Origin of the sequence: Enterobacter sp. 725m/11, from assembly GCF_011683705.1 — a bacterium.
Classification (GTDB): domain Bacteria; phylum Pseudomonadota; class Gammaproteobacteria; order Enterobacterales; family Enterobacteriaceae; genus Enterobacter; species Enterobacter bugandensis.
The window spans coordinates 1-54622 of the sequence record NZ_JAAQOK010000005.1 but is presented as its reverse complement, the minus strand read 5'-3'; the positions used below and the strand labels follow the sequence as shown (position 1 = coordinate 54622).

Here is a 54622-nt window from a genome sequence, read left to right as displayed (position 1 = left end):
TCGATTTCCTGAGCCATAGCCTTGTACTTTTGCGGGCGTCACAGACGCGTCAATGAGGGCGAACTTCCTCGCCATTTATTTGTCAGTACATAGTATTTTGCGCCAAATTGCCATGCAATGAGCAATTTGTCGGGCGTAAATGTGTAGAGTCGTGACACAGATGATTCTGATTGCTGATGAATGCTTTGCGTAGAGACACTGTTGCCACTACTATCGTTCCACTTTTTATGAAAATAACGACTAATGATGCTTAAATTACGCCTGATTGGACTTACTTTACTCGCTTTTAGCGCCGCAACCGCAGTGCACGCTGAAGAGAAGCGTTACGTTTCTGACGAACTTAACACCTGGGTGCGCAGTGGCCCCGGAGATAATTATCGCCTCGTGGGCACGGTGAATGCCGGCGAGGAAGTCACCCTGTTGCAGACCAACGCGGAGACCAATTACGGTCAGGTTCGCGACAGTTCCGGCCGTACTTCCTGGATCCCAATGAAAGAGCTGAGCACCGTGCCAAGCCTGCGCACCCGCGTGCCGGATCTGGAAAACCAGGTGAAGACCCTGACCGACAAGCTGAACAACATCGACGGGACCTGGAACCAGCGCACCGCTGAAATGCAGCAGAAAGTGGCGCAGAGCGACGGCGTGATCAACGGTCTGAAAGAAGAGAATCAAAAGCTCAAAAACGAGCTGATCGTCGCGCAGAAAAAAGTGAACGCCGCGAACCTGCAGCTTGATGACAAACAGCGCACCATTATCATGCAGTGGTTTATGTATGGTGGCGGCGTGCTGGGCGTCGGTCTGGTGCTGGGTTTGGTTCTGCCACATCTGATCCCAAGCCGTAAGCGTAAAGATCGCTGGATGAACTAATTCGTCTTCTCTGCCAGACTTACGTATCATTCTGGAAAAGAGAAAACGGGAGAGTTGGGCGTGAAGAGTTATCTGGTCGGTGGTGCGGTACGTGATGCGTTGTTAGGTCTGCCGGTCAAAGATAAAGACTGGGTGGTGGTGGGCGCCACCCCGGAAGAGATGCTCGACGCGGGCTACCAGCAGGTAGGCCGCGATTTTCCCGTGTTCCTGCATCCGAAAAGCCGGGAAGAGTACGCCCTGGCGCGTACCGAACGGAAATCCGGTTCCGGTTATACCGGCTTCACCTGCTACGCCGCGCCGGATGTGACGCTGGAGCAGGATCTGCTGCGCCGCGATCTCACCATTAACGCCCTGGCCCAGGACGAAAACGGCCATATCATCGACGCCTACGGCGGGCAGGACGACCTGCGCGATCGTCTTTTGCGTCACGTCTCCCCGGCATTTTCTGAAGATCCGCTCCGCGTGCTGCGCGTGGCGCGTTTTGCCGCGCGTTACGCGCATCTGAGCTTCCGTATTGCGGATGAGACGATGGCGTTGATGACGGCCATGACCGAGGCGGGCGAGCTGGAACACCTGACGCCGGAGCGCGTCTGGAAAGAGACGGAAAATGCCCTCACCACCCGCAACCCGCAGGTCTTTTTCCAGGTTCTGCGCGACTGCGGCGCGCTGAAGGTGCTATTCCCGGAAATCGACGCGCTGTTTGGCGTGCCCGCACCGGCGAAATGGCATCCCGAAATTGATACCGGCGTGCACACGCTGATGACGCTGAGCATGGCCGCCATGCTCAGCCCTGAGGTGGACGTACGTTTTTCCACCCTGTGCCACGATCTCGGCAAAGGCTTAACGCCGAAAGAGTTCTGGCCGCGCCATCACGGGCACGGTCCGGCGGGGGTAAAGCTGGTTGACGGGCTCTGCCAGCGTCTGCGCGTGCCGAATGACATCCGCGATCTGGCAAAGCTGGTCGCCGAGTTCCACGACCTGATCCATACCTTCCCGATCCTGAAGCCCGCCACCATCGTGAAGCTGTTCGATAATATTGACGCCTGGCGCAAGCCGCAGCGCGTGGAGCAGATTGCGCTCACCAGCGAAGCGGACGTGCGCGGTCGCACCGGGTTTGAAGCGTCCGATTATCCCCAGGGGCGTTTGCTGCGCGAAGCGTGGGAAGTCGCAAAAGCGGTGCCAACGAAAGACGTGGTTGAGGCAGGATTTAAAGGCCCGGAGATTCGCGAGGAGCTAACCAAACGGCGGATTGACGCGGTTACCGCGTGGAAGGAAAAGCGTTGCCCTCAGCCGAAAGAGTGAGGGCAATCGGTTATCAGAAGAAGACCACGTACACCGCAGCCGCGACGATAAAGCGGTAGATCGCGAACGGAATGAACGAGATACGCTTAATCAGCTGCAGGAAGGTTTTGATGGCAATCAGCGCCACGATAAAGGCGGTGATAAAGCCCACGGCAAACATCGGAATATCGCCTGTGGTCAGGAAGCCAATGCTTTTGTAAAGGTCCAGCGCGGTGGCGCCCATCATCATCGGCACCGCCAGCAGGAACGAGAACTCGGACGCCGCATAGCGGCTCACGCCCATCAGCATCCCGCCTGAAATGGTCGCACCTGAACGGGAGAAGCCCGGCCACAGCGCCAGACACTGGAAGCAGCCAATGATAAACGCCTGACGATAGGTCATATCGTCCAGGCCTTCCGCACGCGGGACTTTTGGCTTCAGCACTTCCGCGGCAATCAGCAGGAAACCGCCCACCACCAGCGCGTACATGACGTTAATCGGGTTAAACAGCGATTTAATGGTGTCGTGGAATACCAGCCCCAATACCACCGCCGGGATCATCCCGAGCAGGATGTGAATCAGCGTCAGGCGGCCTTTGCCCTCTCCTTCACGCTGCGGCAGACGGCCAAAATGGATGCCGATCAGGCCAAACAGGCGACGCCAGAACATCACCACCACCGCCAGAATCGAGCCCAGCTGAATTACCACCTCAAACGTCTTTGCGGTATCGCCTTCGAAGCCCAGCAGATGGCCAACGATAATCATATGGCCCGTACTGGAAACCGGTAAAAACTCCGTCAATCCTTCGACCACACCCAGAATTGCCGCCACCAGCAGCGAGTGCATATCGCTCATCTATAAACCCCTAAAAAAAGATATAAAAAAACGGTCGCCCCTAACGGCTACCGTGAAAGATACAGCCTTAAGACCGATATAACCTAAAATGGTTTAGCAATTATGACGTTAAATCTTTCCTTTCAGATTTGTGCCACGCTCAATGATGACGCCCACGTTGGCGGCGCGCGCCACAGCCCCCGGCTTGCTCAGCTTAATGCGTACCCACGGTGAGTTGAATTTGGTCAGCAGCAGATCCGCCACCTCTTCCGCCACCCGTTCCACCAGCGCAAAACGCTGTCCTTCCACGTGGCCGATCACCGCTTCGCTGATGTCGGCATAGCTCAGACAGTCATTCACGTCATCGCTTTTTGCCGATTTGCGGTTATCCCATCCCATTTCGATATCGAACACCAGTTTCTGCTCGATGGTCTGTTCCCAGTCGTAAACACCAATTGTGGTGATTACCGAAAGTTGCTCTATAAATACAATATCCATCACGACCTGCCTGCTTTTTGGCTAAACCGGATACCACTTCCGGCGAATTATGCGTATTATCCACAGATGCTGAGAATACAGATACATTTTCAAAACGGAACAGCGTTATGAGTGCAATCGCGCCTGGAATGATCCTCCTCGCCTATCTTTGCGGCTCAATCTCCAGCGCCATTCTGGTCTGCCGCATTGCCGGGTTACCTGACCCGCGTGAAAGTGGTTCCGGGAATCCGGGAGCGACCAACGTGCTTCGAATTGGCGGCAAGGGAGCAGCCGTAGCGGTTTTGATTTTTGATGTTCTGAAGGGGATGCTACCCGTCTGGGGCGCCTATGCGCTGGGCGTCACGCCGTTCTGGCTGGGGCTCATCGCCATCGCCGCCTGCGTCGGCCATATCTGGCCCGTATTTTTCGGCTTTAAAGGCGGCAAAGGGGTGGCGACCGCCTTTGGTGCCATCGCGCCCATCGGATGGGACTTAACCGGCGTCATGGCCGGGACCTGGCTGCTGACCATTCTGCTGAGCGGCTATTCGTCGCTGGGTGCCATCGTCAGCGCGCTGATCGCCCCGTTTTACGTCTGGTGGTTTAAACCGCAGTTCACCTTCCCGGTATCGATGCTCTCCTGCCTGATCCTGCTGCGTCATCACGACAATATCCAGCGCCTGTGGCGACGCCAGGAAACGAAGATCTGGACGAAGCTCAAGCGAAAGAAAAAAGATCCCGAGTAGGCGGTTAGTTATGCCTTATAACCAAATGTGATTTTTGTCACCTTCTGCCTGTGGTAACTGTTAGAGACACAACACAACCACACAAAAAGAAAATGGCAGAAATCACAGACACAACTCCCCTTTCAACGGCAGGAATTCCCCCTGATGGCGACATTCAGTGGGTGCGCAGTGCATCGGACGTTTCACGTCTCGTTAATGACGGCTCACAGGGCCGGGCAAATGCCCGCATCGTGGTCGGTATCGCTCTGGGCGGGATTTTCCTCGATGCGTACGATCTGGGTGCACTGGCGTTCGGCATTAAAGACATTACCCGCGAATTTAACCTGACGCCCGCCGGTACCGGCATGGTGGCCTCGGCGATTACCTTTGGTGCCATTGTCGGGGCGCTGCTCGGCGGTTACCTCACGGATAAAATCGGGCGCTACCGCGTCTTTATGGCCGACATGGTATTCTTTGTCGTCGCCGCTATCGCCTGCGCGCTGGCCCCGAATGAATATGTGCTGGCGGGCGCGCGCTTTGTGATGGGCCTTGGCGTGGGGATTGACCTTCCCGTGGCGATGGCGTTCCTGAGCGAGTTTGCCAGGCTGAAAGGGCCGGGCAATAAGGCCTCCAGCGTCGCGATGTGGTGCCCTACCTGGTATGCGGCGATCAGCATCTCTTACCTTCTGGTTCTCTTTTTCTACGCCGTGCTGCCGGAAAGCCACAGCGAATGGCTCTGGCGTTTGATTCTCGGCTTTGGTGCAGTACCCGCGCTGGTGATTATCGCCATCCGCAGCCGCTATATGAGCGAATCGCCGGTCTGGGCGGCGAATCAGGGCAACCTGAAAGAGGCGGCGTCCATTTTGCGGCAGTCGTACAATATTAACGCTCACGTCCCGCAGGATGCGCTCACCCAGCCTGCGCCTGTCGTGAATAAAGCCAAATGGTCGAACTATCTGAACCTGTTCCGCGGCATCTATCTGCGGCGTACCACGCTCGCCACGCTGCTGTCCGTCGTCTCCTCGTTCGCCTATAACGCCGTGGCCTTTGGCCTGCCGGTGATTATTTCAAGCTTCTTCGTGCAGTCTATGCTGACCACTATTGTGATCTCGCTGGCGCTGAACCTGCTTTTTGCGTTTATCGGCGGATTACTGGCGGTGCGCTACGTGCCGCGCTTCGGCGCGTGGCGGATGTCGCTGGCGGGTTACGCCTGTCAGCTTGTGGCGCTGCTGGGGCTGGCGCTGATTGGTCGACCGGACGGTGCCTCTGAAGGGGTGCTTGCCGTGGCGATGCTGGCGCTTTTCCTGTTCGGTCAGGGATTTGGCCCGGGCGCGCATACCATGACGTTCGCCTCGCTGAGCTACCCGACCTCGCTGCGCGGCGTGGGCGTGGGTCTCAACCAGACGCTGATGCGCAGCAGCTCCACGCTGTCGCTGTTCCTGTTCCCGCTGCTGGTCGCGTCTCTCGACACCGCCGTGTTCTGGGTGATTGCGCTGGCGCCGTTTATCGGTCTGGCGTCATTGCTGGCGATCCGCTGGGAGCCGTCCGGGTATGATGTGGATGCGGAGGACTACCGGTAACGACACATCGCTTCGGTGGGTTCAGCCCCACCGAAGTGCGCTTACAAATCTTCCAGCAGCGTTCGGGAGAGTTTTTTTAGCATTTCCAGCTCATCATCATTCATCCGCATGCTGCAGCGAATCTGGTCCGGCAGCGCCATCACCTGCTTTTTCAGTTCTTTCGCCTTATCGGTCAATACGACATTTTTCATCCTTTCATCCCCCACAACCGCGATACGGTTGAGAAAACCTTTTGCCTCAAGCTTCTGAACCAGCGGGGTCAATGTGCCTGAATCAAAATAGGTTTTATCGCTGAGATCGCGAAGCGGGATGTTGTCTTTCTCATAAAGCGCCATCAAAACAACAAATTGCGGATAGGTCAGATCCATCTCCTGCAGCAGGGGGCGATACTGGCGCACGAACGCATTGGTGACCGAGTACAGCGAGAAGCACAATAAATCATCTAGTGTTTTGTTTTCTTTCATTTTTCTTTCAACCCTGAATCTGTTGTCTAAAAAAAATTATAAATAATGTTTGACTAAAAGTATCTTGCGCGCAAGTATTACATCAACAACTAAGTAGCGCACTATTTAGTTATCCAATCAAATACGTTAAAAGGGGTACCACCATGAAAACATTAACCGCCATCCTGATTTCTTCCGTCTTCGCGTCAGCCGCGGCATCCGCTCAAACCACCAATACTCCAGCCCCGACCGCAGGCGTACAGGCATTTCTTGATGTCCTGAATGCTGGCAAAGGGAAACCGATGGAACAGATGACCCCGCAGGAGGCCCGCCAGGTACTGATCGGCGCACAGCAAGGAGCAAAATTGCCGCCCGCTCAGGTGACTGAAAAAACGATCCAGGTCAATGGCCAGACGATCGCCCTAAAAATTGTGAAGCCTGAACATGCTGCCGGTACGCTCCCGGTATTTATGTTCTTCCACGGTGGCGGTTGGGTGCTGGGTGATTTTCCAACCCACGAACGTTTAATCCGCGATCTGGTTCGTGCATCAGGCGCCGCAGCGGTTTACGTTGATTACACACCGTCACCTGAAGCCCATTTCCCGGTGGCAATCAATCAGGCCTATGAAGCGACAAAATGGGTAGCCGAGCACGGCCAGGAAATTGGCGTGGACGGCAGCCGTCTGGGCCTGGTTGGTAACAGCGTGGGCGGCAACATGGTGGCTTCAGTGGCGTTGCAGGCCAAACAGTTTAATGGGCCAAAAATTCGCTACAACGTGATGCTCTGGCCAGTGACGGACGCCAGCTTTGATACGGCTTCCTATCACCAGTTCGAAAATGGCTACTTCCTGTCAAAAAACATGATGAAATGGTTCTGGGACAACTACACCACCAGCGCTGCCGATCGTAACAATATCCTTGCCTCTCCGCTTCGCGCCAGCACTGCACAGTTGAAAGGCTTCCCGGAGACGCTGATTCAGACAGCTGAGCTGGACGTTCTGCGGGATGAAGGTGAAGCATTCGGGCGTAAACTGGATGCGGCTGGCGTCCCGGTGACCGTCACGCGCTATAACGGCATGATCCACGATTACGGCCTGCTTAACCCGCTGAGCCAGGAGCCAACGGTTAAAGTCGCCCTTGAGCAGGCAGGTGCAGCATTGCATGACCACCTGAAATAGGATCGTCATGCTTCACACAGAGCACGGCCCCGGGCCGTGCTTTTTAATTTCCTCTATCCATAAGCGACTCATATGACAGCCTTCATTTCCGCCAGGGCATACTGAAACGACCCCGATGATGCGCAGATGGAAGCAGCATGTTAGCAGCTCAGGTCACTGATAATACGTATAAAGGCTGGCAGGCGTCGCTTGCCCTGCAGTTTTGTCACGCCCCTGAGAAAACCCTCCTGCGTTCCGCGCGCCACGTCGGGCCGCTCACCGTACAACGTCCGTTTTACCCCGAAGGAAAAACCTGCCACCTCTATCTGCTGCACCCGCCCGGCGGCGTTGTGGGCGGCGATTCGCTGGATATTTCCGTTCGGCTCGATGCCAAAAGCCACGCGCTTATCACCATGCCCGGCGCCAGCAAGTTCTACCGCAGCAGCGGCCCGCAGGCGCGTCTGAGCCAGCACTTTTATCTTGATGAAAACGCCACGCTGGAGTGGCTGCCGCAGGACACCATTATCTTTCCCGGCGCGAACGCCGCGCTGCGTTCCGTCTTCCACCTTAAGGCTTCCAGCACGCTGCTGGCGTGGGAGCTGTACTGCCTGGGCCGCCCGGTAATCGGTGAGACCTTCAGCCACGGCACGCTGGAGAGCCGCCTTGAGGTGTGGGTGGATGACGAACCGCGCCTGATAGAACGCCAGCACCTCGGCGACGGCGATCTCACGCCCGTTGCCGGACACCCGTGGATCGGCACCCTGCTGTTCTATCCGGCCCGGGAAGATCATCTCGACACGGTGCGCGCGCTGCTCGCGCCTCTGGGCCATTTTGCGGGGGCAACGCTCACCGACGCTCTGCTGTCGGTGCGTTTTCTCTCCCACGACAACCTGATTTGCCAGCGGGCGATGCGCGACATCTGGCAGTCGCTTCGCCCGCTTCTTACTACCAAAACCGCCTGTTCGCCGCGCATCTGGCAGACATAAGAGAAACGTTATGGAACTGACCCCCAGAGAAAAAGACAAGCTGTTGCTGTTTACCGCCGCGCTGGTTGCCGAACGCCGCCTTGCGCGCGGGGTAAAGCTCAACTACCCGGAATCGGTCGCGTTGATCAGCGCCTTCATCATGGAAGGCGCGCGCGATGGCGAAACCGTCGCCGCGCTGATGGAGGCGGGCCGCCACGTCCTGACGCGCGATCAGGTGATGGAGGGCGTGCCGGAGATGATCCCGGATATTCAGGTGGAAGCCACCTTCCCGGACGGCTCCAAGCTCGTCACCGTCCACAACCCGATCGTATAAGGAGCGCGTGATGATCCCAGGCGAATACCGGATCCAGTCCGGCAGCATTGCCCTTAACGTCGGGCGAGACACTCAAAGCGTGATTGTGGAAAACCACGGCGACAGGCCGATCCAGGTGGGATCGCACTATCACTTTTACGAGGTCAACCCGGCGCTGAAGTTTGATCGCGAAGCCACCAGGGGCTACCGGCTGAACATTCCGGCGGGCACCGCCGTGCGCTTCGAGCCAGGCCAGAAGCGAGAGGTGACGCTGGTACAGGTGACGGGCGCGCAGCGCATTTTTGGCTTTCGCGGCGAGGTCATGGGCGAGGTGAAACATGGCTGAAATTTCACGTCAGGCGTATGCCGACATGTTCGGCCCTACTACCGGGGATAAGGTGCGGCTGGCGGACAGCGAGCTGTGGATCGAAGTGGAAGACGATCTCACGGTCTACGGCGAAGAGGTCAAGTTCGGCGGCGGGAAGGTGATCCGCGACGGCATGGGTCAGGGGCAGATGACCGCTGACGGCTGCGTGGATCTGGTTCTCACCAACGCGCTGATTGTCGACCACTGGGGGATCGTGAAGGCCGATATCGGCGTGAAGAACGGGCGGATCTTCGCCGTCGGCAAAGCCGGGAACCCGGACATTCAGCCCGGCGTGACGATCCCGATCGGCGCCGCGACGGAAGTGATTGCCGCCGAGGGGAAGATCGTCACCGCTGGCGGGATCGACACCCACATCCACTGGATCTGCCCTCAGCAGGCGGAAGAGGCGCTGATCTCCGGGGTCACCACCATGATTGGCGGCGGCACCGGACCGGCGGCGGGCACCAACGCCACCACCTGCACGCCGGGGCCGTGGTATATCGCCCGCATGCTGCAGGCCGCCGATACGCTACCGGTGAATATTGGCCTGCTCGGCAAGGGTAACGGCTCCAACCCGGATGCCCTGCGCGAGCAGATCGCCGCCGGCGCCATCGGGCTGAAGATCCACGAAGACTGGGGCGCGACGCCCGCGGCGATCAACTGCTCGCTGGAGGTGGCCGAAGAGATGGATATTCAGGTGGCGCTGCACAGCGACACGCTGAACGAGTCCGGGTTTGTTGAAGACACGCTGGCGGCCATCGGCGGGCGCACCATCCACACCTTCCACACCGAAGGCGCGGGCGGCGGCCACGCGCCGGATATCATCACCGCCTGCGCGCACCCGAATATTCTGCCCTCTTCCACCAACCCGACCTTGCCCTACACGGTGAACACCATCGACGAGCACCTCGACATGCTGATGGTTTGCCATCACCTTGACCCGGATATCGCCGAGGACGTGGCGTTTGCCGAATCCCGCATTCGCCGTGAGACCATCGCTGCGGAAGACGTGCTGCACGATATCGGCGCGTTCTCGCTCACCTCGTCAGATTCGCAGGCCATGGGCCGCGTCGGGGAAGTGATTATCCGCACCTGGCAGGTGGCGCACCGCATGAAGGTCCAGCGCGGCGCGCTGCCGGAAGAGACCGGCGATAACGACAACTTCCGGGTGAAGCGCTATGTCGCCAAATACACCATTAACCCGGCGCTGACCCACGGCATCGCCCATGAAGTGGGCTCGATTGAGGCGGGCAAGCTGGCGGATCTGGTGGTCTGGTCCCCCGCCTTCTTTGGCGTAAAACCGGCCACCATCGTCAAAGGCGGGATGATCGCCTGCGCGCCGATGGGCGACATCAACGCCTCGATCCCCACGCCGCAGCCGGTGCATTACCGCCCGATGTTTGGTGCCCTAGGCGCAGCACGTCACGCCACGCGGCTGACGTTTGTTTCTCAGGCGGCCCACGCGAACGGCATCCCGCAGCAGCTCAGCCTGCAGAGCGCCACGGCGGTGGTAAAAGGCTGCCGGACGGTGCAAAAGGCGGACATGATCCATAACGCTCTGCAACCGAACATCACCGTCGATTCGCAAACCTACGAGGTACGCGTCGACGGCGAACTGATTACCAGCGAACCGGCTGACGTTCTGCCGATGGCGCAACGCTATTTCCTGTTTTGAGGAGTGAAGATGATCTACTTAACACAACGTCTGGACCACGCGCATCCGACTACCGCCAGCGTCACGCTGCCGATTGACGTGCGGGTGAAAAGCCGCGCCCGCGTGGCGCTTAACGACGGGCGCGAAGCCGGACTGATGCTGCCGCGCGGCCTGCTGCTGCGTGGGGGCGACCTGTTGACCACCGACGACGGCAGCGAAGTGATCGAAGTGATCGCTGCCCCGGAGTCGGTTTCCGTGGTGCGCTGCGCCGATCCGTTCCTGCTCGCCCGCGCCTGTTACCACCTGGGCAACCGCCACGTGCCGCTGCAGGTCATGCCCGGCGAGCTGCGCTATCACCACGATCACGTTCTCGACGACATGCTGCGCCAGTTCGGGCTGGACGTGACCTACGCCAGCCTGCCGTTTGAACCGGAAGCGGGCGCGTATGCCAGCGATGCCCACAGTCACTCTCACGCTCATTCACATTAAGGATCAATCATGCGCAAGTATTTACCGCTATTACTGCTGGCTTTTTCCGTTCCCGCGCTCGCGCATCCCGGCCACGGCGCCGACAGCTTTCAGGCCGGGTTTTTCCATCCGCTGACCGGGCTGGATCACCTGCTGATGCTGACCGGGGCTGGCGTGCTATCTGCCCTGAGCGGCCGCAAGCTCCTGCTGCCGTTTGCCACCCTCGGCATGATGCTTGTCGGCGCCGTTGCGGGCAGCCTGCTCGGCGGCTTTAGCGGCATGGAGATGCTGATTATCGCCTCGCTGGCGGTCTGCGGGGTGATGATGTTTAAAACTGAAAACCGCCTGCTGCTGGCGGTACCTGCCCTGGCAATGTTCCACGGCTGGGCGCACGGCGTGGAGATGTCCGGCCACAGCTTCTGGCTGTTCACCAGCGGTTTTATGCTGGCCAGCGCGACGGTGCTGTGCGCCAGTTTCGCCGCAGGCTTGCTGCTGCGCCGCCACGACGGGCTGCGTAAAACCTTCGGCGGCGGGCTGATCATCTCCGCCCTTCTGGCGCTGATGAGCTGATGGAGCATGCCCGCCAGCGGCTGCGCCTGATGCAGCTCTCCAGCAGTAGCCTGCCGGTCGGATCGTTTACCTGGTCGCAGGGGCTGGAGTGGGCCGTAGAGGCGGGCTGGGTTACGAGCACCGACGCCTTCAGACGCTGGCAGATCCAGCAGATGGAGCAGAGCTTTTTCTGCGTCGATCTGCCGATGTTTATCCGGCTGTTCCGGGCCTGCGAACAGCAGGACGTCGCGGCAGCAAAACGCTGGACGACATATCTGCTCGCCTGCCGGGAAACGCGCGAGCTGCGCGAAGAGGAGCGCAACCGTGGTGCGGCCTTTACGCGCCTGATTAAAAGCTGGGAGCCGAACTGCCCGGCAGAGTGGCTGCCGCTGTTTGCGCAGAGCCAGCTCTGCGGCATGGCGTGGCTCGGCGTGCGCTGGGGCATTGGCGCGCGCGAGCTGGCGCTGAGCCTCGGCTACAGCTGGATAGAGAGCGCGGTGATGGCGGGCGTCAAGCTCGTCCCCTTCGGACAGCAGGCGGCGCAGCAGCTGATTATCGAGCTGAGCGACCATTTTGCCGCCGGGTTTGAACAGGCATTTTTACGTGGCGACGACGCGCTGGGGGCAGCTACGCCACTGTCAGCCATCGCCTCCGCGCGCCACGAAACACAATATTCACGACTATTCCGTTCCTGAGGAGTCAACATGGCTGATTACAAACATCCCCTGCGCGTTGGCGTGGGCGGCCCGGTAGGATCGGGCAAAACCGCGCTGCTGGAAGCGCTCTGCAAGGCGATGCGCGACACGTACCATCTGGCGGTGGTCACTAACGATATCTACACCAAAGAGGATCAGCGCATCCTCACCGAGGCGGGCGCGCTTGAGCCGGAGCGCATCGTGGGCGTGGAGACGGGCGGCTGCCCGCATACCGCCATCCGTGAAGATGCCTCAATGAACCTCGCGGCGGTAGAAGCGCTCAGCGAGAAGTTCGGTAATCTGGATCTGATCTTCGTTGAAAGCGGCGGGGACAACCTGAGCGCGACCTTCAGCCCGGAGCTGGCGGATCTGACCATTTACGTGATCGACGTGGCCGAAGGGGAAAAAATTCCGCGCAAGGGCGGACCGGGGATCACCAAATCCGATTTTCTGGTGATCAACAAAACCGATCTTGCGCCATACGTGGGGGCGTCGCTGGAGGTGATGGAGCGTGATACTAACCGCATGCGCGGCGAGCGCCCGTGGACGTTTACCAACCTGAAGGCGGGTGACGGTCTGGGGACGATTATTGCGTTTCTGGAAGAGAAAGGGATGCTGCGGGTGTAGTCGTAAATTTCCCTCTCCCCTGTGGGGAGAGGGTTAGGGTGAGGGGGTTACGCCTCAGGCAGTTCCGCCAGCGGCCAGCGCGGACGCACGGACACGCTCAGGTCGGACGTTGCCCCCGCATTCAGGCGCACCATACCGGCGTAAGCGATCATCGCCCCGTTATCGGTACAGAATTCCGGACGCGCGTAGAACACTTCCCCGCGACGCTTTTGCATCATCTCCGCAAGCTTCGCACGCAGCGTGCGGTTGGCGCTGACGCCGCCCGCCATCACCAGGCGCTTAAACCCGGTCTGATCCAGCGCACGCTTGCACTTGATCATCAGCGTATCCACCACCGCATCTTCGAACGCGCGGGCGATATCGGCGCGGGTCTGCTCGTCGTTGTCGTTATTACGGATAGTATTCGCCGCGAAGGTTTTCAGCCCGGAGAAGCTGAAATCCAGCCCCGGACGGTCGGTCATCGGACGCGGGAAGACGAAGCGCCCTTCCGTTCCCTGCGACGCCATTTTTGACAGCATCGGGCCGCCTGGGTAATCCAGACCCAGCAGCTTGGCGGTTTTATCGAACGCCTCGCCGGCGGCGTCGTCGATCGACTCACCCAGCAGCTCGTACTTGCCAATACCCGTTACGCTGATCAGCTGGGTATGTCCACCGGAGACCAGCAGCGCCACAAATGGGAACTCAGGCGGATTGTCTTCCAGCATCGGCGCCAGAAGATGCCCTTCCATGTGGTGAACCGGAATGGCGGGAACGTCCCACGCGAAGGCCAGCGAACGCCCTACCGTTGCGCCGACCAGCAGCGCACCGACCAGACCCGGCCCTGCGGTATAGGCTACGGCGTCAATATCGGTTGAGCTTAGTCCGGCCTCTTTCAGTGCCGCCTGAATCAGAGGAACCGTTTTACGCACGTGGTCACGAGAGGCCAGTTCAGGTACGACGCCGCCGTAGTCAGCGTGCAATTTCACCTGACTATACAGCTGGTTGGCCAGAAGCCCTTTTTCGTCGTCGTAAATGGCGATGCCGGTTTCATCGCAGGATGTTTCAATACCCAGTACACGCATGACTTGTTTTACCTCGTTTCAATACCGCGCAGTGTAGAGCCTGGGCGGGTTGATGTAAAACTTTGTTCGCCCCAGGAAGAAGGCTCGTGTATACTCCTCACCCTTATTAAAGTCCCTTTCAAAATCGCATCGGTGCTTTACAAAGCAGCAGCATTTGCAGTAAAATTCCGCACCATTTTGAAATAAGCTGGCGTTGATGCCAGCGGCAAACCGAATTTATTAAAGGTGAGAGTTACATGCCGGTAATTAAAGTACGTGAAAACGAGCCGTTCGACGTAGCACTGCGTCGCTTCAAACGTTCATGCGAGAAAGCAGGTGTTCTGGCTGAAGTTCGTCGTCGTGAGTTTTATGAAAAACCAACGACCGAACGTAAGCGCGCTAAAGCTTCCGCTGTGAAACGTCACGCGAAGAAACTGGCTCGCGAAAACGCACGCCGTACTCGTCTGTACTAATCTGTTGAGGGCCAACGCCCTCAATTGACAGACAGAGTAGTAGTCGTAAGGCCGTGCTTCCGGAAGGAATGCGCGGCTTGTTTTCGTTTATAAGTCGCTTAAATTTTTGGGGCATATGGCCGGAAGAATCCCACGCGTTTTCATCAATGACCTGCTCGCCAGAACCGACATCGTCGATCTCATCGACGCGCGGGTAAAGCTGAAAAAGCAGGGCAAGAACTACCATGCGTGCTGTCCGTTCCATAACGAAAAAACCCCCTCCTTCACCGTAAACGGTGAAAAGCAGTTTTACCATTGCTTCGGCTGTGGCGCACACGGTAATGCCGTCGATTTTTTAATGAACTACGACAAGCTCGAGTTCGTTGAAACCGTCGAAGAACTGGCGGCGATGCATAATCTTGAAGTGCCGTATGAAGCAGGCAGTGGGCCAAGTCAGATCGAGCGCCATCAGCGGCAAACGCTGTATCAACTGATGGATGGCCTGAATTCGTTTTACCAACAGTCTCTTAAGCACTCTGCGGCTGAGCCTGCGCGTCAGTATCTGAACAAGCGCGGACTGAGCGACGATGTGATTGCGCGTTTCGCTATTGGTTACGCCCCGCCCGGCTGGGACAACGTGTTAAAGCGTTTTGGCGGCAATAGCGAAGATCGTAAATCCCTCATCGACGCAGGCATGCTGGTCACTAACGACCAGGGACGAAGCTACGACCGCTTCCGTGAACGGGTGATGTTCCCGATCCGCGACAAGCGTGGCCGGGTAATTGGTTTTGGTGGTCGCGTGCTGGGTGATGCCCTGCCGAAATACCTCAACTCTCCGGAAACCGATATTTTCCATAAGGGCCGCCAGTTGTACGGTCTTTATGAGGCGCAGCAGGACAATGCGGAACCTCCGCGTCTGCTGGTCGTCGAAGGCTATATGGACGTCGTTGCGCTGGCGCAGTACGACATTAACTACGCGGTTGCGTCGTTAGGTACGTCCACCACTGCCGATCATATTCAACTGCTGTTCAGGGTGACCAACAACGTCATCTGCTGTTACGACGGTGACCGAGCCGGACGCGACGCCGCCTGGCGAGCGCTGGAAACCGCGCTGCCGTATATGACCGACGGACGTCAGCTACGCTTTATGTTCCTGCCCGACGGTGAAGACCCGGATACGCTGGTGCGTAAAGAGGGCAAAGCGGCATTCGAAGCGCGGATGGAGCAGGCACAGCCGCTCTCGACGTTTCTGTTTAACAGCCTGATGCCGCAGGTGGATTTGAGTACCCCTGACGGGCGCGCGCAGCTCAGTACCCTGGCGCTGCCGTTAATCAGCCAGGTGCCCGGCGAAACGCTGCGCATCTACCTGCGTCAGGAGTTAGGCAACAAGCTCGGCATTCTGGATGACAGCCAGCTTGAACGTTTAATGCCTAAACAGGCTGAAAACGGCACGGTTCGCCCCGCGCCTCAGCTAAAACGCACAACCATGCGTATACTGATAGGGTTACTGGTGCAAAACCCCGAGCTTGCTCCGCAAGTGCCGTCGCTGGCGGGTTTGAACCACGAAAAGTTGCCCGGACTTGGCTTATTTTCAGAACTGGTCAACACTTGTTTGTCTCAGCCAGGTCTGACCACCGGACAACTTTTAGAGCATTATCGCGGCACAAAAGAGGCCGCTACCCTTGAAAAACTGTCGATGTGGGACGATATAGCAGATAAGGAAATTGCAGAAAAAACGTTCACCGACTCGCTCAACCATATGTTTGATTCGATGCTTGAGTTGCGCCAGGAAGAGTTGATAGCTCGCGAGCGCACCCATGGCTTAAGCAGCGAAGAACGCCGGGAGCTCTGGATGATTAACCAGGAACTGGCGAAGAAATAAAAAATTTAACGGCTTAAGTGCCGAATATCGATCGGGAAGCCCCCGGCAGCCGCACTGAGAGGCAGCGGCAAAAATATAAGTACGCCCTCGCTTTAAAGGTTGGCAGCACCATCGCCGACACCAATCAAACGAATTAAGTGTGGATACCGTCTTATGGAGCAAAACCCGCAGTCACAGCTGAAACTTCTTGTCCAACGCGGTAAGGAGCAAGGCTATCTGACCTATGCCGAGGTCAATGACCATCTGCCGGAAGATATCGTCGATTCAGACCAGATCGAAGACATCATCCAAATGATCAATGACATGGGCATTCAGGTGATGGAAGAAGCACCGGATGCCGATGATCTGTTGCTGGCTGAAACCTCCAACAACACTGACGAAGATGCGGAAGAAGCTGCTGCACAGGTCCTGTCCAGCGTGGAATCTGAAATCGGGCGTACCACTGACCCGGTCCGCATGTACATGCGCGAAATGGGTACCGTTGAACTGTTGACCCGCGAAGGCGAAATTGACATCGCAAAACGCATCGAAGACGGGATCAACCAGGTTCAGTGCTCTGTTGCCGAATACCCGGAAGCGATTACCTATCTGCTGGAGCAGTACGATCGCGTTGAAGCGGAAGAAGCGCGCCTGTCTGACCTGATCACCGGTTTTGTCGACCCGAACGCTGAAGAAGATATGGCGCCTACCGCCACTCACGTCGGTTCTGAGCTGTCTCAGGAAGAGATGGATGACGACGAAGATGAAGATGAGGAAGAAGACGACGACAGCGCGGACGATGACAACAGCATCGACCCGGAACTGGCGCGCGAGAAGTTTGCCGAGCTGCGTACCCAGTACGAAGTAACGCGTGACACCATCAAAGCGAAAGGCCGCAGCCATGCCGCCGCTCAGGAAGAGATCCTGAAGCTGTCTGAAGTGTTCAAACAGTTCCGCCTGGTGCCAAAACAGTTCGACTACCTGGTAAACAGCATGCGCGTGATGATGGATCGCGTACGCACCCAGGAACGCATCATCATGAAGCTGTGCGTTGAGCAGTGCAAAATGCCGAAGAAGAACTTCATCACCCTCTTCACCGGCAACGAAACCAGCGAAACCTGGTTCAACGCGGCTATCGCGATGAACAAGCCGTGGTCTGAAAAACTGCACGACGTGAAGGACGATGTCTATCGCGGTCTGCAGAAGCTGCAGCAAATTGAAGAAGAGACCGGCCTGACCATCGAGCAGGTCAAAGACATCAACCGTCGCATGTCCATCGGTGAAGCGAAAGCCCGCCGTGCGAAGAAAGAGATGGTTGAGGCGAACTTGCGTCTGGTTATCTCTATCGCCAAGAAATACACCAACCGCGGTCTGCAGTTCCTGGATCTGATTCAGGAAGGCAACATCGGTCTGATGAAAGCGGTAGATAAGTTTGAATACCGTCGTGGTTACAAGTTCTCTACTTACGCGACATGGTGGATCCGTCAGGCGATCACCCGCTCTATCGCGGACCAGGCACGCACCATCCGTATTCCGGTTCATATGATTGAGACCATCAACAAGCTCAACCGTATCTCCCGCCAGATGCTGCAGGAGATGGGCCGCGAGCCGACGCCGGAAGAGCTGGCCGAGCGCATGCTGATGCCGGAAGACAAGATCCGTAAAGTGCTGAAGATCGCCAAAGAGCCAATCTCCATGGAAACACCAATCGGTGACGATGAAGATTCGCATCTGGGGGATTTCATCGAGGATACCACCCTCGAGCTGCCGCTGGACTCGGCTACTACCGAGAGCCTGCGTGCCGCCACGCACGACGTTCTGGCTGGCCTGACCGCCCGTGAAGCAAAAGTGCTGCGTATGCGTTTCGGTATCGACATGAATACCGACCACACGCTGGAAGAAGTGGGTAAACAGTTCGACGTTACCCGCGAACGTATCCGTCAGATCGAAGCGAAGGCGCTGCGTAAGCTGCGTCATCCAAGCCGCTCTGAAGTGCTGCGTAGCTTCCTGGACGACTAATCCTGGTAAACAGCAAAAAGCTCCCAATCGGGAGCTTTTTTTTTGTTTATTCCCTCTCCCCGTGGGAGAGGGCCAGGGTAAGGGCATCAGGCCGCAAAGGAGCTAAAGCCCCCGCACCATCAGCGCCTCATCCAGCTCCCTGTAGGCCTCCACCAGCTTATCCAGCGTCGCTCTGTTGAGCCCGCTGGGATTCGGCAACACCCACACCTGTGTAACGCCAATCATGATGCTCTGCTTGCCCCACTTAGCCCCGCGCTGGCTGAACGCCTGCTCGTAGGCCTGCTTTCCGAGGATCGCCAGCGCGGCGGGCTGATAGTCTTCAATCTTCTTCACCAGTTCCCGCCCGCCGCTGCGCAGTTCATGCAGGTTGACCTCGCTTGCCTGTACCGTCGGCCGCTCGACCAGCATGGTAATTCCGCAGCGCGTGTCCAGAAGGTGCTGCTCCTCTTCCGGCTTGAGTAACCTGTCGGTAAACCCGGCCTGGTAGATCACTTTCCAGAAGCGATTGCCCGGATGGGCGAAGTGAAAGCCGGTGTGCGCCGAGGACTTTCCCGGGTTGATTCCGCAAAACACCACCCGTAGGCCAGGGGCCAGAATGTCGTTGATCATCTTTACTCCCACTAATACGTCGTTATGGAAGTATAAAGGATTGATAATGCGTTGTTTATAAAAACAGCAGGCAGGTGTGAATGGCTGGATTGCTGCGGGGAGTTACTCTATAATTCACCGCCACGGCCCCTTAGCTCAGTGGTTAGAGCAGGCGACTCATAATCGCTTGGTCGCTGGTTCAAGTCCAGCAGGGGCCACCAAATTTTAGCTTTAAAATCATATAATTAAGCCACTCGAAAGAGTGGCTTTTTTGTTTATGGTTTCATCGTTGGCAGCAAAATGGCAGCAGGAAATAAGCTGCCACCAATAAAAAACCCGCCGAAGCGGGTTAGTTTGTTAGAAATTCATGTGTCCCTGACCACTATTTAATGGGTGTGGCGGAGCATGATCGACAAGTCCGGGGGTAACAATGTAGCGCACGACGGTTTCATGGGTGACAAAAGTGGTACCACAATTAATATTTTGGCACTGGCAGTAGCGTTCTTTAGTGTTATCAGATACCCGAAAGCTACTACGAGTATGTGCAGCATGTCCGCATTTCGGACAATTCATCATATCCGTCTCTCCCCACCGATTCCTCGCAATCACATAATGATACACCACACACCCATTTTGTGAACAAAATCATTCCATTTCTAAATCGTCAATCTTTACTTCAAGCTCTAGAGTGGTAGTAAAACCATTATCCGGGCTGACAGTATGCGTCAAAGTTGTAATGGTCCATTCGGCATCGTCGATAGGCTGCTTAAAGCCGCTCACCTTTACCGGCATTTCCGTATAGAGATCTGCCCGACCTTCTGCGAGCTGCAGGGAAAATGACGCAACCCCACGCTGCAGCCGTTCCCAGACAATTTTGGCCTGACGCTCTGCGTTCGCACGGTTAGCGTAGGTGTGGTTTAGCACCAGGACATTTTCATCTGTCCCCACCAGATAGTCCCCTTCCTTTGCTTCCGGCGTCTTTGTTGAGGTTTGTTTTTTTCTGCGCCGCCTGACTTGTGTGGATTCTTTTTTCTTTGGCTCCCTTGTGTTTAACCAGTGCGCAGTCACCCCTGTATAAGCACCACGATCTGCCAGGGTAAAACTGTGACCATCGCCAGCCTTGCGCGTGATGGTGATTACCGGCAACGGTTTTCCGCTTGCCGTTCTTCCCTGTCCCTGCCGGATAAACAGCAGGTGTCCATCCTTAACGGAAGCTATCGCCCCATACTGCCGCGCCAGCCTCATCAGGAAACTGGCATCGCTTTCATTTGTCTGGTCTATATGATCCAGCACTCTGTCTGCCATACCCTTGTCCAGCGCTGACTTAAGATTTTGGCGGGTCGCTATTTCCTTTACCACCGCTCCCACGGTTGTCTGATGCCATGACTTTTCACGCCGGATATTGAGGGTTTCACGAAAATCAGCGCTACGGGCACGAATCGTCAGCTTATCAGGCGTACCGCTGTGCTCAATCTCATCTACGGTAAATGCTCCTTTTGGGAAAAGCGGCCGTCCTTTCCAGCCCAGCGCCAGCTGAATAACTGCACCACGTCTTGGCATGACGATTTGCCCGTCGGCGTCGTCCAGCTCCAGATCAAGCTGGTCAGCCTCAAAACCCCGGTTATCGGTCAGCGTCAGACTCATCAGGCGCGCATCCAGCGCGGTGGTCACGTCCTTACCTTCAATAGTGATACTGAAAGCCGGGCTTCTGCTGTTCAGGTCAAAAAGATCAGAGCTAAAATTCACTGCAGCAACCCTCCAACCGTATTTTTAATATTACCTATCGCAGACGTTGCAGAGTCCTGCAGGTTACTGAGCTGATCGCTGAGACTGCCGAACATATCGGACAGCGACTCATCAACCCTTTTCAAAGTCAGCGTAAACTCGATACGGCGAGGCATTCCGCTTTCAAAAAATTCCGTTTTTGTCTGACTCAGGCTCTCGATCACAAACATGCCGTAAATGGTCCCGCTTCCCTCAATCAAAGGCCATGCCTTGCCCAGCTCTGCCATTTGCTCCAGCGCGAGTAATGACAGCCTGCCGCCGGTGACTTCCGGCAGCAGTACGCCAGATAGCGTCAGCGAGTCGCTATCCGGGCCAAGAAACTGCGTTGACGGGCGGCGGTTCACCCGGCTGTTAGCGGCGTGTCGCCAGCTGCGCTGGTACTGCAGCTCCTGATACGGCACTGTACGCAGCATAAAAACATATAAACCCAGCACCATCATCATGATTCATATCCCCCTTGATCGCTGAAATTACTGCGCGTTTTAGCTCTGGCTCTCCGCTCACGCTCATCAAGCTGCCGCGCAACTTCGCGGGCAATATCCTGCGCACTCTGTCCTGGCTGGGCAGTGATCTGAATGGGCGCGTTAATCTCATAATGGATCACCGGTGGCACGCTGGAAGCTTTCGTAGGCTGGAGTTGGTTATATGCCGTAGTCGGCAGACTGTACGGATGTAATGGCGCGGCCTCTGCTGGCGCTGCTGCTACACCCATGACGCCTGCAACGACGGAAGCCAGCGCGGCAGTACGCCGTCTGCTGGTCACATTTGCCGGACCGTTCACTATTTCTGGACCGCTCTCCCCAACGATGCCAAACTGACCTCGCGGGATAGCGCCACCACTGTCATACATTCCGGCAAACGGGACTGCAGCCACCGCAGCGCCACCAACCACCTGTACCTTAGCCTTGTCTTGTGTTTTATTATTTCCGGTCATCCAGTCAGGCAGATAATCGGTGACAGAGGAAAGCTTGCTTTTCAATGCCTCCCATTTTGAATTAATCCCGTTGAGTATGCTGTCAATAATGGCGCTGCCCATGTCCTGAAATTTCGCAGGAAGCGCGGCAACATCATTCAGAATAGAATTCCATTTATCACTAATAGATTGCCTGATACTCTCCCACGCCTCAGAAACTCCCGTTTTTATTGCATCCCAATTTTTAGCTATTAATCCCGGAAGAGTATAATTAAAGAACAGAGACTTAATCCCTTCCCATGCCGTACTTGCTGTGTTTTTAATCCACTCCCACGCTGTAGACGTTGTATTACATACAGCATCCCACATGGCTTTAAACTTCGGCCCCAACGTGTCCCAGTTCTGCCAGATATAAATAGCCCCGGCAGCAATAATACCAATGACGGCAAGTATGGGGTTCGCCAGCATCGCGCGGCCCAATATCAAAACCGCGTTACCCGCCATACGGAAAGCGGCGGCAAAAACACCGCCAAACTTCATCACCGCCGCACCAATCCCCGGTAGTTTCACACCAAACACACCGAGAGACAGGCGTAACAATGCCATTGGCCCCATTACCGAAGCCACAGCAAGCGCAAGCGCTCCTAACCCTGTAGTCAACAACGCAAACCCCGTCAGACCCAGCGTAATTGCCTTTGCCGCGCTGGCGTGTTCACGCATGAAAGCCGTGACACGCGACAGTATCGAAGACACTTTCTCCAGCGCAGAAACATACAGTGGCAGCACGTCTTGCCCCATCTGCAGATAGAGGTCCCGTTTTTTAGCCTCCAGATCAATCCCCTGCCCCTGAGCCGTGTTTTTCCCGGTGGCGACAAGCTGATCAACGCTGTAGGCTTCCTGGCCTGCCTTAATCTGCTTACCAATATTGGCACGCTCACGGAACATGGTGACAAATAAATCACCGGCGGTACGGTTTGAAAATAGTTTTGCAATGGCTGTTTCCATCCCGCGCTCATCAAGTTTTGGATGTTTTTTCTGAATACGTGGAACAATTTCCTGCATCAGATAACTAAACGGGTCATTTAAATAAAGCTCATTATTTGTCAGTGCCCCCGGCTTGATTTTTTTAATATGACCCGTTTTGCCATATTCCACTGCACCTTTATCTAATAACCCTAAATCCATTAATTCAGTCGCAGCCCCCTGAGTTGTTCTCCCCATCATCAGGTTTTGATAAGCGCTGGATAACTGCGTACCCGCCCGATTGCCGCCTATCTGCTGGATAATATGCGACATGCCAAAATAGAAAGATTTATTATCAAGCTGCTTGGCGGCAATTCCCCCGGTTTTCATCATCGCCAGATAATCCTCCGGCAGAACCATCCCGCCGCTGGCAGCCATCGCCTGTGCGGACATATTCACTGATTTTTTGAAATCTTCCGGGTTATTTATCTGGTTACGCAATTCAGCAATTTTCAGTACCGCCGGAGCCTGGTCCCGTAAATGCTCAGCGGCATCATCTGACACACCATGAGATGCCATAAAACGGGTAGCGTATTGCAGTCTCGCCAGTTCAGGGGCAACAATTTTTGCTTCATGGAAATCACGCAGAACGGCGTGAGCTTCTTTCAGAGTTTTAAGGTTATCTGTTGCGCTGTTGCCGATAATATTCATGCCACGGGCAAATTTATCCGCTTCTTTCAGCGTACTGTCACCAACGCCCAGGGCTTTAAATCCGGCTAACTCCATATCGTAGCGCGAGGCTTCATTAACCGTTGAACGGATACCCAGCAGCGCGGCCCCACCATGAGCCACCATTGATACACCAGCCCCTGCCATCCTGCCACGCAAAGCCTGTGTTTTTTCATAGCGTGACCGGATAGCAGCCAGTTTTTGCTGACGCTCACCGAGCTTTCGCAACTCCGCCTGTTGACGCGCAATTGCCCCCGTCGCCGCCTGAGCATCCGTGCGCAGTCTGCGCTGTGCAGAGCTTAACTGCTTTGTATCAATACCGGCAGCATTCAGCGCCCCACGCTGACGCTGTACAGACTGCTGCAGACCATTATAGGCATCTTTTAGCTGGCTGGCCTGTCGCTTAGCCTGCTCTAATTCTTTCGCCTGTTTTTTGGTGGGGTTGCTGGTCGCTGCAAATTCCTTCGCCAGCGCCGCAACTTTCTGGCGCGCGGAGGTAAGATCGTTTTTTGTGCCCTCAAGCTGGGTTCGCAGTTTACGAAAACCATCAATGCGGGCTGATTGCTCGTTGAGATTTCTGAGATTGTCCTTGCTGGCTTTCAGTGCGCTTGCCAGCGCCTTAGAGCCAGCCTGTGCATTTTTGAACGGGCGGGTGAGTTTATCCACCGCCCCAAGAACCACCTGCAGACGCAGGTTATTATCACTCATCGCTGGCCCCGCTTCGCTGAATTGCTTTATGCCGCCACTCCAGCACCTCAGTCAGCGGCATAACGTCAGTGACGGACGGCGGCCAGTGAAAAATGGTGGCAATATCTGCCACCAGATCATCAACCGTCAGGTTGTCGGTAAACCGGCAAGCACCGACTTCGGTAACAAAAAAGTCACCACCTCCACTGAAAGCGAGGTGAGATCGGCAGGGTCCAGCTCTGCCATTTCCTGCGCGGTCAGCGTCGGGGTTGAGATACGCGGGATAACGGTCATCATCGCACCCACGTCCATATCCATAATGGCCTGCAGGCGGGTTCCTCGTAGTGCGCCGGATTGAGGCTTACGCAGCACAATTTCGGTGATTTCGGTTTTACCACGCACAATTGGGGTATCCAGCGTCACGGTTTTTTCAGTTGGTTTGTCGCTCATGTTCTTTTCCTGTTAATGAATTACTGGCGCGGCTGCCCGCGCCGTTAAGGTTAATCAGAGGCCAAGGGCGTTACGGTGTGCTTCCATCAGATCCACGCCGCCAACAATTTCAACCATGTTGACCACATCAACCTCATAGAGCACTTCGCCGTTAATGGTCAGCTTCGCGTAGCTGTTGGTACTGCTGACTTTGGTGGTGCTGCTCTCGCCGGTTTTCCACTCGCCGGAATCCACTTCTTTATGACGCCCGCGCACAACCAGCTCAACGGCCTGCACTTCGCCGGTATCGTCACGCTGAATGGAGCCGGTGAAACGCAGCTGGATACCGTCAACCGTGGCTTTGCCCATCTGCTTGAATAACAGTAGTTCGGTGCCGCCGACTGAAAATTCCGTGTCCAGTGCGCCGTCATCCAGCCCCATGTCCACGTCCACCGCGCCAGCCATGCCGCCGCCGCGATACTTCTCAAACTTGCGGGTGAATTTTGGCAGGGTCAGAGATTCAACGATCCCCTGCCAGTTGTTCCCGTCGTTGAACAGGTTCAGGTGTTTTAACTTGCGTGGTAAAGCCATGGTGTCCCCTTACGCGCTGACCTGGCTGGAGAAATCCAGCAGATACTGATCGGTGATGCGCTGGCGCAGCATCAGGTTTTCAAGCGGCGGCACCGGCGTGTAGTCGTAGTCGATAGTGAGTTTCCCGGCTTTCAGGGAGTCTTTATCGTTCACCGACTCATCCAGCCAGCAGTCTGCGCCGATGATGTAGCCCTGCGTTTTCAGGCTGCGCAGCTTGGCGCGAATACCTTCGATAATGTCACGGGCCAGCGACGGGTTAAGCACGCCATCCACCGCCCACATGTGCGCTTCTGCGATGGTGTCAGCCAGCACCTGTGCCGTGCGGGTGTAGTTCTCAAAAGCAAACAGCGGATCGTCACTGAGGCAGCGGGAACCCCAGAAGCGGAAGCCGTCTTTGCGGATAAGGGTGGTGACGTCATTCTGGTTCAGCAGTCCGGCATCGGTTGCGGGGTCCTGCAGATCCCAGAACACATCAGCGGAAATGCCTGTGACTCCGTTCACGCCCACGTTGGACAGGGTTTTGTGCCATCCGGTCTGCTCGTCAATTTTGGCGCGCAGACCGAGCGCACGGGCGGAGGCGTAAGCCGTCGCATCTGCATTCAGCACGGTGTCAAAGTTGATGAAGTCAGGCCAGATCAGCATCCCCTCGCGCTGGCTGAAATTGTCACGGTATGCAATCGCTTCCGCCACCGTTTTGCAGCCGTAGGCGGACAGATAGGCAAAACCGCGCAGACTCTGCGCCACGCTCAGCAGCTCAGTGGCAACCGCCTGCGTGTCATGCCCCGGCACGCCGAGAATGCGCGGCTTGACGCCGAGCTGCGACTGCGCCGAAAGCAACGCTTTCATGCCCGTTTTTTTACCGTCAGCGGTCACGCCGCCGATAATGTTGGAGGTGGTTTCCGCTTCGGTTTCGCCCTGCGCCACGCGCACAACGACTGTCACGGGTTTAGCCTGATCTGCAATCGCATCCAGCGAACGGGCCAGCGTGCCGGACTCGCCCGCTTTACCGCTGGCGGTCAGAACGTCAGTCAGCAGGACCGGCTTATTGAGGGGAAACATGGACGCATCAGCATCATCGCCGGTGCAGACCATGCCCACGATGGCGGTGCTCACCGTGGTGATAGGTCGGGTGCCCTCGTTGATTTCAACAACGCGCACCCCGTGGTGGTAATCCTGAGCCATAAGGCAGTCTCTCCGGTTTACATGGGATGTGCCTATGTTCTGGTTGATATGCGTGCGGCGCACGCGCCGGGCTATGTATAGGGAATGGCACAATGGAAGGGGTAAAAAAAATCCCCGCAGGCGCGGGGACGGGATTATTCTTTGGGTGGTTCAGGCCAGCTAATATCCGGTGCCAGCGATGTATCCACACGCGTCAGCAATACGCGGTATTTTCGCCAGGCATCATAGCTGCTCTTTTCTTCGTTGGTTGCCATATCCAGCTCAACAGCATCCTGCAGCGGCTCTATTTTCTCAGCGGCACTTTTGATAAGCGCTGCTTTTGTTGCTGCCGCTTCGGTAATGTCTGCCGCAGCTTTCACCGCCTCATCTGTTACCCAGCGCTCACCGTTCCACTTGTCATAGGGTGTTGATGGGGGGTTAATTGTGGTCTCTGGCGGATAATCTCCAGGCGCAGTGATGACAACTTTCTCACCGGTCTGTGTACTGTAGACCGTCTCACCGCGATGATCGGCTACATATTCCCATGCCTTGCCGCCTGTTGCCCTGCGAATGGCAAAACCCTTTATGGTTTTGCCCGGTGCATCAGCGCACGAATTGGCGGGGATACCGACGCCAACGGGCAAAAACTCAACCGATGAGGAAATATATTCGTGCGTCTCACCATCGTAGTTAAATACAGTGATATCACCGGCCACGATGGCAATAAGCTCGCTGTTTAATTCTGCCTGAGACATTATGCTGCCCTCACGATGTAGTTAAATGCAATGTTGCATGGGGCTGTTTCATTATCCCCTTCTTCACTTATGTAAGCACCACTACTACCCGCCACAGCGAAATAAACTTGCGATGCAGATTTGCGGTAACTCTCATGCACAGCAGGTGTTTGCGCCCCGTCGCCATTACCGAATAGCAATGAGTGGGTATGCTTTCTTAATTTGTCTCCCGCATAGGATAACAGGCCACGTCCCGTATCCAGATTGCGGCCATCATCCCAGCCACGAACAAATACCCCACGCAAATCAGGGAGAACAAGCGTCGGATACGCCTGCGCCAGCTTAGGGTACTGAGCCGCTGTAAACGCGGCTCCGTTGCACTTGAGCCAGCCTGTTGGCGGTGTAGCAGACGACCATGGGACAGGTACTCCTACAGGTAACGCAGAACCGTCTCCCAAACCGAGATACTGGAGAAGGTCTGAAACGCTTTTCCCGCTAAGATTCGTCAGTGTGCTATCAAGAGGCTGTTTTTCTTTCAGCGCTTCGGTTAAGACATCGTGTACAAATTTTGTGTTTGCTATTTGCTTCCCGTAATTTCCATTGTGCGTATCTGGTACTAGTGGAATTCCAGTGAATTCCGGGCTTTCTTTCTTTGCATATTTAGGGTGAGGATCATTTGCTTCGAGGTGTTTCTCCATAAGGTCATCTACATACACCTTAAGCTCCAGCACCTTGTCATCCACATATTTGCGGGTTGCCAGCACCACTGACGGGTCAATTTTCAACGTAATATTATCTGTGCTGCTGGTTATCAGCACCATACGCACGGTCTGTGTACGTCCGCTTCCCTCAGCCAGCTGCGGCTTGTAGCTCTCAGGACAGTTGCCAACGGCTATCAGCGCACCGGTTTCATCGAACAGACCAACCTCACGAATCCACCAACCCCCCTCAGTTTCTGGGATCACCTGCTCAGCAATAATCTGGCTGCTGTTCTGCGGATCGATATAAAGCATATTGAGTGCAGCACGGCGCTTTTCAGCAACCAGCTTTGTCTGCTGCGCGCTGGGTGTGGGCAGCACACCGCCACCGTCACCCACAGCCATCTGGGTAATTTTCAACGGGACACCGAGCGCGGCGGCGCTTGCCAGTTTCGCCGCGCCGATATCCGTCAGCAGGGTATAAAATTTTGCGCTCATGGATTCACTCTCATTGTGTCAATAACATGGACCGCCCCGCCCTCATAAGCGGTGCCGCCGGAAATAATGGTTTCGTTGATATACGGGTAGATCGTGATTTCTTCGCCGGTGTAGGTGGCTGCGCCCACAAAATAGGGGCCGCTGGTCTGCAGATTAATGGACATGCCGATCAGGTGGCGGCTGCACGGTTTAGCGTCACCTATCAGGCGCTCCAGTTCCAGATAGGTTTCTTCCGTGATGCCCTGATCCTGCACGCCAATATCCAGGCGAAACGTCCCCGGTGCCTCACCGGTCTGCCACCACTCAATGATGCGGATCAGGAAGCCGAACGGCTCCACCACGCGCCGCACGGCGCTGGTTGTCCCCTTGTGCTGATGGATATAGAAAGCATCCTGCACCACCCTGCGCTTGACGCTCTCCGTCCAGCTTTCGTCCCAGCGATCAACGGAAAAAGCCCATGCCAGATACGGCAGGAAGCTGACCGGACACGTTGCCGGGTTCCACAAGTCGCGCAGCGGCACCTGCAGATCGGAAATGCCGCTGCAGGTCTGCGCCAGTCGGCGCTCAAACGGCGATGAACCGGGCGGCAGCAGGCTATTCATCCGTGCCCCCCGTTGGTCACGCTCCATTCCGAACAGGACGCCGCCTGCGTCTTATCCAGCACCACATCATCCAGCGGGGACGCCAGCTCCACGCGCTGGACGCCCTCTACATGCAGCGCGGCATAAATGGCGCTGCGACGGATATCACGGCCCAGCCGCGTCTGACTGGCGATGTACTTCTGCAGGCTGGCTTTTGCCGCCGCCATCACCGGCTCAGCTTCCGGTCCCGGATAAAGAAAGATCGTCGCATCCACACTGTACGGGATTATTTCGGCGCTGCGCACCGTCAGGCGGTCTGCCACCGGGCGCACGTTCTCGCTGTTAAGCGCCTGATCCACCACCGCCAGCAGATCAGCTTCTGCCGTACCGTCACCCTCTCGACTCAGTACGGTAAGCACCACCTCCGCCGGTGCCGGGCTGGTTGCGCTGGCATCCGCCACGCGCCCGTCCGCACTTTTGGCGTGAAACTCATAGGCCGCCGTCGGCCCTGCAACGGACAACCCCTCAAACGCAGCAGGAACACGCAGGCGCAGCGCATCATCGCTTTCCATTACTGCTGCGACCGGCGGCACCGCGTCGTTGTCGGCAGGCGTTACCGTCAGGCGTTTCACGTTGTAGTTGGCTGCCAGCTGATCGAGATCACCGCCTATGGCATATGCCACCATGACCGCCTGCGCGGCCTCATTGATACGCTGGCGCAGCAGGATTTCGCGGTAGGCGTTTTCCTGCAGCAGCTTGGTGACGGGTTCAGATTCCAGCGCTAATGTACGCATAACTGCCTCCTGTTCATTAGTCGGATAAAGGGCCACAAAAGCGGCCTTGCGCTCAGCGAGCAGCGTCTCTGAATCCGGTACGTCCACTATCTGCGGTGCGGGCAGCTGGGAAAGGTCAATCATTGCCATTGTCTGCTCCTGTTGATACCGAAAGGGAAACCGGCGCGCCGTTATCGCGCTGCCCGGTAAGCTCAACCACCATGGAGCCATCAAAATTGATGCTGATGGTGATGGAATCCAGCGTAAGCCGTGGCTCCCAGCGACTCAGTGCCACATAGACCGCAGACATAACCTGCAGGCGCAGCGCCGGGTTCTGCGGCTGGTCAATCAGTGCGGATAGCAGGGAACCATATTCCCGGCGGGCGATCCGGCTGCCCTGGGGAGTCAGCAGAATATCCCGCACTGACTGGCGCAGATGGTCCGTATCAGTAATGGCCTTGCCGTTGCCCTGGCTCATGCCTATATACAGCGTCATACCGGGCCTCCTGACGTATCGCCGCCTGACTTCACGCCGGTGTGACCGTGTTTATCCACCACGATCCCGTTGGAACTCATCGCGCCGCCGCCCTGGGTGACGCCGCCGTTGATCACCACCTCGCTGTTAATGCGCGTGGTGTCAGCCTCCACCACAAACTCACCGGTTTTGAGGGTGATATTGTCCGCCGCCTCGATCACCATGGATTTAATACCCCGGACATGCCAACGCCCGGTGGCGGGTTCATACTCAAACCAGCCCCCGTCCGGGTACTCCGTCACGCAGCCGTCCACGGAATCCGACGGTGGCGCAAACTGACTGGAATAGATGGCGGGTAGCGCAAAAGCAGTTTCCAGATTGCCGCCCATGCTCAGCACCACCACCTGCTCATCCGGCGACGGACACCACCATGTTCGGGCACCACCGGCACGCAGCGTCAGCCAGTTAATCCAGTTGGTTTCAAGCTCGCCCACTTTCACCCGGCACAGCCAGTTTTCCCGGTCCACTTCGGTCACGGTGCCGGTGCGGATCAGGTTAGTGATAAGGCGCATGATTTCGGTCAGTTGTGCATTCATAACGAAAGGGTGCCATCAGAGGAAAAAGGGAGGCAGCGCGGGCGCTTGTGTCAGAGGTGGCACAAAGATCACCCCGCCAGCCAGCGCAGCAGTGTGTCACGGGTAACGGTTTCCACTTCATCATTCACGCCCAGCAGGCGGCGCTCTGCGTAGCGGACCTCCGGGCCTTTGCGGCTGACGCGATCGCGCAGGCCGTAATGGTGAACACGGGCAATACGTTGTACCCGCCCTTCAAAAGCAACGCTTGCAGAATTCACAGAAGAGGAAACCCTTAAGAACCGTGCAGTGCGAAGTTTTGAAAACATCTGTTTCCGCTTGATACGCCCTTTCTTGCTCCTGGCTGTCACCTTTCTGGCCTCATATGCGCTGCCGTCCGGGTTGCGCTGTAGCCTGATATTATTCTGCTGCGTCCGGCGCAGCTGTTGAGCCAGATCCCGCATCATTTTCTTTCGGGCCGAAGGCTCAATATTAGCCAGCAAAGCCTCAAGCCAGGCATCTACCTTCTGCAGATCATCCACGTTTCACCGTCCACATTTCTTCGGGTTCGTCCGGCTCCGGCACAGCTTCAACGCTAGACACGCTGCCGTCAGTGCTGACCAGCACGCGCTCCGTCAGTTGCAGGTTCAGGCTGATATCGCAAACATCGTTGCGCAGAATATCCACTTCAAAGGTGAACAGTTTTTCACGCAACTGCGGGTTGTTGATGGCGTCCAGCTGGTTTTCTCTGAGCCACAACAGAATGGGAGCCATCAGCAGATTCTGGTCGCCGCTGAAATCCTCGATCACCACGTTCAGGGTGTAGCGGTATTCCCATGACATAGAGCTGGCACCGGTTGCCACCAGTGAGCCGTTATCAACGAAAAGGTGCAGCTTGTCCGGGTTGTCGCGGACATAGGCAACCGCGTTATTCAGGGCGCTGCGTAAGGACTGCGGTTTGTTCACTGTCTCTCTCCTGACACGCAATGATCGTGTCCACTTTGTCAGCACAGACCGCCCAGGCGGCCTCAGTTTCATCCAGCACCGTATTCAGATCGCCGTTACTGCGCGGCGCTGACCTTTCCAGGCGGCACTGCGTCACTCTGGGACAGCCACTCACGGTAAGCTGCACCTCCGGCGAGGGCCGGACGCTCCCGCAGCCGGATAATGTCAGAAGGCAAAGGAGTATCAGCCCAGCGGCGCAAATCCTCGTTTTCACGTTTCAGTTCCTCGATCCGGCGCTGGCGGCTCCGCAGCATTGCGGTGGTCTGTTCTGCTGCCGCATAAAGCCGTGCCTGCTCCCGGCTGTTGGTTTCGGTCAGAATGGACAGGCCGATCAGTTGGCTGTTTTTCTTCGTCAGTTCCTGCGTTTTGCTTTTCAGCGCCGCGCCCTGCGTTTCGATGGTATGGCTGGCATTGTTAAGCCGCCACGACTGCCAGCCCAGCGCCGCAAGTGCAAGCGCCAGCACGACCGCCAGCGCGCGATTCATACCCGCAACGCCTTTAGCTCATCTTTGATTATTAAGATCAGACAGACTGTAAAAACGTAAAACATCCCGGTGAGCTTCCACCCGGCCAGCAACATAACAAAAGCAATAACCAGACGCTGATACCAGGTGAGAGGAATTCTGTCCAACAACGCCAACACCCTCCCCAGCAAATGCCGCACCTGCAGACGATCACTCCCCGTCAGCGTGCAGGAGTAAAGCCCTACAAAGCAGACTAGTGAAAATGCGGCATACTCAAACCAGATGATCAGCGCCAGCGGAAAAGCCGCATAAGATGCAGGAAAAATCACATCTACCATTACAAGCAGCGCCAGAATCGAAACCGGCAGCCAGTAACTTTTTAACCATTTCATTTCGCTATGCTCCTTTTAAGCACCAGGCCATTTCCCGCGCGCGGCGGTTGTCCAGCCCCTGATTAAACACACCTTTGACATATACCCAGCGCGGCAGCTGATGGCAGGCATCCGCCCAGCGCCGCTGGTTCAGCAACTTAACCAGCGTGGAGCTGCAGGCGTTGCCGGTGCCCACGTTGAAAGAAAACGACACCACCGCGTCATAGACCTTTTGCGGCATCGGCTGCACCACACATTTATCCAGCGCCCGCTCCACGCGCAGCACGTTGGTGATAAGTCCCTGCGCCGCCTGCCGTTCCGTTATGGTTTTTCCCGGCACCACACCGGACGTATTACCGATCCCGTCAGTCCACACGCCCGCGCTGCACTGATAAGGCTGCAGGCGGCATCCCTCGTAATCGGCGATCAATTTCAGCCCCTCAACGGAGGTATGCAGCGACTGAAATCCGGGCAGCGTGGCGGCGATAGCCAGCACCGCCCCGACAAGGCAGCGCTTAACGATTGAAGGATTCATATTCCCCCCGCGAAATCTTGCCGCCACGTAACAATTTGAAAGACTGGTGTTTGTAGTACCAGTTGATAGCCAGCATCAGCACACCAATCAGTACGCCGCCAACCGTTGACGCATCCTTGAGCGACAGATCGCCCAGCCATGCCAGCAGCACGGCAATGCAGTAAGTGATAAAGGCGCTGATTCGTTCAAGCGTCATAATTCAGTCCCATAGCTGGACGGTCTGCGCCGTGGTTGACGCCGTAATGTCCGGCAGCTCCACCTGCAGCCCGTGCGGTAAAAATGGGCCGTACTCAGCCAGCCCCGGATTTGCCTGCAGAACCTGCTCAGTGACACCCTGCGTGCGCCCGTAATGACGCCAGCAAAGCGCGTCCACCGTGTCATACTGATGCGCACGCACTTTCATCAGATAAGCTCCACCGTACAGTGCGGTGCATCCTGCACCCGGCTGATAGCCCAGCGGGCATCACGCCACAGATCGCCGCTGGCCTCTGCCAGCTCCTCCCCTCGCTTCACGCCTGACGCTGTGGCGTCATAGTCCTGATAACGCTCATTGAGCACGGCGCGCGCCCAGCAAAAAACGGCGTTTTGGTAGTGCTGGATACGCTCGCTTTTGCCGTCCAGCATTTCCGCCGGTACATCTGCAAGTGTCCGCCAGCCCAGCATCTGCTGACGGTTGCGGAAGTCGTACAGCTCAGCGTTAACCTCAGAAATAGCCGTCAGCACGACCTGCTTTAAACGCGGCTGCGTCACCGTGCCGTCAGTGCGCATCACACTGCGAAATTCCGACAGGTCCACATCAGGCCAGAACGGCGTATTTTTGATGACCTCCGCCTGTTCCGGTGCCTGTTCGGGCGCAACAAACTTCATGCGGCTTTCTCCTGAATAAGTGGGCGGTGGACGGGGTTTTGATGTGGCAGTGCCTTTCGCCACCCCGTGCCGCCCGTGCGCGGGGCACGTTCTTTAGCGGCTGTCATTGCGCAGTCTGCGCTCCAGCTGCTGTTTTTCTTTTTTTACACCGCAGCGGGGATCGAGCTGCAGCGCATGGGTAAGGTGATTCAGGGCAGATGCCGGGTTGCTTTCGCTCAATACAGCACCGATAGCTTTATGCAGGCGCGCCCGCGACTGATCCGGCATATCCAGATCGGTTGTCAGCTCCAGCGTCTGCAAAAGCAGATCGGCATCAAAACCGGCTGCGGCTAGCAGAGCGCTTTGCGCCGCGTCTGCCATTTCTTCTGCCAGCACGGTCTGCACGTTACGGTTGCCCAGCGGCATCACCCAGCCATGGCGCAGCGCATGACGCCCGATTTCCAGCGCACCGGCATAATCACCGGCGTCGATACGCCACAGCATCACGTACATCAGCACGTCATCCTGCTGCGTACCTCCGGCAGCCAGCACGCCCTCCGCCCAGGCGGAATATTTCGGCAGCAGTTCCACCTTGATTTCCGCCTTTTTCACCGTGGACTGGACGCCCTTGAGGCGGCGGCGGTCTTCTGCCAGCTGCAGCAGCATCAGGTCATAGCCCGACGCATGGCGAACACTGCCGCCCTCACGGGCGGCCTGTTCGGCCTGAATGCGCAGGCGGTGCTGCCGTGCGGGACTCAGGCTCATGCGTTATTCCCCACCTTCCGGTGCGGCAGGCGCGCTGAAATCACCGATTTCGATGTTTTCAACCAGCGCCGCGCAGCGGTAGTCCTCGACCACATACGCCTCGTTGACGGATTCAAAGTTTTCAATCCGGTCACGTTTCGGGTTATCGATAACAGAACGGCGGCGGGTGTCTTCCTGCCAGTAGATGGACAGGTTATCCAGACGGGTGATCAGCAGGGCATTTGCCGGGAAGTAAGGCGCGCGCACAGCCTGCAGGCCGCCCATACGTTTCTGGCTGATGATCAGATCGGCGGCGATTTTCTCGCTGTTGTCCTGCTCTTTGTTGACCAGCGGGAAATACTTGTCAGACAGCAGTTCACGTCCGCAGACGACAACCAGATCGTCATCATCCTGATAAACCGCGTCGATCAGCTCATTGACGGCATCCATCACCACGGCGTCCAGGTTGGCATAGTCGCCGCCCTTACCCACCTTGACCGCGCCTGCAGTTGTTGCGCCGTCTTTTGTTGTGCTGCCCATGACGTGATCCGGCGCCTCTTCGCGGATTTTCTGCAGCCAGCCTTTATTGACGTCCTGCAGCAGCGGGTTTTCAGCACGATTGGAGGTTTTGGCGCGCTTCACGCCGTTAAAGCCGATCATGATGCGGTCCAGCGCCTGACGCTTGACGATGGCGTTGCGGATACGCACCTGGAAGTCCTGGAATTTCGCCCACAGGTCCAGTTTTGCGTAGGTCAGTACCGTATCAAAATTGGTCTGCTCGCATTTGTATTCCACGTCTTCCATCAACGTCGGATCGGTAGGCTCGCGCTCTTTGGTGGTGGTATCGGTGGTTCCGGCAATGGTGCTGCCAACACCCAGCCCCAGCAACTGCCCGGACTGCTCAGTGACCGGCGTGATGTTAATCAGCGTCAGGAAAGCGGCGGACTGCTGGATCTGGTCTTCCAGCGTCTGCTGCACGGACGGCTCTACAGTGAACTTACTGGAGAGTTCTTCCACCTCCACACCGTTCAGGCGCGCCAGCTGCTGCAGGTAAGCGTTAAAGGCAAAGCGGGTTTTCTTTTTCATCGGGTTTTATGCTCCATCAGCAATTGGTCAGGGTGCCTGCCGGTGCGTCACCGCCCGGCGCGCGCTGGCGGTAGTCTTTACGGCTGTCTTCGCTGCTCAGCTTCTGCTCAAGTTCGGCAAAGGCGGCCTGCTGTTCCTGCAGGGAGGACTCCAGCTCAGAAAGGCGCTTGTCCTGTTCGGTCAGGGATTTATCCGTGCGCTCGCTCAGGTTCTGCTGCTCGGTGGCGACCAGTTCCACGGCTTTATGCACGTCGGAGAAACGCGCCTCATCGGTCTGCTCTTTTTTGGTGAACAGCGTGGTGACGCGGGCAAAGAGGGACGGCTTTTCGTCCTGGGCTTCTTCCAGTTCGATCAGCGTTTCAACCGCTTCCGAAAACAGGTTTTCAGGGTTCTGCTTACGGTTCGCCAGCGGGTTATGCGCGGCGCTGGCGCTGAATGCCAGCATTTCGGTGCCAAGGCTCGCCGGATCGTCCGTCGCACCCAGCCCCACAAGGTAGGCTTTGCCGGTGTCGGCAAACTTCGTGCTGACCTCCATGGAGGTGAAAAGCTTCTGGCCTTTCTTCACCAGTTCCACCAGGGCGTCCGTGGGTTCGATATCGGCATAAAGCGCCATCTTGCCCGCCAGCGGCCCGTCCTTGATTTCTTCTGCAACCAGCCCCGTCACCCTGCCGTAGCGGTTAAACGTGCTGTCCGGCAGATAAGACTTGATGTGCTCAAGGTTAATCAGCGCGGTATAGACCGTCGGGTTGTAGCTGGCAGCCATCTGTACCAGCCATTCACGCTGGATTTCGCGCCCGTCAGTGGTGGCACCTTCCACTCCGATACGGAAACGCTTTGCTTTCACTGTCATGAGCCATGCTCCGTTAGAAATAACTTACTGGAGCCTTATGTTTGCGGTGATGGGGGGAGTGAAACAACGCGCGGCACCTGTACGGTAAACCACACAAACCGCAGCCGGGGAAAGCCGTCAGGCAAGGCCGTATGTTTGGGCCATGAACACGACACTGACCCCCGCAGACCTCGATCCCCGTCGGCAGGCCATGCTGCTGTACTTTCAGGGATACCGCGTAGCCCGCATTGCTGAAATGCTGGGCGAGAAAGTTGCAACCGTTCACAGCTGGAAGAAGCGCGACAAATGGGGCGACTATGGGCCGCTGGATCAGATGCAGCTCACCACCGCCGCACGTTACTGCCAGCTCATCATGAAGGAGCAGAAGGAAGGGAAAGACTTCAAGGAAATTGACCTGCTGGCGCGCCAGTCAGAGCGCCACGCCCGGATCGGCAAATTTAACGATGGCGGGAACGAAGCAGACTTAAACCCGAATGTTGCCAACCGTAACAAAGGGCCACGCCGCCAGCCTGAAAAGAATGTTTTCACTGATGAACAGACCGAAAAGCTGGAAGAAATCTTCCGTAACGGCATGTTTGAATATCAGCGCCACTGGTGGCAGGCAGGCGTAAAACACCGCATTCGCAACCTGCTTAAATCACGCCAGATCGGGGCAACATACTTTTTTGCCCGTGAGGCGCTGATTGACGCCATCACCACAGGGCGCAACCAGATTTTTCTCTCAGCCAGTAAGGCGCAGGCGCACGTCTTTAAGCAGTACATCATCGACTTTGCAAAAGAGGTGGATGTTGAGCTGAAAGGCGACCCGATGACGCTCAGCAACGGCGCGTGCCTGTACTTCCTCGGCACCAACGCCCGCACGGCGCAGAGCTACCACGGCAACCTGTACCTTGATGAATATTTCTGGATACCGAAATTCCAGGAGCTGCGCAAGGTTGCTTCCGGTATGGCCATTCATAAGAAATGGCGACAAACCTACTTCTCCACGCCGTCCAGCCTGACCCACAGCGCCTATCCGTTCTGGTCCGGCGCACTGTTCAACCGGGGCCGCGCCAAAGCGGACAAGGTGGATATTGACCTGACCCACAGCAACCTCGCGCGCGGCGTGCTCTGCCCGGACGGACAGTACCGCCAGATCGTCACCGTGGAGGATGCGGTGCGCGGCGGTTGTAATCTGTTCGACCTGGACCAGCTGCGCATGGAGTACAGCCCGGACGAATACCAGAACCTGCTGATGTGCGAATTTATTGACGATCTGGCGTCAGTGTTCCCGCTCAGCGAGCTGCAGGCGTGCATGGTGGACAGCTGGGAAGTCTGGTCCGATTTTCAGGCGCTGGCGCTGCGCCCGTTTGGCTGGCGCGAAGTCTGGATCGGATACGACCCGGCGAAAGGCACGCAGAACGGTGACAGCGCCGGGTGCGTGGTGGTGGCACCGCCAGCCGTGCCGGGTGGCAAGTTCCGCATTCTTGAGCGGCACCAGTGGCGCGGGATGGATTTCCGCGCCCAGGCTGACGCCATTAAAAATCTGACGCAGCAGTACAACGTGACCTATATCGGCATCGACTCAACCGGCGTCGGTCACGGTGTGTACGAGAACGTGAAAGCGTTCTTTCCTGCCGTGCGGGAGTTTGTCTACAACCCTAACGTCAAAAACGCCCTGGTGCTCAAGGCATACGACATTATCAGCCACCGCCGTCTGGAGTTTGACGCAGGGCACACCGACATTGCGCAGTCCTTTATGGCTATCCGCCGCGCCACTACCGCCAGCGGCAACCGCCCTACCTACGAAGCCAGCCGCAGCGAAGAAGCCAGCCACGCAGATTTGGCCTGGGCAACGATGCACGCACTGTTTAACGAACCGCTGCAGGGCGAAGCCGCCAATACCAGCAACATTGTGGAGATTTTCTGATGCACTCAACCCCAACTAACCTCATGACTACCGCCAGCCTGCCTGTAGATCGCCCTTTCTTTGCTTACCAGCATGAATGGAACAGTGGCGCACGCAGCAGAAACCGCGTGCTAACAAAAATGCGTCAGGCTGGCGCGGATTTCTTTTTTGCCTACGAAGTCCTGAACGATGCACTGCATACCGGACGCAACCAGATTTTTCTGGGCTGCAATCCGGCATCAGCCCTGACAGTCAAAAACTATATGTCAGCTTTTTTAGGTGAGGCCGCAGCCTGGACGCATCTTGGGGAAATAAAATCAGGTAAAGCGCATCTTGAACTACCAAACGGTGCGGTCATTTATTTTATCGGGCCGGAAAGTCTCGCCGCCGCGCTCCATGGAAACGTCTACGTGTCAGAGTATGCCTGGGCTGACTCCCCAAAAAATATGATTGCGCTCGCCAAAAGCCTGTCCATGCACGCGCGCTATCACGCTACCTACTACACCACCCCAAGCCGCAACCCGGAGGCATGGCAGGAATACAAGAAGCTTATTGCCCGCAACAGCACTACCTGCATGACCTTTACCGCTGATGACGCTGCAGCATCCGGGGCAACGCTCGCAACCGGAGCCGCGCTTTTTGATGATGGATGGCTGAATGACATGAAAAAAGAATTATCAGCAAAGGACTGGAAAATGCTGTTTATGTGCGAATGGCCCCAGGCTGACAAGGAGCAGGCGGCATGAGCAAACGTAAAAACAAGAATAACCGCGCAGCGGTAGATCACAACGCTAAATCAGGCGGCGCTGCGGCGGAAGCATTCAGCTTTGGCGACCCGGTGCCGGTGTTAGACCGACGCGAATTACTGGACTACGTGGAATGCGTGCAGATGGACCGCTGGTATGAGCCGCCGGTAAGCTTTGACGGACTGGCGCGGACCTATCGCGCCGCCGTGCATCACAGCTCACCGATTGCCGTTAAGCGTGACATTCTCAGCAGTACCTACATCCCGCACCGCCTGCTCAGCCAGCAGGCTTTTGCCCGTTTCGTTCAGGACTATCTGGTGTTCGGTAACGCCTATCTGGAAAAGCGCACCAACCGGCTCGGCGGCGTTCTCTCGCTGGAGCCAGCGCTGGCGAAGTACACACGGCGCGGCGTGGACCTCGACACCTACTGGTTTGTGCAGTATGGCCTGACCACGCAGCCCTATGAATTTACGCAGGGCAACATCTTTCATCTGCTGGAGCCGGATATTAACCAGGAGATTTACGGGCTGCCCGGCTATCTCTCAGCCATTCCGTCAACCCTGCTCAACGAGTCCGCAACGCTCTTCCGCCGGAAGTATTACATCAACGGCAGCCACGCGGGTTTCATCATGTACATGACCGACGCAGCCCAGAATCAGGAGGACGTGAACAATATCCGCCAGGCAATGAAAAGCGCCAAAGGGCCGGGCAACTTCCGCAACCTGTTTATGTATTCGCCCAACGGTAAAAAGGACGGTATCCAGATCATCCCGTTATCGGAGGTTGCGGCGAAGGATGAGTTTCTGAACATCAAGAACGTGAGCCGCGATGACATGATGGCAGCGCACCGCGTACCGCCGCAGATGATGGGCATCATTCCCAACAATACCGGCGGCTTTGGCGATGTGGAAAAGGCCAGCCGCGTCTTTGTCCGCAACGAGCTGATGCCGTTGCAGAAGCGACTGCAGGAGCTTAACGACTGGCTTGGCGAAGAAGTGATCCGCTTTGAGCCGTACACGCTGGGACTGACAGAAGACAAGCGCAACGACTGACCCACCGCACCGCGACAACAAGACCACCTCTCACAGCGCCCCGGCAGCATTCTGCGGGGCGCTTCTTTTTTGCTGCCAACTCCCTCACCCTCACCGATTGAAGCCGCCAGCGTGCCGGAAATTGCGCCGGATTTTTACCATTTCACCCCGTTGCGCGCGCTCGTATCCCCGCCACGCCTGCCCGCTTTGTGTAGTGGTTTTCATGCACCTGCATGACATAAGCAAAAGCCCGCCAGTTCTGGCGGGCCTCAGCAAAAACGATCCTCAAACGATCATGCGATTTCATGCGGCATAGTCATGCACAACAGCGCTAACGCCTCGCGTGGCTCGTTGTTCAACCTCGCGGACGGTAAAAACCAGTTTTATCGTCCGCAACGTTCGCTAATGTAACCAGCTGTCGTCCTCCCAGACCTGCTGCATTATTTCCATCACTAGCTTTTTATCTTCATCCAGTTTTAACCCGCTCAGCTCAACGCCGTTGGCGCTGCCCTTGCGGATACGAATTGCTGTTTTGGGATACAGAGGGCGCAAATTACGGTAAAGCTCGGATTCAAGGGCGTCCAGTGTAGCCTGGCTAATCTTCTGCTCTTTATCGATCATTATTTCAATGCGCATATAGATTCCCCTCTAACTTGAAACGCCCATGGCTCGGCTGTACTCATGATTTCTGATTTTCTCCATCAGCTCATCGGTCAGCTCAGAAACCCACTGGATAGCCAGCCGCTTTTCTTCGTCGCTGCACTCACTAGCCGCTACAAGCTTGATAAAAAAATCAATGCGCTGGAGTTTCAACGACTCCAAAAGATAATCCTGCATTTTCCCTCCTATCACTACTACGGACACACAATAACTGTATGTATATCCACTGGTTATAAATACAGTATAGCGGAATTTGGTGAATGTAAAACGTTTTTTATCTGTCAATTAGATCGCTCTGATGCGGATCAATAAGAGCAAGAATTGTTAAAGCTGCGGCATCAGTACCACTGACGCCATTTGTCATCTTCCTGCAGACGGTGGTTGCGGTAAAAAATACGCAGCCCGGCACCTGACGGAATACTGCCACCGCGCAGAAGCAGGTCAATCTCTGACTCGCTACCATCGAACCCTCTGGAACTCAGTTCTGCCTCAAGCTGCAGGCGCTGCTGATCCGAAATAGTCTGTTTATATGCTTTTTTCCGCTTCGGTTTTACCAGCCTTAACCTGGCTGTCAGCTCCCGCCGTTCCTTCTGGCCCATGCTGTGGAGATATTCCTGCAGCTCCTTCTCATCCATGGTTTTTATATCGGGTAAATCACCCCCTGATTTGTTCAGATTTTCAACAGGGGGACAGTTATTGCCACGAGTCCAAGGGGCGCAAGCGCCCTGGTCGGCTGTCGCCTCCTGAGCGTCAACGGCTTTACGAACCTTTTTCCACTTCACCGCGTGCGTGCAAATCTTGCCCTCTGCAATCGGGGACCAGATGCCATAGATACGAATACCGTGATCGCCGTAGGCGCTCGGTTCGTCGTTAAGCTCATATGCCGTGCGGACAAGGTGATGTTTGCGGGGAACCAGTACACCGCCCTGCTTCATGATGTAGGTGGCAAAGCAACCCGCATCTGCAGCCGCCAGTACCGCATCCAGACGCGGGTTGTCCAGTACCGGCGCGCCCGCTTTGCGTTCACCCTGTACTCTCGCCGCCTGACCAGCCAGTAAGCGCAGCTCGCGGTATGCCTGACGCCCCGGAATACCAAAGAAACGGAACTGCTGGACACGGTGCAGTGACGCCCAGGCGGTGACATGCTCGGCGCTGTCACGCAGTGATCTGCCGGTTTCTTTGCTGATTTCTTTAGCCAGCCCGCGCCCGTCGATGTTCTTGCTGATGTATTTAGCGATATAGCTGGTCGGTGTGCCCTTGCGCGGGTTGATTAGCTCGGACTTGAAGCGCGGCCCTGTATTGGTGCCCAGCTCCTCGCGGTCTTCACGAATGGCAAACTTGCGCAGCATCGCAGTGATGGAGCGGCGGTCTTTTTTGCGCATGAAGCACAGAAGATGCCAGTGCACGGTGCCGTCATGATGTGGCTCTGCAACGCGGACGCCATACCAGCGCAGCCCGGCCTTGTGCATTGCCTTGCGGAAAGCGGCGAACGTATCAACCAGATAGTCACTGCTCTGCCGGACGGTAGCGCTGGTCCACTTCGGATTAGGTCTGCCGTTGTTGAGGGTTGCGTGGAAGCGTGACGGGCAGGTGATGGTATAGAACACTGCGCAGTCTCCGCGCATTTCCGCAATCAGCTCCAGCCCTTTGACGCAGGCCATCATTTCATTACGGCGGTGTGCCGGGTTGCTGTTGCTGGCGTTCACCACGTCTTCCATGTCCAGCGTGTCGCCGTCTTCGTTGACCAGCTCATGCGAGCGGAAGAACTCCAGCGATTTGCGGCGCTGCTCGCGTTTGTGGATCACGGCTTCATAGCTGACATACGGGGACGCTTTTTTGTTGACCAGGCAAACGGCACGCAGCTGTTCCTCCCGCCACTCGCAGCGCATCTGCCACAACTTTCGATACCACCAGTCCGCGCACAGCATACGCGCCAGCGACGCCGGGATCAGTTCATAAGGCACCGGTTTGCGGCGGTGCTTTTTGCGGCGTAACTGCTCAAACGCTGGCGGGATGACCTCAAGGCGCATGGCTTCTGCAGCAACCCTTTCCCATGCCTGGCGGATTTCTTCTGGTTTTACATCATCGCTGACAAACAGATCACCGCAGGCCGCATCGAGACACATGCTCATATGTGCCGCAACCAGCGTGGAAAGGCGCTTAACCTGATCCTGATTCATTTCAGGCAGTACCAGAAGCCCCTCCAGCCCGTCATGGCTCGCCATGAACCGGAAAGAGGCAGACACCTGACTGTCACGCACGCGCTCCAGCCGCTCAAGACACGGCCTGATCGTTTCGCGCAGGTAGCGGGAATAGGCTTTTGCTCTGCCCAGACTATGGAAATATTTAATCCGCTCCAGCAGAGGCTTGCTGATATGGGACGGCATGGCGTTAACGTCAGCCAGAATGACCAGATCGGGATTAAAACACTGCTGCTCGCGCGCCATTTTGGCACGACTAATCAGCCGGTCCTGCTCCATTTCGCGCTGGACAGGATCACGGGACTCATTGAAGAAATAGCGTTCCCAGACCTCATCGCTCAGCGCCTCACGGCGCAGCTGCTCCTGCTCGTTATCCGCAGCGTAAAGAGCGATCAGGTTTGAAAGCGCAGACTCCGGCGCAACTTCCGCCGGGTCCAGATATGGGTTAACCGCTTGTTTGGGATTATTCCATGGAAAGGCCACGGCGGTCTCATTCGAGCCGCCGGTGGTTACTACGTTGTGGGACGCGAACTTACTTACCGTCACGCCCGCGCCTCTAAAATAACCGAGCACACATCCCCGTGGGTGGAATAAACCCGGTTAAAGCGGTTAGCTCCTGAAACGGCGATTATTTCCGCTGCGGACTTACCGTCACCCGCAGCCACGCCCATGCTGCGCTTTGCAGTGATACGATGGCGGGTAAAGTTACGATAAAGCGAACGGGTCAGGGACGTGTCGCTGTTGGACACGATAACCGGATGACCTTCTGATGACCGGCGCTCAAGAATAGACGCCAGATGATACTGATCGTCCTCTGTAAAACCGGCTGTGTGATAACCGCTAAATGTGCCATCGTATGGCGGATCACAATAAACAACATCACCAGCCTGCAGCAGCGCCAGTGTTTCGTTATAGCTGGCGCAGATAAACGTTGCGCGTTGTGCTTTCTCTGCAAACGCGCGTATTTCTTTTTCAGGAAAATACGGATTTTTATAATTACCGTAAGGGACATTAAAATGACCGCTCAGGTTATAGCGGCACAACCCACGATAACCATGGCGATTAAGATAAAGGAAAAATACAGCCTTCCAGAAATCGGTAGTTTCAGCAGAATGATTAAAATCCTGACGGATGTTGTAATAAGACTCTGCGCTATTTGTGCTGGCAAAGAATCCTTTTGCATTTGAAATGAATTTATCGCAGTCAAATGCAATATGCTTATAAAGATTTATCAGGTCTGGATTAATATCCGCGACAAGATAATGAGGATAGTCTGTCGCCATCATTACAGCGCATGAACCCGCGAAAGGTTCAACCAGTCGCGGGCCAGCAGGAAGGTGCTTAATCAGTTCCGGCATGACGGCGGTTTTATTGCCAGCCCATTTAAGGATGGTACTCATGCAACCCCCTTATTTTTCATACACAGATCATTTATCCACAGGCATTCGGTGCGAACCTTCGTGCCGCGTCCGGCACTAATACGGGAACCCTTCGTCTCTTTCTTCCATCCGCACAGCATGTCGTTGTATAGCTCGCTTTCGTAGCCGCTAATCATCACCATTCCGCTGAGCGTCCTTGCGACGGACAACAGCTGTTCATGTCCTTCAATGGTCATTTCGTGGTTGTAGTAGCGGTTGCCCTGTACGCGGGTTTCCGGCACATATGGCGGATCGATGTAGTGCAAAGTGGTATCAGCATCGTGGGCGCGCATTATGGCCAGCGCGTCTTTGTTCTCAATGATTACGCCCTGCAGGCGCTGACACACCGCTGCCAGATTCCCTGGGTAACGCTCCCACAGATGCGCGGCGGTGGCGTATTTGCGTTTGCTGTCGCTGCGGAAGCCTGAGTTACCGCCAATGCCTGCCGCCGAACCGAACCCCATGCAGGCACGAACAACCATACGGCGCGCACGCTCAATCGGATCGTCGGTTTGTTCCTGGGCCGCGCAAAACTCATCGCGTGAATACGGTGTGAGCGAGCAAGCATCTTGCAGTCGCTGATTCATTGCCGGGTCACGCAGCACACGGAAAAGGTTCACTACTTCGCCGTCGAGGTCGTTATAGACTTCTGAGTAGCTACGCGGCTTTTGCAGCAAAACGCCCGCTGCACCCCCGAAAGGTTCGACGTAACAAACATGCTCCGGCATACGCTCGATAATCCATGACGCAAGGCGGAATTTACCGCCGTGATAACGGATAGCTGGATGCTTAACCGGCTGGCTAAGAGTTTCTAAGTCATTACTCACACCGCACCTCCGTTATAGTGTTTGCCTTTAAGCTCTGAAATTTCCTGACAGGTGACGCAGCACTGCACGCCCGGAATGGCGCGGCGGCGAGCTGGCGGGATCGGCGCATCGCAATCAATGCAGAGAACACGGGAAACGCCCGGCGTTTTATTGCGGGCGGTGTGGATGTGGCGCTGGCGTTCTTCTTCAACGCGCTGCTGTACAAGGTCCATTGAATCAGCCATCAGTGGATCTCCTGCGCTTCGTTCTGAATCTTCACCGCTTCCTGACGCAGCAGCTCAGCCGCTTCCGTGTGGTTAAGCTGACGTGACACGATACGGGCAGCTAAAGAATCCAGACGCGCAGCCATCACATCTGCGCGTCCCTGGCGTTCTTCTTTGCGTGCCTCAGTCAGCAGCAGGTTGAGTCCAGCATCATCTGGTCCTGTTTTAGTGGTACGGGTTTCAATATTTCGCATAGTTGTTTCTCCTGAATTTGGGCAATAAGAAGCCCGGCGGGTTTACGCCATTAATTTCTTTTGTGGATTAATTCGGCATGGTTAGCCGTTTGGGAAATAAGCTCACCACTGCACGAAAATGATTCATTGCTTTCACCAGTTCCCGCTTTTCGTCAGTAGTCAGATCACTAATATTGACGCCGTGACGTTCTGCCGGAATTTTTGCCATATAAAAAATGGCTGCCAGTGCCCGTTCATTCTGTTTATTATTTACGTCGCGTGGATCGCGCATATCATTAATAAACCTTTCAAGCTCCGGCTCAATATTCAGACCAAACACTTTAGCCCTCAATTCCGCAATATGATTCAATGCCTCCAGTCTTTTACCGGGGCTTAGTGGAACAGTTGCCGCAGCGCCTTCAATAGCCATGATTTCCCCTGCTTGGTTGTGGACAGGTCAGCCAGCAGTTCATCCTGAGAGCGGCACGGGTGCCAGCGTTTGCCATCCTTGCCCATGATCCAGCCGTGACCGTAGTGCATTGCCGGGCTTTGCTTTATGAGAAGTGACGCGAAAGAGGGTTCTTTAGCCAGCATAACCACCTCAGATCAGACCGAACGAAGCGCCGAGGCCCGTCACGGTATCTACCGCATTTGCCATCGCCGGATTAGCCTGCAAACGAGCCTGCATGGAGATAGCAGCCAGTGACATAAGACGCATAACGGAGTTAATGCTGCTGATAACATCCCGGCGGCCTGCTGTTGTTTTCACGTCACCAGATACAGCACCGGCAGCAACACGTCCGATTTCAGCAGTAGCGCTCATGACGTAATGCGGCAGCTTCTCTTTTGCCACTTCGTTCATCGGTACACATGGCAGGCAGTGAATCTGAGCCAGAAAGCCGTCAACCAACGTGGAGTCCTCAGTAAGATCGGTAAGCAGCCAGATCTCTGACGGCGTGAGTTGATGCGGTTGCTCCGGGTTCAATTTGTTACGCAGCGTCTGGACGTTCATTCCCGCACGTTCTGCCAGCTTCGCCATGTTGTGACGTAATGCGAAAGCCCGGCAGGCTTCATCAAAATGCGGATGTTTGGAAATCTTATAATCAAACATGATGTAAATCCTTTTCTATCCCAAAATGGAACTATCAGGCTTGCATTGTGACTTCGCAGCCTTGTGCCGCTTCCATCGTCAACGCGAACATGTTGATTTCGATAAGGCTATTAACTCCGGCTTTTTTTCTGATGGGCAGGCGATTTTCGCGGATCATCTGACGGGCATAGCTAGGCTTGTAACCAGTGCGGCGACAGAACTCATCCAATGTGATGAATGGCTCAGATACCACAAGGTTGATGCTGGGGCGCATTGAAAAATTACGATTCATGATGCATTATTCCTCAGTTGTGACGTTCTCTACACTATTCGGGAGCGTTCAACACTATTCGACAACAACTCACTTTGCGTAAATACTATGATCCAAAATTGGAAAGGTCAACAACAAGATTTCACTAATCGTAAATCCATCCAGTTACCCCAAGGCGGCAAAGACCCTATAGAACGTATTTGCGCAGCTTATGGTTTTACCTCCCGACAGGCGTTATGCAGGCATCTTGATGTGTCACAAAGCACCATGGCTAATAGGGTTACACGTGGTAATTTCCCTGCAGATTGGGTTTTGATATGCGCCATGGAAACTGGCGCGTCTTTAGATTGGTTAGTTTTTGGTCGCGGCGAAGCCCCCAGTGTGAGAACACATATTGAAAACCGAGATGAGACACTCCAAGCCCCCAAAGCAACCCAATTGAGTTACCTATCCATCCATAATGGGGTGATAAAAAATAAAAAGCAGATTGATATTGCACCGGAACTAATCCCAACAGGGACAACAGCGCCCCGCCTTGTTGGCCTCGATGGTGTGATCTGGATAGTCGATGATTTCGCAGGCGAGCTTGTAGATGGGTATTGGTTAACTGAAATGGATGGCGTTATCAGTATCCGCGAAATGTACCGATTGCCTGCCGGTCGCATCCGAATTGAGAACGGAAAAGCTTCATTTGAATGTAATGCATCTGATGTAAAGGTGCTTGGAAAAGTAATAGGAAAAACAGAGTTTATGGAGTGACTAATGATTACTTTTATTGAACTTTTAATCATTTTTTTTAGTGGATTATACCTTGTACATATTACATCAATAGAAAATAAAAAGGGTCCCATCCTCAGTTTCTTATCCCTATGTTTGGGTGCTGCTTTTCTCATACTTCTATTTTTCATTGCATTGCTCATATCACCCATAGCACAGCATATTTATGTGGTAATTATCTGCATATTGGTTACAGCCAGAAGCAAAGCATTCAGGAATCGCGCGGACAATAATGGCAGTTAATAAAATTTCCTCCGGCAAGTGGCAAGTGCAGGTTTTCCCAAATGGCAGAGACGGTCGGCGCATTCGCCGCCAGTTTTCCACGAAAGGTGAAGCTTTAGCATTTGAGCGCCACATAAAAGAACAAACACAGGATAAGCCCTGGTTAGGTGAGAAAGCAGACAAGCGGCGCGTTACTGACCTTGTTGAAACGTGGTTCAATGCTCACGGCGTCACACTCTCTGACGGCCTCAAGCGTAAGGGCGCAATGGAATTTGCCTGTTTTTCAATGGGGAATCCTCTCGCTACTGAATTTAACGCCAAGCTTTTTTCAACTTACCGCGAACAACGTTTAAGCGGGAAGATTACACGCTCTGATCGGGTAAAGGCAGTAACCCCCCGTACTGTCAATCTTGAGCTGGCGTACTTTCGTGCTATGTTCAACGAGCTGAAAAGACTGGACGACTGGAGCGCCCCCAACCCACTCGAAAACGTAAGGGAATTTAAAATTGATGAGGCAGAACTGGCCTGGCTGACAGTTGAAGAAGTTAAGCAGCTTCTAGCTGAGTGCGAGAAAAGCAAGGCGGAAGATTTAGTAACTATAGTAAAGATATGCCTTGCAACCGGCGCACGATGGGGCGAGGCAGAATCACTGACAGGCAAGCAAATCAGCCCCGGAAAAATCACCTATATCAAAACCAAGGGCAAGAAAAACCGCGCCGTTCCAATAAGTGATGAACTTTACGAAATACTCCCAAAAGTGAGAACTTCAAAGCCAATCTTTACAGGGTGCTATTCTGCGTTTCGTGGGGCAATTACACGAGCGGGGATCGAACTACCTGACGGGCAGTTGTCACACGTTCTACGGCACACATTTGCAAGCCACTTTATGATGCGTGGGGGCAACATTCTTGTACTGCAGCGTATCCTTGGACACACTGATATTAAGGTGACGATGCGCTATGCTCATTTTGCCCCAGACCATCTGACAGAAGCAGTGGAGTACAACCCCTTAAATCTCATTTGATGGCAGCAAAATGGCAGCAAACCTATTCACTATGCTTTCATATTCCCCACTATTCGACTGCGCAAGGCGTTGAAATTGAAATAACTTATTGTTTTATAAGACTTAAGTTTGGGACTCATAATCGCTTGGTCGCTGGTTCAAGTCCAGCAGGGGCCACCAGACACCGCAAGGGCTGGCGCTAAATGCGCTGGCCCTTTGTTTTTCAGGGGATACTTCGGGGATACTTTCAAACGGTAACCATAGTGATTTATGGTTAATTTATGAACGTTCACATCATCGCATCCCAATTTTTTATTTTCGCGGGTATAAAAATTTGATGAAGCGGGCCGTGCCGCAAAATGAAAGGCTCAGAGATGGATCTGCCCCCCCCCCTGCCATGCAGGTTTTGTTTGATGGCTATTTGATTGCTTGTGCTTAGCGCTGGTGGGGCGCATGCAGAATGGTTGGCGCGTGCTTGATTCGGCAGTTATTAAGTGGAAAGCGAGGGGAATGTGCGATTAAGCACACTTACGCTCCCTCAGTGTCCTGGTGAAGAAGTTCGTTATCAGCCTGTACAAACCCCAAAGCATCACCAAATCGGGCCCGGGGAAAACCGCCTCTCGGCACCCCCATAGAAGTGAATGAACAACCTGGCATATTGGGTTTTGTTTCGAAAAGATCTGCAACTTGTCTAAGCCAGGTTGAACTGGGGCCAATCATTCGAACTAAATACCAGATAATGCAAATCACGCTGTAGAGGCGCTCATTCGTTCCGCCCTCAATGCGAAGAGCATTAAAAAATTCGTTTTGAGGAATCGGTACAGCCGGATGCTTTCTGTTCCAAATCCTTGAATGGTGAGCACAACGGTTACGTAGTAGGTTGAGGCACTGGAGCCATTTTGAAAGTGTTTGTTTGTTATCAATCTGCAGTCGTCTGATGATTTTTGCCTGCATCCCACCGTTAAGCATGGCGTAGTATTTTGACATTTGCCCGAAATCCCATGTTTCTACGGCAACCCAAAAGGGGATCTCTTTTTGCTGTCTTATATGCCAGATAATGCATTCATCCCTGCTGTCTTTGATTTTCTGGTCAAGTTTATTCAGCCATTTATCATAAGTGCTGGGTTGGCCATCTTTAAGGTAACGCTGGTTTATGTACGCATTATTGCGATACGCCAGAGGGTCATTGCGCCCTACTTCATGAGCGATCACGGAGCGAACGTGTATTTCAATTCGCTCAAGCGCGTCGATCATCAATAGCCGAAGCTTTTTATCGAAAAGATAAAGATCGTATGCCTGCTCAAAAGAAGTTCCTTCAAGGAAGTCATCACTACGGAAGGAAAGCCCTTCATCATTTGCGCGTAAAATACGGGAGGTATACCAGAAGCCGGATAGTCGATAATAACCGACCTGAGATAGCTTTCTCATGGCCCGTTCACTGTCTCTGATCACCATGCCGCGATCTAACAAGAGGGCGAGCTGTTGATCGTATTCCTTGTGTGGTTTGGCAGCAATCATTGCAGTCTTGGGGGATGAGATAATAAAAGGCCCGACCGTGAGACTCACAAAACTTACGTTAAGGAGAAACAGGGGATCGGGCTCGGTTAAAGCAAAATCTACACTACGTAGGCTTTATGTCAATCTGACATGTCAGGCAAGCGAGCCCTATAGTGTGCTTAAAAACACGAGCAAACACTAGATGTTGCTGTTTAAACAAGAGTTTAAACATATAGGTTGTGGTAATTGTTTATACCTATCGTTGAAATTGTTTTTGTTTTATTCAGTGTACCGAACCCATTTCTAGGCCTTAGTCCCTGAGATCGTGCCGGTGACTCATAGAAGCAAAAAAAAATGTATATATAGACACAGAAAAACGTCGGTTCAGTCGGCTCAGTTGGTTCACGGCTCTGTAAGCCGCGCCAGCACTGGATTTATGCGAACCAACATACGGTAAAATGGGGTTGGTTCAGCCCCGTAAAGTTGGTTCACTCCCCATCTTTCCAGGAGTTAAGTTGCCTGAGCATGCACTCTGCCCATAAGTTCTCCATTAACTGCAGGCGCTCCCTGCTCTGGTTTAAGTGCTTTTGCCGGTGCTCATACATCATGGCATCGAGGGCGGAGAGTTCATGGTGGGTAAGTTTCATCGGTAAGGATCCTAGCTGGTGGAGCAAACAGCATAAACCACAATTTTTATCAGGATATTGTGTTATATGCCCTGTGAGCCAGGGTCATTTTTCAGTGATTTATTCTGTGGAAGAAAATGCTATTTGCTATGGCTGGCGTAATGCAGCCCTGCACACTGGCGGCAGATCAATGAAGTACCCGAAACATACAGTGATGCTTTGTCGGGCATACATACCACCAGCGAACGCCGCCATACTTTGGGCTGGTGGTCGTCAACTGCACTGGAACGCTCTGACCGCTCAACAGCGCAGCTGTGAGGCGCTCTCCTGTGAAGTGCAACGCAATACCGCTGACTGTCTTTAATGGTCTCTCCGTTGCGCTGGCGCTAATTTCGGCCAGTGTCGCGCCATTAATCCCCGTAACGTCACTGATATATGTCCGGGTGCGCTTACGGCCAGCCTTGCTGGCTCGCTGTCGCTCCTGCCACGCGCGGAACCCATCACGCTGACGCTTTCGCCCGGCCTTTGTCTTTGCCCCGGTACTCATACCGCCGTGCAGCTTACAGCGCCCGCCACGGTATAATACGGTCATTTTGCAGGGTGTTCCGGCGCGGGTGGTGGCTCCGCATGGAATATACCGCAAATGCTCTGGCCGCGGCTCCCACTCGTAAAGGCAGAGCTCTGGCTGTGCCCTGAATCTGGGCGGAACTGAAAAGTAAGCCTCGCGTAAAGCATCATGCTGCGCCTTTTTATCCAGTTGCGAAAGATGAAAGGCCCGGACCTCCCTGCGCAGTTCCTGAAGATGACGTTTCAGCGCCTTATCCATTCCCCCTCCTGTATAAACCTGAATGCCTCACAGGTTAGCTTCCGGCAGTGTGTGCCCCAAAAACCTTAGCATTTCTTAACAGCTCATGGGGTAAGGCGTATCTCCAAATTTTCCGGCCCTTGTCCTGCCAAAACCCCCGCCAGATCCATATCCTATGCAGGATCGAAGACGATCGAAGCATCATGATAATTCACGAAATCATTAAACCAAAAATTTCGAATTCGCAGTTTTCCTGGCTGTTTTTTTGCGAATTCGCAGAAAAAAACGAACACAAAAAAGCCCCTTTCGGGGCTTGTTTTAAGCATTACCAGCGAAGCTCTGAGGTAGGAAGAAACACAACAGAAGAAACCATATCCGCTATATCATAATTTACCTGCATACTCATCGGAACAGATCGCCCACTAACTGTGAAAATATCTGTCCAGCCAAAAGCTCTTTTCATGATGACCTCAGGGGGAGAACTTCTCTCCGGCTCCCCCAGAGTTTCATGTGTCCAGGTTCGCGACATAGTATTTTTAAGGGGGGATGGTAATTCGTTTGGGAAGCTCCATCTATTAACATTATCATGTTGAAGACTGAGGATAACGGACCATAACAGACGCCCCTCTCTTTTGAATGTGAGATGAACCCCCTCTCTTGCCATATCCAGTGTTAAATCAGGATCTCCAGGATAACCAGTTGGTTTCGTTTTATAAGGAATTAACCCTTCATCAAACAATTCTTGATAGGTCTTTCCTATTCCGTCAATTAAAGCGTTAATATTCACCGTCATTTATACAGCCCCATTTCATTGTTCAGCCTATGCATTTTCACCCTTGCCGCTTCTATCTGAGATTCGGTTGCCCCATGTTCTTTTAGTGCAGGCTTAACGGCATCCAGATTGCGATCCGCTGCTGCCCGCAGATTCTGAGAATCCTGCTCAATTTGTGCTGGTTTATTACGACCACCGTATGTCTCACTTAATTTTTGATGCACGTCTTTGGGAACAACAATCGCAGCGACATCTTCTGCCATTCGATCTAATTGCTTAGTGTCGAGCTTCGGATATTTTTGCCTCAAGTAGGCACGAGCAGCCGCAGCAGACGGCATGTGATCGGCCTCGTAAATCCCCTGCCGCGAACGGCGTTTAAAGTCACTGTATAGCTCGACTTCCAGAAACTCCACCGGCGGTTTGCTCAGGTAAATATAAATCGGTGGCAGGTCAGGGAACGGCAGGATCAGAATGTAATCCGCGAAACTTTTTTCCTCTGGCGCCGGGCTGGTGGTCGCCGTTATGCCGGTGTAATCCGGCAGCGGGTCAACAACCACCGGGTTCGGCAGCACCGGCCGCGCCTGGTTGCCTGTATTCCACGGTTTTTCTTCGCCCGTCCGGTCAGGCGTCCAGATTATGGTTATGTGCGGTTCTTCCTCCGTGGTGAACGTGTACGCCTGCGCGCTGCTGTCATACTCCATTTTTCTGACGCGAACACTGTCCCGGCCGGGTGGCGTGTGCCAGCCACTCGGGACCGCGTTCCCGCTGCTGTCATTCTCCCACGTATAGCGCACCCGGCTCGGGGCTTCACGCATCTGCTCCAGACGCATACGGTCGATAAAATCCTGTTCGCCGTCGTTCAGCCTGCCGGGCATCATTCCCACCAGCAGCCCGGCCACGGATGCACCCGCTCCGGCGGCGGCTGTCTCACCCAGCCCGGCGGCACCACGTACCGCCCAGGTGCCATATGTCAGCGCCCTGCCGCTTATCAGCTCCAGCAGGCTTGCGCCTGCCGTGGCCGTCTGTGCACGTGAAGCTGCAGCTGCGGCAGCAACGGCGGCCTGATAATCCATCTCCTCATGGTTACCGTTCCACCAGCGATAAAGGGTGCTGCGCTTCTTCGGTTTGGGGATATCCTCTGGCTTTTTCTTTTTTGCGGTCTGTGCGTGCTGCGGGGTGTCTGAATCGGTTGCAGGGTCGCTGGCGGGCATGGCCTGAAAAAAAGCCATATCAGCAAAATTGGTGTGAGGCTCGCGCTGGTCACCGGCATCATTACACCCCTCACCGCGCAGGCAGGATTTTGCGAATACCCGGTTACGCTCCCTTTCTTCCTCTCTGCGTTTTTCTTCGGCTTGCTTTTCTGCAACCAGCCTGGCAGCGTGTTCTTCCCTGGCAACCTCAACCGGGTCCCGTCCCCGTCCCAGCCACTGACCTGCCGGAGCAATCACCCGGTTCGAACCCGGCGGGCAATCACAGTGTACTTTTGAACCGTGAACGGCTGCGGGCACCCCGTGAAATGTCACGCGTTCTTCACCTGATACAATGACGCCCTGTTTCCCGCATTTGGGACAGGGTGTGGTTTTATCACCTACCCTGAGTATCCTGCGGCCAAATTCGGTGCTGTCCGTTATAGACGCAATACACCTGGCACCGGTAGTCGTTTTATCATTCTCAAGCGCCTGCCCCCGACCATAATTATCGGTACGGTAACCCATGAATTACGCTCCGGTAATTAGTGAGTTCGTTACTCATAAAGAATTTCCTTTTCCTTCCTGTAAATAAAAAAGCAATTTTACTATGAAGACGAGTTCACCAGATTTATTCAGCACTTTTGGTTAATATTTAATAATCAAATAAATGACAAAGAAAATAAATAATATATACTGTCTCTTATACACATCT

Annotated in this window: 67 protein-coding genes, 1 tRNA gene and 1 pseudogene (1 of these 69 cut by a window edge); 22 read left to right on the top strand and 47 right to left on the bottom strand. The window is 55.1% G+C overall.

The annotated features are described in order from the left end of the window. Positions 1-17, bottom strand: the beginning of a protein-coding gene (locus tag HBA26_RS03475; protein WP_028014456.1) for an inorganic triphosphatase. Its footprint begins 1285 nt before the window's first position; only the first 17 of its 1302 coding nucleotides appear in the window; the start codon lies at positions 15-17; its stop codon lies beyond the left edge, outside the window. Between the two features lie 229 nt (positions 18-246). On the opposite strand from HBA26_RS03475, the gene HBA26_RS03470 reads away from it, so the two are divergent. Together HBA26_RS03470 and HBA26_RS03465 are read left to right on the top strand one after the other, a co-directional pair. Further along, positions 247-867 (top strand): TIGR04211 family SH3 domain-containing protein, encoded by a 621-nt coding sequence (locus HBA26_RS03470; RefSeq protein ID WP_028014457.1) that lies wholly within the window; start codon positions 247-249, stop codon positions 865-867. A gap of 60 nt (positions 868-927) precedes the next feature. Then, positions 928-2169, top strand: a complete 1242-nt coding sequence (locus tag HBA26_RS03465) for a multifunctional CCA addition/repair protein (protein ID WP_028014458.1) — start codon at positions 928-930, stop codon at positions 2167-2169. A gap of 13 nt (positions 2170-2182) precedes the next feature. On the opposite strand, the gene bacA is transcribed toward HBA26_RS03465, so the two are convergent. Then, a complete protein-coding gene (gene bacA / locus HBA26_RS03460; RefSeq protein WP_028014459.1) occupies positions 2183-3004 on the bottom strand; it encodes an undecaprenyl-diphosphate phosphatase in 822 nt (273 codons plus the stop codon). Positions 3005-3112: 108 nt separating this feature from the next. After that, positions 3113-3481 carry a bifunctional dihydroneopterin aldolase/7,8-dihydroneopterin epimerase gene (gene folB, locus HBA26_RS03455; RefSeq protein WP_028014460.1) on the bottom strand — a complete coding sequence of 123 codons (369 nt, stop codon included), beginning with the start codon at positions 3479-3481 and terminating at the stop codon, positions 3113-3115. Between the two features lie 107 nt (positions 3482-3588). On the opposite strand from folB, the gene plsY reads away from it, so the two are divergent. After that, on the top strand, positions 3589-4203 hold the full coding sequence (plsY, locus tag HBA26_RS03450) for a glycerol-3-phosphate 1-O-acyltransferase PlsY (RefSeq protein ID WP_014833311.1): 615 nt from the start codon (positions 3589-3591) through the stop codon (positions 4201-4203). Positions 4204-4295: 92 nt separating this feature from the next. Continuing rightward, entirely contained in the window at positions 4296-5762 is a 1467-nt protein-coding gene (locus tag HBA26_RS03445) for an MFS transporter (protein WP_126344886.1), read from the top strand. A 41-nt stretch (positions 5763-5803) separates the two neighbouring features. On the opposite strand, the gene HBA26_RS03440 is transcribed toward HBA26_RS03445, so the two are convergent. Then, on the bottom strand, positions 5804-6226 hold the full coding sequence (locus HBA26_RS03440; protein WP_047367377.1) for a MarR family transcriptional regulator: 423 nt from the start codon (positions 6224-6226) through the stop codon (positions 5804-5806). A gap of 143 nt (positions 6227-6369) precedes the next feature. Here HBA26_RS03440 and HBA26_RS03435 point away from each other — a divergent pair, with 143 nt between their 5' ends. From HBA26_RS03435 to ureG, 9 genes are all read left to right on the top strand, one after another. Beyond that, the gene (locus tag HBA26_RS03435; protein WP_028014463.1) at positions 6370-7383 is read left to right on the top strand and encodes an alpha/beta hydrolase; all 1014 of its coding nucleotides are present in this window, start codon (positions 6370-6372) and stop codon (positions 7381-7383) included. 137 nt (positions 7384-7520) lie between these two features. After that, positions 7521-8348, top strand: coding sequence for an urease accessory protein UreD (locus tag HBA26_RS03430; RefSeq protein ID WP_063155322.1), 828 nt, complete (start codon positions 7521-7523; stop codon positions 8346-8348). 10 nt (positions 8349-8358) lie between these two features. Then, positions 8359-8661, top strand: coding sequence for an urease subunit gamma (locus tag HBA26_RS03425; protein WP_041908071.1), 303 nt, complete (start codon positions 8359-8361; stop codon positions 8659-8661). Between the two features lie 10 nt (positions 8662-8671). Beyond that, a complete protein-coding gene (locus HBA26_RS03420; RefSeq protein WP_063943062.1) occupies positions 8672-8986 on the top strand; it encodes an urease subunit beta in 315 nt (104 codons plus the stop codon). Next, positions 8979-10682, top strand: a complete 1704-nt coding sequence (gene ureC, locus HBA26_RS03415; protein WP_126344885.1) for an urease subunit alpha — start codon at positions 8979-8981, stop codon at positions 10680-10682. The genes HBA26_RS03420 and ureC overlap by 8 nt, the downstream gene beginning before the upstream one ends. Before the next feature lie 9 nt (positions 10683-10691). Continuing rightward, positions 10692-11150 (top strand): urease accessory protein UreE, encoded by a 459-nt coding sequence (gene ureE / locus HBA26_RS03410; protein ID WP_048961248.1) that lies wholly within the window; start codon positions 10692-10694, stop codon positions 11148-11150. A gap of 9 nt (positions 11151-11159) precedes the next feature. Further along, positions 11160-11699: a HupE/UreJ family protein gene (locus HBA26_RS03405; protein ID WP_126344884.1), complete on the top strand. Its 540-nt coding sequence runs from the start codon at positions 11160-11162 to the stop codon at positions 11697-11699. Next, entirely contained in the window at positions 11699-12373 is a 675-nt protein-coding gene (locus HBA26_RS03400; RefSeq protein ID WP_126344883.1) for an urease accessory protein UreF, read from the top strand. The genes HBA26_RS03405 and HBA26_RS03400 overlap by 1 nt, the downstream gene beginning before the upstream one ends. A gap of 9 nt (positions 12374-12382) precedes the next feature. Then, a complete protein-coding gene (ureG, locus tag HBA26_RS03395) occupies positions 12383-13000 on the top strand; it encodes an urease accessory protein UreG (RefSeq protein ID WP_022651876.1) in 618 nt (205 codons plus the stop codon). Positions 13001-13047: 47 nt separating this feature from the next. Here the strand turns inward: ureG and tsaD are convergent, their stop codons facing one another. Further along, on the bottom strand, positions 13048-14061 hold the full coding sequence (gene tsaD / locus HBA26_RS03390) for a tRNA (adenosine(37)-N6)-threonylcarbamoyltransferase complex transferase subunit TsaD (RefSeq protein WP_041908060.1): 1014 nt from the start codon (positions 14059-14061) through the stop codon (positions 13048-13050). 236 nt (positions 14062-14297) lie between these two features. Here tsaD and rpsU point away from each other — a divergent pair, with 236 nt between their 5' ends. From rpsU to rpoD, 3 genes and pseudogenes are all read left to right on the top strand, one after another. Beyond that, positions 14298-14513 (top strand): 30S ribosomal protein S21, encoded by a 216-nt coding sequence (rpsU, locus tag HBA26_RS03385; RefSeq protein WP_001144069.1) that lies wholly within the window; start codon positions 14298-14300, stop codon positions 14511-14513. Positions 14514-14628: 115 nt separating this feature from the next. Beyond that, positions 14629-16432, top strand: a pseudogene (dnaG, locus tag HBA26_RS03380) (DNA primase). A 95-nt stretch (positions 16433-16527) separates the two neighbouring features. Next, a complete protein-coding gene (rpoD, locus tag HBA26_RS03375; RefSeq protein ID WP_028014473.1) occupies positions 16528-18372 on the top strand; it encodes an RNA polymerase sigma factor RpoD in 1845 nt (614 codons plus the stop codon). 102 nt (positions 18373-18474) lie between these two features. Here the strand turns inward: rpoD and mug are convergent, their stop codons facing one another. Next, on the bottom strand, positions 18475-18981 hold the full coding sequence (mug, locus tag HBA26_RS03370) for a G/U mismatch-specific DNA glycosylase (RefSeq protein ID WP_008503183.1): 507 nt from the start codon (positions 18979-18981) through the stop codon (positions 18475-18477). 124 nt (positions 18982-19105) lie between these two features. Between mug and HBA26_RS03365 the strand changes: the two genes are divergently transcribed. Then, positions 19106-19181 (top strand) — tRNA-Ile (locus tag HBA26_RS03365). Between the two features lie 136 nt (positions 19182-19317). Here HBA26_RS03365 and HBA26_RS03360 read toward each other — a convergent pair. From HBA26_RS03360 to HBA26_RS03240, 26 genes are all read right to left on the bottom strand, one after another. Beyond that, a complete protein-coding gene (locus HBA26_RS03360; RefSeq protein ID WP_024146528.1) occupies positions 19318-19536 on the bottom strand; it encodes a DNA-binding transcriptional regulator in 219 nt (72 codons plus the stop codon). A 69-nt stretch (positions 19537-19605) separates the two neighbouring features. After that, positions 19606-20706, bottom strand: a complete 1101-nt coding sequence (locus HBA26_RS03355; protein ID WP_166720802.1) for a phage late control D family protein — start codon at positions 20704-20706, stop codon at positions 19606-19608. Continuing rightward, positions 20703-21188, bottom strand: coding sequence for a phage tail protein (locus tag HBA26_RS03350; RefSeq protein ID WP_166720801.1), 486 nt, complete (start codon positions 21186-21188; stop codon positions 20703-20705). The genes HBA26_RS03355 and HBA26_RS03350 overlap by 4 nt, the downstream gene beginning before the upstream one ends. Further along, positions 21185-24058: a phage tail tape measure protein gene (locus HBA26_RS22850; protein WP_243854823.1), complete on the bottom strand. Its 2874-nt coding sequence runs from the start codon at positions 24056-24058 to the stop codon at positions 21185-21187. Before HBA26_RS22850 ends, HBA26_RS03350 begins: the two co-directional genes overlap by 4 nt. Continuing rightward, positions 24051-24170 (bottom strand): GpE family phage tail protein, encoded by a 120-nt coding sequence (locus tag HBA26_RS03340; RefSeq protein ID WP_007848878.1) that lies wholly within the window; start codon positions 24168-24170, stop codon positions 24051-24053. Before HBA26_RS03340 ends, HBA26_RS22850 begins: the two co-directional genes overlap by 8 nt. Before the next feature lie 14 nt (positions 24171-24184). Beyond that, on the bottom strand, positions 24185-24487 hold the full coding sequence (locus tag HBA26_RS03335) for a phage tail assembly protein (protein ID WP_166720800.1): 303 nt from the start codon (positions 24485-24487) through the stop codon (positions 24185-24187). A 54-nt stretch (positions 24488-24541) separates the two neighbouring features. Then, positions 24542-25057: a phage major tail tube protein gene (locus HBA26_RS03330; RefSeq protein ID WP_166720799.1), complete on the bottom strand. Its 516-nt coding sequence runs from the start codon at positions 25055-25057 to the stop codon at positions 24542-24544. A 9-nt stretch (positions 25058-25066) separates the two neighbouring features. Beyond that, entirely contained in the window at positions 25067-26239 is a 1173-nt protein-coding gene (locus HBA26_RS03325; RefSeq protein ID WP_166720798.1) for a phage tail sheath protein, read from the bottom strand. A gap of 134 nt (positions 26240-26373) precedes the next feature. Then, complete coding sequence (locus HBA26_RS03320) at positions 26374-26973, bottom strand: tail fiber assembly protein (protein ID WP_166720797.1); 600 nt, start codon at positions 26971-26973, stop codon at positions 26374-26376. After that, positions 26973-28148 (bottom strand): phage tail protein, encoded by a 1176-nt coding sequence (locus tag HBA26_RS03315; RefSeq protein WP_166720796.1) that lies wholly within the window; start codon positions 28146-28148, stop codon positions 26973-26975. Before HBA26_RS03315 ends, HBA26_RS03320 begins: the two co-directional genes overlap by 1 nt. After that, positions 28145-28750, bottom strand: a complete 606-nt coding sequence (locus HBA26_RS03310) for a phage tail protein I (RefSeq protein WP_166720795.1) — start codon at positions 28748-28750, stop codon at positions 28145-28147. The genes HBA26_RS03315 and HBA26_RS03310 overlap by 4 nt, the downstream gene beginning before the upstream one ends. Continuing rightward, positions 28747-29652 carry a baseplate assembly protein gene (locus HBA26_RS03305; protein ID WP_166720794.1) on the bottom strand — a complete coding sequence of 302 codons (906 nt, stop codon included), beginning with the start codon at positions 29650-29652 and terminating at the stop codon, positions 28747-28749. Before HBA26_RS03305 ends, HBA26_RS03310 begins: the two co-directional genes overlap by 4 nt. Further along, positions 29639-29998, bottom strand: a complete 360-nt coding sequence (locus HBA26_RS03300; protein WP_166720793.1) for a GPW/gp25 family protein — start codon at positions 29996-29998, stop codon at positions 29639-29641. The genes HBA26_RS03305 and HBA26_RS03300 overlap by 14 nt, the downstream gene beginning before the upstream one ends. Then, the gene (locus HBA26_RS03295; protein WP_166720792.1) at positions 29995-30573 is read right to left on the bottom strand and encodes a phage baseplate assembly protein V; all 579 of its coding nucleotides are present in this window, start codon (positions 30571-30573) and stop codon (positions 29995-29997) included. The genes HBA26_RS03300 and HBA26_RS03295 overlap by 4 nt, the downstream gene beginning before the upstream one ends. 68 nt (positions 30574-30641) lie before the next feature. Next, complete coding sequence (locus HBA26_RS03290) at positions 30642-31091, bottom strand: phage virion morphogenesis protein (protein WP_166720791.1); 450 nt, start codon at positions 31089-31091, stop codon at positions 30642-30644. After that, the gene (locus HBA26_RS03285) at positions 31084-31515 is read right to left on the bottom strand and encodes a phage tail protein (protein ID WP_166720790.1); all 432 of its coding nucleotides are present in this window, start codon (positions 31513-31515) and stop codon (positions 31084-31086) included. The genes HBA26_RS03290 and HBA26_RS03285 overlap by 8 nt, the downstream gene beginning before the upstream one ends. Beyond that, a complete protein-coding gene (gene lysC / locus HBA26_RS22845) occupies positions 31478-31723 on the bottom strand; it encodes an Rz1-like lysis system protein LysC (RefSeq protein ID WP_243854824.1) in 246 nt (81 codons plus the stop codon). Before lysC ends, HBA26_RS03285 begins: the two co-directional genes overlap by 38 nt. After that, positions 31611-32039, bottom strand: coding sequence for an Rz-like lysis system protein LysB (lysB, locus tag HBA26_RS03280; protein ID WP_166720789.1), 429 nt, complete (start codon positions 32037-32039; stop codon positions 31611-31613). Before lysB ends, lysC begins: the two co-directional genes overlap by 113 nt. Next, positions 32036-32410: a DNZ54_00345 family protein gene (locus HBA26_RS03275; RefSeq protein ID WP_166720788.1), complete on the bottom strand. Its 375-nt coding sequence runs from the start codon at positions 32408-32410 to the stop codon at positions 32036-32038. Before HBA26_RS03275 ends, lysB begins: the two co-directional genes overlap by 4 nt. A 4-nt stretch (positions 32411-32414) precedes the next feature. Then, positions 32415-32924: a lysozyme gene (locus tag HBA26_RS03270; RefSeq protein ID WP_166720787.1), complete on the bottom strand. Its 510-nt coding sequence runs from the start codon at positions 32922-32924 to the stop codon at positions 32415-32417. Further along, complete coding sequence (locus HBA26_RS03265; RefSeq protein WP_000171565.1) at positions 32905-33120, bottom strand: HP1 family phage holin; 216 nt, start codon at positions 33118-33120, stop codon at positions 32905-32907. The genes HBA26_RS03270 and HBA26_RS03265 overlap by 20 nt, the downstream gene beginning before the upstream one ends. A gap of 3 nt (positions 33121-33123) precedes the next feature. Then, positions 33124-33327 (bottom strand): tail protein X, encoded by a 204-nt coding sequence (locus HBA26_RS03260; protein WP_000868184.1) that lies wholly within the window; start codon positions 33325-33327, stop codon positions 33124-33126. Beyond that, positions 33327-33791, bottom strand: a complete 465-nt coding sequence (locus tag HBA26_RS03255) for a head completion/stabilization protein (protein WP_166720786.1) — start codon at positions 33789-33791, stop codon at positions 33327-33329. Before HBA26_RS03255 ends, HBA26_RS03260 begins: the two co-directional genes overlap by 1 nt. A 93-nt stretch (positions 33792-33884) precedes the next feature. Beyond that, positions 33885-34535, bottom strand: coding sequence for a terminase endonuclease subunit (locus HBA26_RS03250; RefSeq protein ID WP_166720785.1), 651 nt, complete (start codon positions 34533-34535; stop codon positions 33885-33887). A 3-nt stretch (positions 34536-34538) separates the two neighbouring features. Further along, entirely contained in the window at positions 34539-35600 is a 1062-nt protein-coding gene (locus HBA26_RS03245) for a phage major capsid protein, P2 family (protein WP_166720784.1), read from the bottom strand. A 16-nt stretch (positions 35601-35616) separates the two neighbouring features. Then, a complete protein-coding gene (locus HBA26_RS03240; protein WP_166720783.1) occupies positions 35617-36450 on the bottom strand; it encodes a GPO family capsid scaffolding protein in 834 nt (277 codons plus the stop codon). A 142-nt stretch (positions 36451-36592) separates the two neighbouring features. On the opposite strand from HBA26_RS03240, the gene HBA26_RS03235 reads away from it, so the two are divergent. From HBA26_RS03235 to HBA26_RS03225, 3 genes are read left to right on the top strand one after another with little or no spacing between them, the layout of a single operon-like run. Continuing rightward, a complete protein-coding gene (locus tag HBA26_RS03235; protein WP_166720782.1) occupies positions 36593-38359 on the top strand; it encodes a terminase ATPase subunit family protein in 1767 nt (588 codons plus the stop codon). Beyond that, positions 38359-39084 carry a terminase family protein gene (locus HBA26_RS03230; RefSeq protein ID WP_166720780.1) on the top strand — a complete coding sequence of 242 codons (726 nt, stop codon included), beginning with the start codon at positions 38359-38361 and terminating at the stop codon, positions 39082-39084. The genes HBA26_RS03235 and HBA26_RS03230 overlap by 1 nt, the downstream gene beginning before the upstream one ends. Continuing rightward, entirely contained in the window at positions 39081-40136 is a 1056-nt protein-coding gene (locus tag HBA26_RS03225) for a phage portal protein (protein WP_023226466.1), read from the top strand. The genes HBA26_RS03230 and HBA26_RS03225 overlap by 4 nt, the downstream gene beginning before the upstream one ends. A gap of 381 nt (positions 40137-40517) precedes the next feature. Here the strand turns inward: HBA26_RS03225 and HBA26_RS03220 are convergent, their stop codons facing one another. The 11 genes from HBA26_RS03220 to HBA26_RS03170 all read right to left on the bottom strand — a co-directional run bounded on the left by HBA26_RS03220 (position 40518) and on the right by HBA26_RS03170 (position 47039). Next, positions 40518-40751 carry a DinI family protein gene (locus tag HBA26_RS03220; RefSeq protein WP_166720778.1) on the bottom strand — a complete coding sequence of 78 codons (234 nt, stop codon included), beginning with the start codon at positions 40749-40751 and terminating at the stop codon, positions 40518-40520. A 12-nt stretch (positions 40752-40763) separates the two neighbouring features. Beyond that, positions 40764-40952, bottom strand: coding sequence for a hypothetical protein (locus HBA26_RS03215; RefSeq protein WP_032610566.1), 189 nt, complete (start codon positions 40950-40952; stop codon positions 40764-40766). Positions 40953-41113: 161 nt separating this feature from the next. Next, a complete protein-coding gene (locus tag HBA26_RS03210) occupies positions 41114-43522 on the bottom strand; it encodes a replication endonuclease (RefSeq protein ID WP_166720776.1) in 2409 nt (802 codons plus the stop codon). Further along, the gene (locus tag HBA26_RS03205; RefSeq protein WP_166720774.1) at positions 43519-44376 is read right to left on the bottom strand and encodes a DNA adenine methylase; all 858 of its coding nucleotides are present in this window, start codon (positions 44374-44376) and stop codon (positions 43519-43521) included. Before HBA26_RS03205 ends, HBA26_RS03210 begins: the two co-directional genes overlap by 4 nt. Next, positions 44373-45221 carry a DNA adenine methylase gene (locus HBA26_RS03200; protein ID WP_166720772.1) on the bottom strand — a complete coding sequence of 283 codons (849 nt, stop codon included), beginning with the start codon at positions 45219-45221 and terminating at the stop codon, positions 44373-44375. Before HBA26_RS03200 ends, HBA26_RS03205 begins: the two co-directional genes overlap by 4 nt. Further along, complete coding sequence (locus HBA26_RS03195) at positions 45218-45445, bottom strand: TraR/DksA family transcriptional regulator (protein WP_097362822.1); 228 nt, start codon at positions 45443-45445, stop codon at positions 45218-45220. Before HBA26_RS03195 ends, HBA26_RS03200 begins: the two co-directional genes overlap by 4 nt. Beyond that, complete coding sequence (locus tag HBA26_RS03190) at positions 45445-45678, bottom strand: DUF2732 family protein (protein ID WP_032413913.1); 234 nt, start codon at positions 45676-45678, stop codon at positions 45445-45447. Before HBA26_RS03190 ends, HBA26_RS03195 begins: the two co-directional genes overlap by 1 nt. A gap of 67 nt (positions 45679-45745) precedes the next feature. Continuing rightward, positions 45746-46087, bottom strand: a complete 342-nt coding sequence (locus tag HBA26_RS03185) for a DUF5347 family protein (protein ID WP_151160734.1) — start codon at positions 46085-46087, stop codon at positions 45746-45748. Next, positions 46051-46251 (bottom strand): phage filamentation protein Fil family protein, encoded by a 201-nt coding sequence (locus tag HBA26_RS03180; protein ID WP_166720770.1) that lies wholly within the window; start codon positions 46249-46251, stop codon positions 46051-46053. The genes HBA26_RS03185 and HBA26_RS03180 overlap by 37 nt, the downstream gene beginning before the upstream one ends. Positions 46252-46258: 7 nt before the next feature. Then, complete coding sequence (locus tag HBA26_RS03175; RefSeq protein WP_166720768.1) at positions 46259-46768, bottom strand: phage regulatory CII family protein; 510 nt, start codon at positions 46766-46768, stop codon at positions 46259-46261. A gap of 34 nt (positions 46769-46802) precedes the next feature. Then, positions 46803-47039 (bottom strand): hypothetical protein, encoded by a 237-nt coding sequence (locus HBA26_RS03170; protein WP_023298667.1) that lies wholly within the window; start codon positions 47037-47039, stop codon positions 46803-46805. Positions 47040-47126: 87 nt separating this feature from the next. On the opposite strand from HBA26_RS03170, the gene HBA26_RS03165 reads away from it, so the two are divergent. Beyond that, a complete protein-coding gene (locus HBA26_RS03165; RefSeq protein ID WP_166720766.1) occupies positions 47127-47777 on the top strand; it encodes a phage repressor protein CI in 651 nt (216 codons plus the stop codon). 250 nt (positions 47778-48027) lie between these two features. After that, positions 48028-49041 (top strand): tyrosine-type recombinase/integrase, encoded by a 1014-nt coding sequence (locus tag HBA26_RS03160; RefSeq protein WP_166720764.1) that lies wholly within the window; start codon positions 48028-48030, stop codon positions 49039-49041. Positions 49042-49548: 507 nt separating this feature from the next. On the opposite strand, the gene HBA26_RS03155 is transcribed toward HBA26_RS03160, so the two are convergent. From HBA26_RS03155 to HBA26_RS03140, 4 genes are all read right to left on the bottom strand, one after another. Continuing rightward, positions 49549-50538 (bottom strand): Abi family protein, encoded by a 990-nt coding sequence (locus HBA26_RS03155; RefSeq protein WP_063438218.1) that lies wholly within the window; start codon positions 50536-50538, stop codon positions 49549-49551. A 792-nt stretch (positions 50539-51330) separates the two neighbouring features. Further along, positions 51331-51969: an HGGxSTG domain-containing protein gene (locus HBA26_RS23045; protein WP_049138369.1), complete on the bottom strand. Its 639-nt coding sequence runs from the start codon at positions 51967-51969 to the stop codon at positions 51331-51333. Positions 51970-52273: 304 nt separating this feature from the next. Next, positions 52274-52741, bottom strand: coding sequence for a DUF6392 family protein (locus tag HBA26_RS03145; RefSeq protein WP_074164144.1), 468 nt, complete (start codon positions 52739-52741; stop codon positions 52274-52276). Beyond that, entirely contained in the window at positions 52738-54435 is a 1698-nt protein-coding gene (locus tag HBA26_RS03140) for an S-type pyocin domain-containing protein (RefSeq protein ID WP_166720762.1), read from the bottom strand. Before HBA26_RS03140 ends, HBA26_RS03145 begins: the two co-directional genes overlap by 4 nt. Between the last annotated feature and the right edge of the window lie 187 nt (positions 54436-54622).

Excerpts from the sequence above, each read along its gene's own strand:
- HBA26_RS03470 (WP_028014457.1), top strand. The coding sequence starts at position 247 with ATGCTTAAATTACGCCTGATTGGACTTACTTTACTCGCTTTTAGCGCC.
- bacA (WP_028014459.1), bottom strand. The coding sequence starts at position 3,004 with ATGAGCGATATGCACTCGCTGCTGGTGGCGGCAATTCTGGGTGTGGTC.
- folB (WP_028014460.1), bottom strand. The coding sequence starts at position 3,481 with ATGGATATTGTATTTATAGAGCAACTTTCGGTAATCACCACAATTGGT.
- plsY (WP_014833311.1), top strand. The coding sequence starts at position 3,589 with ATGAGTGCAATCGCGCCTGGAATGATCCTCCTCGCCTATCTTTGCGGC.
- HBA26_RS03445 (WP_126344886.1), top strand. The coding sequence starts at position 4,296 with ATGGCAGAAATCACAGACACAACTCCCCTTTCAACGGCAGGAATTCCC.
- HBA26_RS03440 (WP_047367377.1), bottom strand. The coding sequence starts at position 6,226 with ATGAAAGAAAACAAAACACTAGATGATTTATTGTGCTTCTCGCTGTAC.
- HBA26_RS03435 (WP_028014463.1), top strand. The coding sequence starts at position 6,370 with ATGAAAACATTAACCGCCATCCTGATTTCTTCCGTCTTCGCGTCAGCC.
- HBA26_RS03430 (WP_063155322.1), top strand. The coding sequence starts at position 7,521 with ATGTTAGCAGCTCAGGTCACTGATAATACGTATAAAGGCTGGCAGGCG.
- HBA26_RS03425 (WP_041908071.1), top strand. The coding sequence starts at position 8,359 with ATGGAACTGACCCCCAGAGAAAAAGACAAGCTGTTGCTGTTTACCGCC.
- HBA26_RS03420 (WP_063943062.1), top strand. The coding sequence starts at position 8,672 with ATGATCCCAGGCGAATACCGGATCCAGTCCGGCAGCATTGCCCTTAAC.
- ureC (WP_126344885.1), top strand. The coding sequence starts at position 8,979 with ATGGCTGAAATTTCACGTCAGGCGTATGCCGACATGTTCGGCCCTACT.
- ureE (WP_048961248.1), top strand. The coding sequence starts at position 10,692 with ATGATCTACTTAACACAACGTCTGGACCACGCGCATCCGACTACCGCC.
- HBA26_RS03405 (WP_126344884.1), top strand. The coding sequence starts at position 11,160 with ATGCGCAAGTATTTACCGCTATTACTGCTGGCTTTTTCCGTTCCCGCG.
- HBA26_RS03400 (WP_126344883.1), top strand. The coding sequence starts at position 11,699 with ATGGAGCATGCCCGCCAGCGGCTGCGCCTGATGCAGCTCTCCAGCAGT.
- ureG (WP_022651876.1), top strand. The coding sequence starts at position 12,383 with ATGGCTGATTACAAACATCCCCTGCGCGTTGGCGTGGGCGGCCCGGTA.
- tsaD (WP_041908060.1), bottom strand. The coding sequence starts at position 14,061 with ATGCGTGTACTGGGTATTGAAACATCCTGCGATGAAACCGGCATCGCC.
- rpsU (WP_001144069.1), top strand. The coding sequence starts at position 14,298 with ATGCCGGTAATTAAAGTACGTGAAAACGAGCCGTTCGACGTAGCACTG.
- rpoD (WP_028014473.1), top strand. The coding sequence starts at position 16,528 with ATGGAGCAAAACCCGCAGTCACAGCTGAAACTTCTTGTCCAACGCGGT.
- mug (WP_008503183.1), bottom strand. The coding sequence starts at position 18,981 with ATGATCAACGACATTCTGGCCCCTGGCCTACGGGTGGTGTTTTGCGGA.
- HBA26_RS03360 (WP_024146528.1), bottom strand. The coding sequence starts at position 19,536 with ATGATGAATTGTCCGAAATGCGGACATGCTGCACATACTCGTAGTAGC.
- HBA26_RS03350 (WP_166720801.1), bottom strand. The coding sequence starts at position 21,188 with ATGATGATGGTGCTGGGTTTATATGTTTTTATGCTGCGTACAGTGCCG.
- HBA26_RS22850 (WP_243854823.1), bottom strand. The coding sequence starts at position 24,058 with ATGAGTGATAATAACCTGCGTCTGCAGGTGGTTCTTGGGGCGGTGGAT.
- HBA26_RS03335 (WP_166720800.1), bottom strand. The coding sequence starts at position 24,487 with ATGAGCGACAAACCAACTGAAAAAACCGTGACGCTGGATACCCCAATT.
- HBA26_RS03330 (WP_166720799.1), bottom strand. The coding sequence starts at position 25,057 with ATGGCTTTACCACGCAAGTTAAAACACCTGAACCTGTTCAACGACGGG.
- HBA26_RS03325 (WP_166720798.1), bottom strand. The coding sequence starts at position 26,239 with ATGGCTCAGGATTACCACCACGGGGTGCGCGTTGTTGAAATCAACGAG.
- HBA26_RS03320 (WP_166720797.1), bottom strand. The coding sequence starts at position 26,973 with ATGTCTCAGGCAGAATTAAACAGCGAGCTTATTGCCATCGTGGCCGGT.
- HBA26_RS03315 (WP_166720796.1), bottom strand. The coding sequence starts at position 28,148 with ATGAGCGCAAAATTTTATACCCTGCTGACGGATATCGGCGCGGCGAAA.
- HBA26_RS03310 (WP_166720795.1), bottom strand. The coding sequence starts at position 28,750 with ATGAATAGCCTGCTGCCGCCCGGTTCATCGCCGTTTGAGCGCCGACTG.
- HBA26_RS03305 (WP_166720794.1), bottom strand. The coding sequence starts at position 29,652 with ATGGCAATGATTGACCTTTCCCAGCTGCCCGCACCGCAGATAGTGGAC.
- HBA26_RS03300 (WP_166720793.1), bottom strand. The coding sequence starts at position 29,998 with ATGACGCTGTATATAGGCATGAGCCAGGGCAACGGCAAGGCCATTACT.
- HBA26_RS03295 (WP_166720792.1), bottom strand. The coding sequence starts at position 30,573 with ATGAATGCACAACTGACCGAAATCATGCGCCTTATCACTAACCTGATC.
- lysB (WP_166720789.1), bottom strand. The coding sequence starts at position 32,039 with ATGAATCGCGCGCTGGCGGTCGTGCTGGCGCTTGCACTTGCGGCGCTG.
- HBA26_RS03275 (WP_166720788.1), bottom strand. The coding sequence starts at position 32,410 with ATGAAATGGTTAAAAAGTTACTGGCTGCCGGTTTCGATTCTGGCGCTG.
- HBA26_RS03270 (WP_166720787.1), bottom strand. The coding sequence starts at position 32,924 with ATGAATCCTTCAATCGTTAAGCGCTGCCTTGTCGGGGCGGTGCTGGCT.
- HBA26_RS03265 (WP_000171565.1), bottom strand. The coding sequence starts at position 33,120 with ATGACGCTTGAACGAATCAGCGCCTTTATCACTTACTGCATTGCCGTG.
- HBA26_RS03260 (WP_000868184.1), bottom strand. The coding sequence starts at position 33,327 with ATGAAAGTGCGTGCGCATCAGTATGACACGGTGGACGCGCTTTGCTGG.
- HBA26_RS03255 (WP_166720786.1), bottom strand. The coding sequence starts at position 33,791 with ATGAAGTTTGTTGCGCCCGAACAGGCACCGGAACAGGCGGAGGTCATC.
- HBA26_RS03250 (WP_166720785.1), bottom strand. The coding sequence starts at position 34,535 with ATGAGCCTGAGTCCCGCACGGCAGCACCGCCTGCGCATTCAGGCCGAA.
- HBA26_RS03245 (WP_166720784.1), bottom strand. The coding sequence starts at position 35,600 with ATGAAAAAGAAAACCCGCTTTGCCTTTAACGCTTACCTGCAGCAGCTG.
- HBA26_RS03240 (WP_166720783.1), bottom strand. The coding sequence starts at position 36,450 with ATGACAGTGAAAGCAAAGCGTTTCCGTATCGGAGTGGAAGGTGCCACC.
- HBA26_RS03235 (WP_166720782.1), top strand. The coding sequence starts at position 36,593 with ATGAACACGACACTGACCCCCGCAGACCTCGATCCCCGTCGGCAGGCC.
- HBA26_RS03230 (WP_166720780.1), top strand. The coding sequence starts at position 38,359 with ATGCACTCAACCCCAACTAACCTCATGACTACCGCCAGCCTGCCTGTA.
- HBA26_RS03225 (WP_023226466.1), top strand. The coding sequence starts at position 39,081 with ATGAGCAAACGTAAAAACAAGAATAACCGCGCAGCGGTAGATCACAAC.
- HBA26_RS03220 (WP_166720778.1), bottom strand. The coding sequence starts at position 40,751 with ATGCGCATTGAAATAATGATCGATAAAGAGCAGAAGATTAGCCAGGCT.
- HBA26_RS03215 (WP_032610566.1), bottom strand. The coding sequence starts at position 40,952 with ATGCAGGATTATCTTTTGGAGTCGTTGAAACTCCAGCGCATTGATTTT.
- HBA26_RS03205 (WP_166720774.1), bottom strand. The coding sequence starts at position 44,376 with ATGAGTACCATCCTTAAATGGGCTGGCAATAAAACCGCCGTCATGCCG.
- HBA26_RS03195 (WP_097362822.1), bottom strand. The coding sequence starts at position 45,445 with ATGGCTGATTCAATGGACCTTGTACAGCAGCGCGTTGAAGAAGAACGC.
- HBA26_RS03190 (WP_032413913.1), bottom strand. The coding sequence starts at position 45,678 with ATGCGAAATATTGAAACCCGTACCACTAAAACAGGACCAGATGATGCT.
- HBA26_RS03185 (WP_151160734.1), bottom strand. The coding sequence starts at position 46,087 with ATGGCTATTGAAGGCGCTGCGGCAACTGTTCCACTAAGCCCCGGTAAA.
- HBA26_RS03180 (WP_166720770.1), bottom strand. The coding sequence starts at position 46,251 with ATGCTGGCTAAAGAACCCTCTTTCGCGTCACTTCTCATAAAGCAAAGC.
- HBA26_RS03175 (WP_166720768.1), bottom strand. The coding sequence starts at position 46,768 with ATGTTTGATTATAAGATTTCCAAACATCCGCATTTTGATGAAGCCTGC.
- HBA26_RS03170 (WP_023298667.1), bottom strand. The coding sequence starts at position 47,039 with ATGAATCGTAATTTTTCAATGCGCCCCAGCATCAACCTTGTGGTATCT.
- HBA26_RS03165 (WP_166720766.1), top strand. The coding sequence starts at position 47,127 with ATGATCCAAAATTGGAAAGGTCAACAACAAGATTTCACTAATCGTAAA.
- HBA26_RS03160 (WP_166720764.1), top strand. The coding sequence starts at position 48,028 with ATGGCAGTTAATAAAATTTCCTCCGGCAAGTGGCAAGTGCAGGTTTTC.
- HBA26_RS03155 (WP_063438218.1), bottom strand. The coding sequence starts at position 50,538 with ATGATTGCTGCCAAACCACACAAGGAATACGATCAACAGCTCGCCCTC.
- HBA26_RS23045 (WP_049138369.1), bottom strand. The coding sequence starts at position 51,969 with ATGGATAAGGCGCTGAAACGTCATCTTCAGGAACTGCGCAGGGAGGTC.
- HBA26_RS03145 (WP_074164144.1), bottom strand. The coding sequence starts at position 52,741 with ATGACGGTGAATATTAACGCTTTAATTGACGGAATAGGAAAGACCTAT.
- HBA26_RS03140 (WP_166720762.1), bottom strand. The coding sequence starts at position 54,435 with ATGGGTTACCGTACCGATAATTATGGTCGGGGGCAGGCGCTTGAGAAT.